This window comes from Streptomyces sp. NPDC104581, from assembly GCF_055583685.1.
Genome location: NZ_JBVJNN010000003.1, coordinates 43,023 through 100,693, shown reverse-complemented (window position 1 = coordinate 100,693; position 57,671 = coordinate 43,023). Strand labels below are relative to the sequence as shown.

At 70.3% G+C, this 57,671-nt stretch carries 47 protein-coding genes, 4 tRNA genes and 1 pseudogene; 14 read left to right on the top strand and 38 right to left on the bottom strand.

From position 1 onward, the window contains the following. Positions 1-750 precede the first annotated feature (750 nt). From ACZ61E_RS03655 to ACZ61E_RS03580, 16 genes are all read right to left on the bottom strand, one after another. A complete protein-coding gene (locus ACZ61E_RS03655; protein WP_469697260.1) occupies positions 751-3,561 on the bottom strand; it encodes a poly(A) polymerase in 2,811 nt (936 codons plus the stop codon). Continuing rightward, positions 3,561-5,282 carry an RNA ligase family protein gene (locus tag ACZ61E_RS03650; RefSeq protein ID WP_469697258.1) on the bottom strand — a complete coding sequence of 574 codons (1,722 nt, stop codon included), beginning with the start codon at positions 5,280-5,282 and terminating at the stop codon, positions 3,561-3,563. Before ACZ61E_RS03650 ends, ACZ61E_RS03655 begins: the two co-directional genes overlap by 1 nt. Before the next feature lie 224 nt (positions 5,283-5,506). Beyond that, the gene (gene tuf / locus ACZ61E_RS03645; RefSeq protein ID WP_469697256.1) at positions 5,507-6,700 is read right to left on the bottom strand and encodes an elongation factor Tu; all 1,194 of its coding nucleotides are present in this window, start codon (positions 6,698-6,700) and stop codon (positions 5,507-5,509) included. Between the two features lie 165 nt (positions 6,701-6,865). Next, positions 6,866-8,995: an elongation factor G gene (fusA, locus tag ACZ61E_RS03640; RefSeq protein WP_469697254.1), complete on the bottom strand. Its 2,130-nt coding sequence runs from the start codon at positions 8,993-8,995 to the stop codon at positions 6,866-6,868. Between the two features lie 38 nt (positions 8,996-9,033). Next, the gene (gene rpsG, locus ACZ61E_RS03635) at positions 9,034-9,504 is read right to left on the bottom strand and encodes a 30S ribosomal protein S7 (protein WP_023539364.1); all 471 of its coding nucleotides are present in this window, start codon (positions 9,502-9,504) and stop codon (positions 9,034-9,036) included. Positions 9,505-9,507: 3 nt separating this feature from the next. Then, positions 9,508-9,879: a 30S ribosomal protein S12 gene (rpsL, locus tag ACZ61E_RS03630; RefSeq protein ID WP_003948652.1), complete on the bottom strand. Its 372-nt coding sequence runs from the start codon at positions 9,877-9,879 to the stop codon at positions 9,508-9,510. Positions 9,880-10,197: 318 nt separating this feature from the next. Further along, a complete protein-coding gene (locus tag ACZ61E_RS03625; protein ID WP_469697253.1) occupies positions 10,198-14,103 on the bottom strand; it encodes a DNA-directed RNA polymerase subunit beta' in 3,906 nt (1,301 codons plus the stop codon). Positions 14,104-14,230: 127 nt separating this feature from the next. Beyond that, complete coding sequence (gene rpoB / locus ACZ61E_RS03620) at positions 14,231-17,713, bottom strand: DNA-directed RNA polymerase subunit beta (RefSeq protein ID WP_469697251.1); 3,483 nt, start codon at positions 17,711-17,713, stop codon at positions 14,231-14,233. A gap of 597 nt (positions 17,714-18,310) precedes the next feature. Then, the gene (gene rplL / locus ACZ61E_RS03615; protein WP_469697249.1) at positions 18,311-18,697 is read right to left on the bottom strand and encodes a 50S ribosomal protein L7/L12; all 387 of its coding nucleotides are present in this window, start codon (positions 18,695-18,697) and stop codon (positions 18,311-18,313) included. An 84-nt stretch (positions 18,698-18,781) separates the two neighbouring features. Continuing rightward, a complete protein-coding gene (gene rplJ, locus ACZ61E_RS03610; RefSeq protein ID WP_469697247.1) occupies positions 18,782-19,345 on the bottom strand; it encodes a 50S ribosomal protein L10 in 564 nt (187 codons plus the stop codon). Between the two features lie 322 nt (positions 19,346-19,667). Continuing rightward, complete coding sequence (locus ACZ61E_RS03605; RefSeq protein ID WP_469697246.1) at positions 19,668-20,627, bottom strand: SCO4651 family lipoprotein; 960 nt, start codon at positions 20,625-20,627, stop codon at positions 19,668-19,670. A 143-nt stretch (positions 20,628-20,770) separates the two neighbouring features. Continuing rightward, positions 20,771-21,493: a 50S ribosomal protein L1 gene (gene rplA, locus ACZ61E_RS03600; RefSeq protein WP_469697245.1), complete on the bottom strand. Its 723-nt coding sequence runs from the start codon at positions 21,491-21,493 to the stop codon at positions 20,771-20,773. Between the two features lie 97 nt (positions 21,494-21,590). Further along, positions 21,591-22,025 (bottom strand): 50S ribosomal protein L11, encoded by a 435-nt coding sequence (gene rplK / locus ACZ61E_RS03595; RefSeq protein WP_164252306.1) that lies wholly within the window; start codon positions 22,023-22,025, stop codon positions 21,591-21,593. Positions 22,026-22,226: 201 nt separating this feature from the next. Continuing rightward, entirely contained in the window at positions 22,227-23,063 is an 837-nt protein-coding gene (gene nusG / locus ACZ61E_RS03590; RefSeq protein WP_469697243.1) for a transcription termination/antitermination protein NusG, read from the bottom strand. Positions 23,064-23,143: 80 nt separating this feature from the next. Next, a complete protein-coding gene (gene secE, locus ACZ61E_RS03585; protein WP_469697241.1) occupies positions 23,144-23,434 on the bottom strand; it encodes a preprotein translocase subunit SecE in 291 nt (96 codons plus the stop codon). Between the two features lie 108 nt (positions 23,435-23,542). Continuing rightward, positions 23,543-23,615, bottom strand: a tRNA-Trp gene (locus tag ACZ61E_RS03580). A gap of 226 nt (positions 23,616-23,841) precedes the next feature. Between ACZ61E_RS03580 and ACZ61E_RS03575 the strand changes: the two genes are divergently transcribed. Next, on the top strand, positions 23,842-25,068 hold the full coding sequence (locus ACZ61E_RS03575; RefSeq protein ID WP_469697239.1) for a pyridoxal phosphate-dependent aminotransferase: 1,227 nt from the start codon (positions 23,842-23,844) through the stop codon (positions 25,066-25,068). Between the two features lie 136 nt (positions 25,069-25,204). Further along, a complete protein-coding gene (locus tag ACZ61E_RS03570; RefSeq protein ID WP_469697237.1) occupies positions 25,205-26,266 on the top strand; it encodes an adenosine deaminase in 1,062 nt (353 codons plus the stop codon). 36 nt (positions 26,267-26,302) lie between these two features. Here the strand turns inward: ACZ61E_RS03570 and ACZ61E_RS03565 are convergent, their stop codons facing one another. The 6 genes from ACZ61E_RS03565 to ACZ61E_RS03540 form a co-directional block, all read right to left on the bottom strand. Then, the gene (locus ACZ61E_RS03565; protein ID WP_469697236.1) at positions 26,303-27,358 is read right to left on the bottom strand and encodes a UDP-N-acetylmuramate dehydrogenase; all 1,056 of its coding nucleotides are present in this window, start codon (positions 27,356-27,358) and stop codon (positions 26,303-26,305) included. A gap of 91 nt (positions 27,359-27,449) precedes the next feature. Beyond that, positions 27,450-27,878, bottom strand: a complete 429-nt coding sequence (locus ACZ61E_RS03560) for a MaoC family dehydratase (RefSeq protein ID WP_469697234.1) — start codon at positions 27,876-27,878, stop codon at positions 27,450-27,452. A 5-nt stretch (positions 27,879-27,883) separates the two neighbouring features. Then, on the bottom strand, positions 27,884-28,336 hold the full coding sequence (locus tag ACZ61E_RS03555; protein ID WP_469697232.1) for an FAS1-like dehydratase domain-containing protein: 453 nt from the start codon (positions 28,334-28,336) through the stop codon (positions 27,884-27,886). Positions 28,337-28,455: 119 nt separating this feature from the next. Beyond that, positions 28,456-28,620, bottom strand: coding sequence for a 50S ribosomal protein L33 (gene rpmG, locus ACZ61E_RS03550; RefSeq protein WP_003956487.1), 165 nt, complete (start codon positions 28,618-28,620; stop codon positions 28,456-28,458). A gap of 89 nt (positions 28,621-28,709) precedes the next feature. Beyond that, positions 28,710-28,782, bottom strand: a tRNA-Met gene (locus ACZ61E_RS03545). A 47-nt stretch (positions 28,783-28,829) separates the two neighbouring features. Then, a tRNA-Thr gene (locus tag ACZ61E_RS03540) sits at positions 28,830-28,902 on the bottom strand. Between the two features lie 327 nt (positions 28,903-29,229). On the opposite strand from ACZ61E_RS03540, the gene ACZ61E_RS03535 reads away from it, so the two are divergent. Both ACZ61E_RS03535 and ACZ61E_RS03530 read left to right on the top strand, forming a co-directional pair. Further along, a complete protein-coding gene (locus ACZ61E_RS03535) occupies positions 29,230-30,474 on the top strand; it encodes an amidohydrolase family protein (RefSeq protein WP_469697231.1) in 1,245 nt (414 codons plus the stop codon). A 101-nt stretch (positions 30,475-30,575) separates the two neighbouring features. Beyond that, positions 30,576-31,235, top strand: a complete 660-nt coding sequence (locus ACZ61E_RS03530; protein WP_469697229.1) for an NAD(P)H-binding protein — start codon at positions 30,576-30,578, stop codon at positions 31,233-31,235. A 76-nt stretch (positions 31,236-31,311) separates the two neighbouring features. Here the strand turns inward: ACZ61E_RS03530 and ACZ61E_RS03525 are convergent. Then, positions 31,312-31,393, bottom strand: a tRNA-Tyr gene (locus ACZ61E_RS03525). Positions 31,394-31,619: 226 nt separating this feature from the next. On the opposite strand from ACZ61E_RS03525, the gene ACZ61E_RS03520 reads away from it, so the two are divergent. After that, the gene (locus ACZ61E_RS03520) at positions 31,620-32,108 is read left to right on the top strand and encodes a YajQ family cyclic di-GMP-binding protein (protein WP_164252294.1); all 489 of its coding nucleotides are present in this window, start codon (positions 31,620-31,622) and stop codon (positions 32,106-32,108) included. Between the two features lie 147 nt (positions 32,109-32,255). Beyond that, positions 32,256-32,918 carry an alpha-ketoglutarate-dependent dioxygenase AlkB family protein gene (locus ACZ61E_RS03515; RefSeq protein WP_469697227.1) on the top strand — a complete coding sequence of 221 codons (663 nt, stop codon included), beginning with the start codon at positions 32,256-32,258 and terminating at the stop codon, positions 32,916-32,918. A gap of 75 nt (positions 32,919-32,993) precedes the next feature. On the opposite strand, the gene ACZ61E_RS03510 is transcribed toward ACZ61E_RS03515, so the two are convergent. The 13 genes from ACZ61E_RS03510 to ACZ61E_RS03450 form a co-directional block, all read right to left on the bottom strand. Continuing rightward, positions 32,994-33,263: a GlsB/YeaQ/YmgE family stress response membrane protein gene (locus ACZ61E_RS03510; protein ID WP_469697225.1), complete on the bottom strand. Its 270-nt coding sequence runs from the start codon at positions 33,261-33,263 to the stop codon at positions 32,994-32,996. A 264-nt stretch (positions 33,264-33,527) separates the two neighbouring features. Then, positions 33,528-33,920: a YccF domain-containing protein gene (locus ACZ61E_RS03505; protein WP_469697224.1), complete on the bottom strand. Its 393-nt coding sequence runs from the start codon at positions 33,918-33,920 to the stop codon at positions 33,528-33,530. Next, complete coding sequence (gene htpX, locus ACZ61E_RS03500; RefSeq protein WP_469697223.1) at positions 33,917-34,780, bottom strand: zinc metalloprotease HtpX; 864 nt, start codon at positions 34,778-34,780, stop codon at positions 33,917-33,919. Before htpX ends, ACZ61E_RS03505 begins: the two co-directional genes overlap by 4 nt. A 188-nt stretch (positions 34,781-34,968) precedes the next feature. Then, a complete protein-coding gene (locus ACZ61E_RS03495) occupies positions 34,969-36,564 on the bottom strand; it encodes an NADH-quinone oxidoreductase subunit N (RefSeq protein WP_469697221.1) in 1,596 nt (531 codons plus the stop codon). Continuing rightward, on the bottom strand, positions 36,561-38,141 hold the full coding sequence (locus ACZ61E_RS03490; RefSeq protein WP_469697567.1) for a complex I subunit 4 family protein: 1,581 nt from the start codon (positions 38,139-38,141) through the stop codon (positions 36,561-36,563). The genes ACZ61E_RS03495 and ACZ61E_RS03490 overlap by 4 nt, the downstream gene beginning before the upstream one ends. A gap of 27 nt (positions 38,142-38,168) precedes the next feature. Further along, positions 38,169-40,172, bottom strand: a complete 2,004-nt coding sequence (locus ACZ61E_RS03485) for an NADH-quinone oxidoreductase subunit 5 family protein (RefSeq protein ID WP_469697219.1) — start codon at positions 40,170-40,172, stop codon at positions 38,169-38,171. Then, a complete protein-coding gene (nuoK, locus tag ACZ61E_RS03480) occupies positions 40,169-40,591 on the bottom strand; it encodes an NADH-quinone oxidoreductase subunit NuoK (protein WP_469697217.1) in 423 nt (140 codons plus the stop codon). Before nuoK ends, ACZ61E_RS03485 begins: the two co-directional genes overlap by 4 nt. Then, the gene (locus ACZ61E_RS03475) at positions 40,591-41,151 is read right to left on the bottom strand and encodes an NADH-quinone oxidoreductase subunit J family protein (protein ID WP_469697215.1); all 561 of its coding nucleotides are present in this window, start codon (positions 41,149-41,151) and stop codon (positions 40,591-40,593) included. Before ACZ61E_RS03475 ends, nuoK begins: the two co-directional genes overlap by 1 nt. Then, positions 41,148-41,717, bottom strand: a complete 570-nt coding sequence (locus ACZ61E_RS03470; RefSeq protein WP_469697213.1) for a NuoI/complex I 23 kDa subunit family protein — start codon at positions 41,715-41,717, stop codon at positions 41,148-41,150. Before ACZ61E_RS03470 ends, ACZ61E_RS03475 begins: the two co-directional genes overlap by 4 nt. Then, the gene (locus ACZ61E_RS03465) at positions 41,718-42,686 is read right to left on the bottom strand and encodes a complex I subunit 1/NuoH family protein (protein WP_469697211.1); all 969 of its coding nucleotides are present in this window, start codon (positions 42,684-42,686) and stop codon (positions 41,718-41,720) included. Then, positions 42,683-44,182: an NADH-quinone oxidoreductase subunit C gene (locus ACZ61E_RS03460; protein WP_469697209.1), complete on the bottom strand. Its 1,500-nt coding sequence runs from the start codon at positions 44,180-44,182 to the stop codon at positions 42,683-42,685. The genes ACZ61E_RS03465 and ACZ61E_RS03460 overlap by 4 nt, the downstream gene beginning before the upstream one ends. Then, the gene (locus ACZ61E_RS03455; RefSeq protein ID WP_469697208.1) at positions 44,179-44,838 is read right to left on the bottom strand and encodes an NADH-quinone oxidoreductase subunit B; all 660 of its coding nucleotides are present in this window, start codon (positions 44,836-44,838) and stop codon (positions 44,179-44,181) included. The genes ACZ61E_RS03460 and ACZ61E_RS03455 overlap by 4 nt, the downstream gene beginning before the upstream one ends. Continuing rightward, entirely contained in the window at positions 44,829-45,230 is a 402-nt protein-coding gene (locus tag ACZ61E_RS03450) for an NADH-quinone oxidoreductase subunit A (protein WP_023539403.1), read from the bottom strand. The genes ACZ61E_RS03455 and ACZ61E_RS03450 overlap by 10 nt, the downstream gene beginning before the upstream one ends. Positions 45,231-45,457: 227 nt before the next feature. Here ACZ61E_RS03450 and ACZ61E_RS03445 point away from each other — a divergent pair, with 227 nt between their 5' ends. The 8 genes and pseudogenes from ACZ61E_RS03445 to ACZ61E_RS03410 form a co-directional block, all read left to right on the top strand. Further along, the gene (locus ACZ61E_RS03445; RefSeq protein WP_469697206.1) at positions 45,458-46,666 is read left to right on the top strand and encodes a sensor histidine kinase; all 1,209 of its coding nucleotides are present in this window, start codon (positions 45,458-45,460) and stop codon (positions 46,664-46,666) included. 173 nt (positions 46,667-46,839) lie between these two features. Beyond that, positions 46,840-48,162 (top strand): sensor histidine kinase, encoded by a 1,323-nt coding sequence (locus ACZ61E_RS03440; protein ID WP_469697204.1) that lies wholly within the window; start codon positions 46,840-46,842, stop codon positions 48,160-48,162. A gap of 298 nt (positions 48,163-48,460) precedes the next feature. Next, positions 48,461-49,156, top strand: a complete 696-nt coding sequence (locus ACZ61E_RS03435) for a LuxR C-terminal-related transcriptional regulator (protein ID WP_469697203.1) — start codon at positions 48,461-48,463, stop codon at positions 49,154-49,156. Between the two features lie 296 nt (positions 49,157-49,452). After that, positions 49,453-51,435 (top strand): 2-oxoacid:acceptor oxidoreductase subunit alpha, encoded by a 1,983-nt coding sequence (locus tag ACZ61E_RS03430; protein ID WP_469697201.1) that lies wholly within the window; start codon positions 49,453-49,455, stop codon positions 51,433-51,435. Beyond that, positions 51,428-52,486, top strand: coding sequence for a 2-oxoacid:ferredoxin oxidoreductase subunit beta (locus ACZ61E_RS03425; protein ID WP_469697200.1), 1,059 nt, complete (start codon positions 51,428-51,430; stop codon positions 52,484-52,486). Before ACZ61E_RS03430 ends, ACZ61E_RS03425 begins: the two co-directional genes overlap by 8 nt. A 183-nt stretch (positions 52,487-52,669) precedes the next feature. Continuing rightward, positions 52,670-53,773, top strand: a complete 1,104-nt coding sequence (rarD, locus tag ACZ61E_RS03420; protein WP_469697198.1) for an EamA family transporter RarD — start codon at positions 52,670-52,672, stop codon at positions 53,771-53,773. Between the two features lie 95 nt (positions 53,774-53,868). Next, entirely contained in the window at positions 53,869-54,327 is a 459-nt protein-coding gene (locus tag ACZ61E_RS03415; RefSeq protein ID WP_469697196.1) for a VOC family protein, read from the top strand. Between the two features lie 154 nt (positions 54,328-54,481). Continuing rightward, positions 54,482-55,453: pseudogene (locus tag ACZ61E_RS03410) on the top strand (M28 family metallopeptidase); the annotation flags it as partial. Positions 55,454-55,486: 33 nt separating this feature from the next. Here ACZ61E_RS03410 and ACZ61E_RS03405 read toward each other — a convergent pair. Together ACZ61E_RS03405 and ACZ61E_RS03400 are read right to left on the bottom strand one after the other, a co-directional pair. Then, complete coding sequence (locus ACZ61E_RS03405; RefSeq protein ID WP_469697194.1) at positions 55,487-56,494, bottom strand: ABC transporter permease; 1,008 nt, start codon at positions 56,492-56,494, stop codon at positions 55,487-55,489. Beyond that, complete coding sequence (locus ACZ61E_RS03400; protein WP_469697192.1) at positions 56,481-57,431, bottom strand: ABC transporter ATP-binding protein; 951 nt, start codon at positions 57,429-57,431, stop codon at positions 56,481-56,483. Before ACZ61E_RS03400 ends, ACZ61E_RS03405 begins: the two co-directional genes overlap by 14 nt. Between the last annotated feature and the right edge of the window lie 240 nt (positions 57,432-57,671).

Sequence of the window (57,671 nt, the reverse complement as noted above, 5' to 3'; positions counted from 1 at the left end):
CACCCGGCACACCAAGCGCTACACGGTCGTCGGCAACCACCTCGCACAGCACCGTGAGCTGACCCTCGTCGCGATCGGGCTCGCCGTCCACATCCAGTCGCTGCCCAACGGGGCCCGGATCGGCATCAAGTGCCTGACGGCACGCTTCCCGGAGAGCGAGGCGCGAATCGCAGCCGCGCTGCGGGAGTTGAAGGCCGCGGGCTATCTGGAGCGGACGCGCGAGCGGCTGCCGAGCGGTCGGATCGTCACGCACACGGTGTCGTACAACCAGCCGCCGGTACTCAGGGCGGTACGGAGGCCGGAGCCCGTACGCCTTCCAGCTCCGAAACCCGCACCCGCACCCACGCCCGACAAGCCCCCGCCCCCGCCCCTCCCTCAGCCGCTCTCCCCCGACCCGGACCGCCACAGCGTCGCCGCCGATCTGCTCGCGGGGCTGCGGTGCCACGACCCGCGCCTGCTGCTCGCCGAGCGCGACGTGGAGCGTCTGGCGCCCGGTGTCGCCACCTGGCTGGAGCGCGGCGCGGCCCCCGAATCCGTACGCCGCGCCCTGACCGCGAACCTCCCCGACGCCCCGCGCCACCCGGCCGCCCTGCTGGCCCACCGCCTCACCGCACTGCTCCCGCCGCCGCTCCCACCCGAGCCCGCCGTCGTACGCCCGCACCCGTTCCAGACCTGCGACCGCTGCGAACGCGCCTTCCGCGCCCCCGAACCGGGCCGCTGCCGCGACTGCGGGGACGGCGACGAGGCGGGTCAGACGAGCGTCGGTACGTCGCCGCCCCCTGCCCACACCACCTCCACGTCCCGCAGGCCCCGGCCCCACGCCTCCGCGATGCCCGCGAGCGCCGTCGCGTCCGGCGGGTCCGTGCCGAGGCCGATCGCATAGTGGACGCGGCCGCGCTCCGCCGCGTACGGGCGTGGCCAGGCGTGTGCGTCCCGGACCCCCGCCGCTTCGAGCGCCGTGAGCAGCGCCCGTACGCGGCCCCGGAAGCGGCCCAGGGTGTCGGGGCGGCGCGTGTTCACGGTCGCCACCGCCCAGGCGGCGTGCCTGCGGTGCAGGGGTGGGGGCTCCGACAGCGCGGAGGGCGCGGCGCCGGTCTCCAGGAGTTCCCAGGCCCGGTACAGCTCGTGGACCACGAGATCACGGTGGCCGGGGCCGACCTGTTCCGTGCAGCTGCGGATCGGTCCGGTCGGGGTGAGGACCGTGACGGGGGCACCGACTGCCGTACCGGATGGGCCCGTTGTGAGGCCGACGGGAACGCGCCAGTCCCAGGCCGCCCAGGTCCCGAAGAAGTGCCTGAGCAGGTCGTCGCCCACGAGGGTCCCGGCGTCGCGCGTCGTGTGCGCCGCCAGCACGGCCCAGGCGAGGCCGGGCAGCCCGCCAAAGGGGGCGGAGTCCAGACCACGAGCCCCGGCCCACGCCTTCACCTCCCTCGCCAGCGCGGCGAAGGCAGCGTGACGGTCGCCGACCGCGTCCCGTACGGCCGCCGCGTCGCTCACCGCGCTGAGCGCGACGGCCGCCGCCTCGCCCAGCTCGGTGCGGCGTTCCACGGCCCGCGCCGGGTCCAGGTCCCCTGTCGCGACCACGGCCAGGTCGACGCCCAACTCGCCCACCGCGAAGCGGAGTCCGGGCACACGTGCGCCCGCCACCTCGCGTGCGGGAGACGCGCCGTCCGGGAGCGCGACCGTCACCCGTCGCCGGATCTCGTCCATGTCCACCGCCGCGCCCGGCAGCGCGGCCACCAGGTCCAGATCGGCACCGGCGGACGCGCAGCCCATCCGGCGGGAACCGACGATGTGTACGGCGCCTTCGGCGAGAATGCGCGCGAGCAGCCCCGCGGTCTCGTCGATGTCGGCGGCCGGCGCCTTCGGTGGCTGATGATCGGCGAGCCAACTGATCTCCCCCGTGCCGAGCGCGACCGTCGCCCGTACGCGCATCGGCTCGTCACCCCTGCGCGACAGCAGCGCCAACTCCCCCACGGCGGACGACACTTCACCGAGCCGCGCCTCGATTCCCGCCGCGACCCGCTGCGGATCGCGGCTCCGCCCGAGCGTCAGATGCGGGGTGAAGCCCTCGGCCCGCCAGCCGCCGCAGCGCGGGAACCGCCGTTCCAGCGCCTGCCGGAGCTCCGCCCACAGCTCGTCGCCGTCGGCCGCCGGGTCGAGCCAGAGCGTGGCGTCCTCGCGGTGCCCGAAGGTGTGCACGCCGGCCAGCCGCACCGCGAAGGGCGCGGTCTCGGCGGCGGCAGCGGCCAGCAGCGGCGTCGCGCGGTCGAAGTCGGACTCCGGGACGAAGCCGAAGAGCAGGTTCACATGCGGCGGCCAGCGGTCGGCCCCCGGGTCGTGCTCCTGCCGTACGGCCTGGAGCGGAGCCCACGGCTCACGGGGCGGGATCCAGGCGACGGCGGTACGGGCGGAGGCGGCCACATCGAGGACGCCGCCATCCGAACTCCCCTCTGGGGCAGTGAGGTTGACCGTCACCTCCACGCCGTAGTGGTCGGAGATGTAGAGGCCGCTCGCGTCCGGCGTATCGCCCCGCAGCGCGGCCCCGGCCACCGTCCCGCGCCCCCGCAGCAGCACCCGGTCCAGCCGTCCGGCACGCCCCGACAGCGAGGCCACCGCGGCCAGCGGATTGGCGACCGGATCGAACGTCGGCGTGCGGTCCTCGGAGCCGTACACCTCGCTCCAGGCGTCACGCATGCCGAGCGCGGCGGCCGGCCCTTCGTCCCCGCCGGCGCCGTCGTTGAAGTCGCCCAGCAGGATCACATCAGCGTCGACTCCGCCCAATCCCTCGGCCAGGGATGCGAGTTCGCCACGGCGCCGGGCCGGGCCGTCGGTGGAGTGATCACTGCTCAGGTGTGTGACGGCCACGACGAGCGGACCGGCGGCGGTCTCGACCGTGAGCGCGGTGACGGCCTTGTGCGGGGCGAGGGCATGGTGCCCCGCCTCGCGCACGGGCAGCCGGCTGAGGAGCAGCAGGCCGTTGTCGTCCACCCCGCGCCCGCGCGGGTCGTCGCTGACGGTGTAACTCGCCCTCACCCAGGAGGCGTTCAACAGCATCGTGAGCAGGTCGCGTTCGGCCTCCTGGAGCGCGATGACGTCGGCGTCCGAATCCCTGAGCGCGGCGAGCAGCAGGGGGCGCCGCTCGGCGGTGCGGACACGGTCGCTGTCGTAGCGGTCCCAGAGGGTGTTCCAGGTGAGAAACCGAATCGAGCCGACGGGTGAAGTCGACGGCCCGCCCCGCGCCGGGCGCCAGCCTTCGGAGCCGTACACAAATGGAGTACCCGCGGTGAAGAACGGCGCCCGCAGCAGGCGGGGTTGGCGTATCCGGCCCGCCTCCGTCGCGTCGATCCGGTCGACTCCCGTGGCCCGGTCCCAGATCAGCTCGCCGTCCGCCTCCACGAACAGCACGCGGTGCCACGGGATGTCACCGCCGGGTACGAACGCGGGCAGCGGGATGCGCCCGGGGGTCGTACCGCGCCTGCTGACGCCGAGCACGAAGCGCGCGGGATCGAAGCGCGGGTCCCAACGCACCTGGTGGTACAGCTGATCACTGGTCCGCATCAGATTCCCCCGCTCTCGATACCGTCCATGGACTCGATGCCGTCCGTGTCCTCGATGCCGCCGCCCGCCCCGATGTACCAGGTCCGGTGCGCGTCCCCCGGATACGGCGGCGCGAAGCGCCGTACCTGCCCGGCGAGTACGTCGGACGGCACCGGGTGCGGGCGTACGGCGTTGCGCCTGACCAGCTCCGCCTCGTCGACGAGCAGCACGGCGTGCGTGACGAACGCGTCGCGCCGCCGCGCCGACGCACCCACCAGGGAGCGCTGTTGGCGGTTGAGCGAGGTGGCGTCCCACACCACCGTGCCGCCCCGGGCGAGCGCCCGGTCGAGGCGGTCGAGACCGTCCCGCAGGACGTCCCCGTTGGCCCGCTGGTCGGCACGCCCACCGCGCTCCTCACGCAGGTCGTCCAGCGAGATGCGCGTCCCGACGCCGGTCAGCCCTCCTGCGAAGGTGCTCTTCCCGCTCCCCGACGGACCGACGAGCTGGATCAACGACGGGAAGTCCCCGTTCCGCCAGCGCCAGGTCGCGGCCACCGCCTCCTCGACGGTACGGACACGCCCCTCGGCCCAGGCGTCCCTCGCCTGCGCCCAGCACCGTTCGACCGCGTCCGGGCCGAGCCCTTCGAGCGCGGTACGCAGCCCGCGCCGCAGCGCCTCCAGCGGCTCGCGGTCCAGCAGCCCCGCCTCATCGGCGTGCAGCGCGGACCACTCGACCTGCTCCCCCGACCGCCCTTCGGCCACCGCGCCGGCGACGGCGTGCAGCACCCCCAGGTCGGCGGCGACGGCCATCCGCGCGAGCCCGGCACGGCGCGCCTCGTCGGGAAAGGACTGGTGCAACCTGCCGTGCAGACCCACCAGGTCCGCCACCCGCCGCGCCCGCCCCATCCCGAGCGGCCGGGCGAGCGAGCCCGCGAGCCGCCCGCGCGGCACACGGTGCAGGAACGCGGCGAGCACCCCGCCCAGCCGGTCGTCCCCGTGCCGTCCGGCGGCGTCGAGCCGCCCGACGGCCTCCCCGACGGGCCCCTCGTCCCCTTCCACACCGACGGCCCGCGCCAACGCCCCCGCGTCCACGGGCGCGCCCGACCGCACGTCCCACAACGCGGCACCCGGCCCCCGCCCGTTCTCCACGACGGCCGCGTGCATCCAGTGCGTATCGGTCCGTACGTGGTTCGGCCGCACCCATTTGGCCAGCCGCCGCCCGAACTCCTCGCGTCCGAAGCCCTCCACTGTCCGTACGACGTACCCCTCCTGCCGCGCGGGGTCCAACTTCAGCGCGCGCAGGGCCCGTTCGTCGAAGACGCCCCGCCACAGCACCGGCGGCACCGGGATGCCCAGCCCCCGCAGCATCCGCACGGTCTCGTCCCAGCCGAGACACCACTCGCCGTCCCACACGGAGAACCCGTAGAACCAGCTCTCCAGATCCTCGTACGGGATCGAGTGGCGGGCGTACATGTTCTCCCCGCACACCCGCGTCCCGTCCGGGATCAGCCCCCCGATCCGCCCCTGCAACGCCTTGACCCAGGCCCGCGACGGATGATGCCCGGAATCCAGCGACCGGGCGTGCAGCCCGTCGCGGTACAGGGTGGTGTTCTCCCCGTCCATCTTCTCGGTGACGACGACTTCCCGCCCCCGCAGCCCGCCCAGGCCCCCGACCCGCACATCGTCGGAAGCAACCCCCGGCGACCACGGCACATGGGCGGTCCTCGGATACGCCGTACGCATGCCCACTCCCATGGCCCCCGTGACTCGCTTGCCCGGCAACCCTAGGAGCGCGACGGAACACGGGCCATCGAATATGGGCCCCACCGGGGCGCCGGCCGCCCGTGCGCGTACAGAAAAGCGGGCCCCGCACCAACTTCGGTGCGGGGCCCGCTTCTTGGCTGCTCGTGTCGGAGCTACCAGGTCGGACGGTCAGCCGTCGGAACGGCGTACCGCCTGATCGGCAATTACTTGCTGATCTTGGTGACCTGGCCGGCGCCCACGGTCCGGCCACCCTCACGGATGGCGAACTTCAGGCCCTCCTCCATGGCGACCGGCTGGATCAGCGAGACCGACATGAGGGTGTTGTCGCCCGGCATGACCATCTCGGTGCCCTCGGGGAGGGTCACGACGCCGGTCACGTCAGTCGTACGGAAGTAGAACTGCGGGCGGTAGTTGTTGAAGAAGGGGGTGTGACGACCACCCTCGTCCTTCGACAGGATGTAGGCCTGGGCCTCGAACTCGGTGTGCGGCGTGACCGAACCGGGCTTGATGATGACCTGGCCGCGCTCGACGTCCTCGCGCTTGATGCCACGGAGGAGCAGACCGACGTTCTCACCGGCCTGGCCCTCGTCGAGGAGCTTGCGGAACATCTCGATGCCGGTGACCGTGGTGGTGGTCTTCTCGGTCTTGATACCGACGATGTCGACGGTCTCGTTGACCTTGAGCACACCACGCTCGATACGGCCGGTGACGACCGTACCGCGACCGGTGATCGTGAAGACGTCCTCGATGGGCATGAGGAACGGCTTCTCGACGTCACGCTCGGGCTGCGGGATCGACTCGTCGACGGCCTTCATCAGGTCGAGGACGGTCTGGCCCCACTCCTTGTCGCCTTCGAGCGCCTTGAGCGCCGAGACCTTGACGACCGGCAGGTCGTCGCCCGGGAACTCGTACTCGGAGAGGAGCTCACGCACCTCGAGCTCGACGAGCTCCAGGATCTCCTCGTCGTCCACCATGTCGGCCTTGTTCAGCGCGACGACGATGTACGGCACGCCGACCTGGCGGGCCAGGAGCACGTGCTCCTTGGTCTGCGGCATCGGGCCGTCGGTGGCCGCGACCACGAGGATGGCGCCGTCCATCTGCGCCGCACCCGTGATCATGTTCTTGATGTAGTCCGCGTGACCCGGGCAGTCGACGTGCGCGTAGTGACGCGACTCCGTCTGGTACTCGACGTGCGCGATGGAGATGGTGATACCGCGCTGGCGCTCCTCGGGAGCCTTGTCGATCTGGTCGAAGGCCGAGGCCTCGTTCAGGTCCGGGTACGCGTCATGCAGCACCTTGGTAATGGCGGCCGTGAGGGTCGTCTTACCGTGGTCGATGTGACCGATGGTGCCGATGTTGACGTGCGGCTTAGTCCGCTCGAACTTCGCCTTCGCCACTGGGGTCCTCCTGGAGTGGTTCTGTACGCCTTACTCATCGGCGCCAGGTGATCTTTGCTGGGATGCCGGGGCCCGGGACGCCGGTCACCCCGCACGGTCTCCCGTACGCGGTGCCCGGCACCCCAGGGCTTGCCGGTGACAAGCCTAAAGCGTGCTCGGGACGAGCTACTCGCCCTTGGCCTTCGCGATGATCTCCTCGGCGACGTTCCGGGGAACCTCGGCGTAGGAGTCGAACTGCATCGAGTAGCTTGCGCGACCCGACGTCTTGCTGCGGAGGTCTCCGACGTAGCCGAACATCTCCGAGAGGGGCACGAGGCCCTTCACGACGCGAGCGCCGCTGCGCTCCTCCATGGCCTGGATCTGGCCACGGCGGGAGTTGAGGTCGCCGATGACGTCGCCCATGTAGTCCTCGGGCGTGGTGACCTCGACGGCCATCATCGGTTCGAGCAGGACGGGCGACGCCTTACGGGCACCCTCCTTGAACGCCTGCGAACCGGCGATCTTGAAGGCGAGCTCCGAGGAGTCGACCTCGTGGTAGCCACCGTCGAGAAGGGTGACGCGGACGCCCACCATCTCGTAGCCGGCCAGAATGCCGAACTGCATGGCCTCCTGGGCACCGGCATCCACCGAGGGGATGTACTCACGGGGGATACGGCCACCGGTCACCTTGTTCACGAACTCGTAGGTCGCGTCGCCGCCCTCGATGGGCTCCAACGCGATCTGCACCTTCGCGAACTGGCCGGTACCACCGGTCTGCTTCTTGTGCGTGTAGTCGATACGCTCGACGGCCTTGCGGATCGTCTCACGGTAGGCGACCTGCGGCTTACCGACATTCGCCTCCACGCGGAACTCGCGCTTCATGCGGTCGACAAGCACTTCGAGGTGAAGCTCGCCCATACCACCGATGATGGTCTGGCCGGTCTCCTCGTCCGAGTGAACCTGGAAGGAGGGGTCCTCCTCCGAGAGCCGCTGGATGGCGACACCCAGCTTCTCCTGGTCACCCTTGGACTTGGGCTCGATCGCGACCTGGATCACCGGCGCCGGGAAGTCCATGGACTCCAGGATCACCGGGTTCTTGTCGTCGCTCAGCGTCTCACCGGTGGTGGTCTGCTTCAGGCCCATGACGGCGACGATGTCGCCGGCGCCCACCGACTCGATCTCCTCACGCTTGTTCGCGTGCATGCGGTAGATCTTGCCGATGCGCTCCTTCTTGCCCTTCACGGAGTTCAGCACCGCGGTGCCGGCCGTCAGGCGTCCGGAGTAGATCCGGACGAAGGTGAGCTTGCCCAGGTGCGGGTCGCTCGCGATCTTGAAGGCGAGGCCGGAGAACGGCTCGTCGTCGGACGGCTTGCGCCGGATGACCTTCTCCGGGTCCTTGACGTCGTGGCCTTCGATGGCGTCGACGTCGAGGGGGGAGGGCAGGTAGCGCACGACCGCGTCGAGCAGGGGCTGAACGCCCTTGTTCTTGAACGCGGTCCCGCAGAAGACGGGCGTGACGGTGACGGAGTCGGCCGCACCCCTGGAGGCGAGCGTGATACGGCGGATCGCCGCGTGCAGCTGCTCCTCGGTGGGCTCCTCGCCCTCCAGGTACAGCTCCATCATCTCGTCGTCGTTCTCGGACACGACCTCGAGGAGCTTGCCGCGCCATTCCTCGGCGGCCTCGGTGTGCGTGTCCGGGATGTCGACGACGTCGTACATCTCGCCCTTGGTGGCCTCGGCGGACCAGACGAAGGCCTTCATCGACACGAGGTCGACGACGCCCTTGAAGTCCATCTCGGCACCGATCGGAAGCTGCATGACGATCGGAACCGCGCCGAGGCGGTCCGAGATCATGTCGACGCAGCGGTGGAACTCCGCGCCGGTCCGGTCGAGCTTGTTGACGAAGCAGATGCGCGGGACGCCGTAGCGGTCCGCCTGACGCCAGACGGTCTCGGACTGCGGCTCGACGCCAGCCACACCGTCGAACACGGTGACAGCGCCGTCGAGGACGCGGAGCGAACGCTCCACCTCGACGGTGAAGTCGACGTGACCCGGGGTGTCGATGATGTTGATCGTGTGATCGACATCGTCGAGCGGCCAGTGACAGGTCGTCGCGGCAGACGTGATCGTGATGCCGCGCTCCTGCTCCTGCTCCATCCAGTCCATCGTGGCAGCGCCGTCGTGGACCTCACCGATCTTGTAGCTCACGCCGGTGTAGAACAGGATCCGCTCGGTGGTGGTCGTCTTGCCCGCGTCGATGTGGGCCATGATCCCGATGTTGCGGACCTTGGCCAGGTCAAGCGAAGTGGTGGCCATAAGGCTCAATCTTCTCTCGGTCTCGATGTGGGCGCTGACTACCAGCGGTAGTGCGCGAAGGCCTTGTTGGACTCGGCCATCTTGTGCGTGTCCTCACGCTTCTTGACCGAAGCGCCGAGGCCGTTGGAGGCGTCGAGCAGTTCGTTCATGAGGCGCTCGGTCATGGTCTTCTCGCGACGGGCGCGGGAGTAACCGACCAGCCAGCGCAGCGCGAGGGTGGAGGCGCGACCGGGCTTGACCTCGATCGGCACCTGGTAGGTGGCGCCGCCGACGCGGCGGGACTTGACCTCGAGAGACGGCTTGACGTTCTCAAGCGCGCGCTTCAGCGTGATGACCGGGTCGTTGCCGGTCTTCTCACGGAGGCCTTCCATGGCGCCGTAGACGATCCGCTCGGCGGTGGAACGCTTGCCGTTGAGCAGAAGCTTGTTGATCAGCGACGTGACAAGAGGAGAACCGTAGACCGGGTCGATGATGACCGGGCGCTTCGGGGCAGGGCCCTTACGAGGCATTGTTTACTTCTCCTTCTTGGCGCCGTAGCGGCTGCGGGCCTGCTTGCGGTTCTTGACACCCTGGGTGTCAAGGGAGCCGCGGATGATCTTGTAACGAACACCCGGCAGGTCCTTCACACGGCCACCTCGCACGAGCACGATGGAGTGCTCCTGCAGGTTGTGTCCCTCACCCGGAATGTAAGCCGTGACCTCGATGCCGGAGGTCAGACGCACACGCGCGACCTTCCGCAGCGCGGAGTTGGGCTTCTTCGGGGTGGTCGTGAACACACGCGTGCAGACGCCGCGGCGCTGAGGGGAACCCTCAAGGGCGGGCGTCTTGTTCTTCTCGACCTTGTCCTGCCGGCCCTTCCGGACCAGCTGCTGGATCGTAGGCACTACTTCTCCGGTTTCTGTGTGCCGTCGGTGAAACTAACCTGGAACCTTCCCCGACCCACGCGGTCGGGTGTGTCGGATACTGCGAGATCCCGCTGGAGGCGGGGAAAGCACAGATCGCGGTGGCCTTTGTCCGAACTCACCATGCGGTTGAGGACACGCACAGGAGCCCAGGCACACCCCAGGCACAAGGTCTGAGCGTACCTACCTCATCGACTCCGGTCAAAAAAGATGCGCCGCACCTGGTTTCGATTACCTCACACACGGCCGATGGGCGGCCTCCCCCACCGGGGTGACCGCCCATCGGACCGAACTCACGTCCTACTGGTTGTACGGACCGTAGTCGTAGTCCTCCAGCGGAACGGCCTGGCCGGAGCCCGTGCCGAACGGTGAGTAGTCGATGTCGTCGTAGCCCACCGCCGAGTACATGGCGGCCTTGGCCTCCTCGGTCGGCTCCACCCGGATGTTGCGGTAGCGGGAGAGACCCGTACCCGCCGGGATGAGCTTTCCGATGATGACGTTCTCCTTGAGGCCGATCAGGGAGTCCGACTTGGCGTTGATCGCCGCGTCGGTCAGGACCCTGGTCGTCTCCTGGAAGGACGCCGCCGACAGCCACGACTCGGTGGCCAGCGACGCCTTGGTGATACCCATCAGCTGCGGACGGCCGGAGGCCGGGTGGCCGCCTTCCGTGACCACACGACGGTTCTCCGTCTCGAACTTCGAGCGCTCGACGAGCTCGCCCGGCAGCAGTTCCGCGTCGCCGGACTCGATGATCGTCACACGGCGCAGCATCTGCCGGATGATGATCTCGATGTGCTTGTCGTGGATCGACACACCCTGCGAGTTGTAGACCTTCTGGACCTCGCCGACCAGGTGGACCTGGACCGCGCGCTGACCGAGGATCCGCAGCACGTCGTGCGGGTTGGTGGCACCCACGGTGAGCTTCTGGCCCACCTCGACGCGGTCACCGTCGCCCACGAGCAGACGGGCGCGCTTGGAGATCGGGAACGGCGTCTCCTCGCTGCCGTCGTCCGGGGTGACGACGAGCTTCTTCGTCTTCTCGGTCTCCTCGATGCGGACGGTGCCCGCGGCCTCGGAGATCGGCGCGACACCCTTGGGCGTACGGGCCTCGAAGAGCTCGACGACACGCGGCAGACCCTGCGTGATGTCGTCGCCCGCCACACCACCGGTGTGGAAGGTACGCATCGTCAGCTGGGTGCCGGGCTCACCGATGGACTGGGCGGCGATGATGCCGACCGCCTCACCGATGTCGACCAGCTTGCCGGTGGCCAGCGAACGTCCGTAGCAGAAGGCACAGGTGCCGACCGCGGACTCACAGGTCAGGACCGAGCGGGTCTTGACCTCCTCCACGCCGGCCGCCACGACCGCGTCGATCAGGACATCGCCCAGGTCGACGTTGGCCGGCGCGATGACCTTGCCGTCCACGACGACGTCCTCGGCGAGCATCCGCGCGTACACGGACGTCTCGACGTCCTCCGCCTTGCGCAGGACACCGTCGGCGCCGCGCTCGGCGATCCGCAGCTTGAGGCCGCGGTCGGTGCCGCAGTCCTCCTCGCGGATGATGACGTCCTGCGAGACGTCCACCAGACGACGGGTGAGGTAACCCGAGTCGGCGGTACGCAGGGCGGTGTCGGCCAGACCCTTACGGGCACCGTGCGTGGAGATGAAGTACTCCAGCACGGACAGGCCCTCACGGAAGGACGCCTTGATGGGACGGGGAATCGTCTCGTTCTTGGCGTTGGACACCAGACCACGCATACCGGCGATCTGACGCATCTGCATCATGTTTCCGCGCGCACCCGAGTTCACCATCATGAAGATGGGGTTCGTCTTCGGGAAGTTCGCGTTCATCGCCTCGGCGACCTCGTTGGTCGCCTTGGTCCAGATCGCGATGAGCTCCTGCGTGCGCTCGTCCTTGGTGATCAGACCGCGCTCGTACTGCTTCTGGACCTTCTCGTCCTGCGCCTCGTAGCCCTGGACGATCTCCTTCTTCGCCTCGGGCACGACGACGTCGGAGATGGCGACGGTGACACCGGAGCGGGTCGCCCAGAAGAAGCCGGCCGCCTTCAGGTTGTCGAGCGTCGCCGCCACGATGACCTTGGGGTAGCGCTCGGCGAGGTCGTTGACGATCTCGGAGAGCTGCTTCTTGCCCACCGAGTAGTCGACGAACGGGTAGTCCTCGGGCAGCAGCTCATTGAAGAGCGCGCGGCCCAGGGTCGTACGCAGCCGGAACGGGTCGCCCTGCTGCCACTCGGCGTTGGTCTCGCCGTCCTCGCCGACCGGCGGGGTCCAGCCGCGCGGCGGGATGGTGCCCACCGGGAAGCGGATGTCGATCTTCGCCTGGAGCGAGAGCTCCCGGTTGTCGAACGCCATCGTGGCCTCGGCGGTGGAGCCGAAGGACCGGCCCGCGCCCAGGACCTCGCGCTCCTCCTCGTCCGTGGTGAGGAAGAAGAGGCCGAGCACCATGTCCTGGGTGGGCATGGTGACGGGACGGCCGTCGGCCGGCTTGAGGATGTTGTTCGAGGACAGCATCAGGATGCGGGCCTCGGCCTGCGCCTCCGCGGAGAGCGGCAGGTGGACGGCCATCTGGTCACCGTCGAAGTCCGCGTTGAACGCGGTGCAGACGAGCGGGTGGATCTGGATGGCCTTGCCCTCGACGAGCTGCGGCTCGAAGGCCTGGATGCCGAGGCGGTGCAGGGTCGGAGCACGGTTCAGCAGCACCGGGTGCTCGGCGATGACCTCTTCGAGGACGTCGTACACGACGGTGCGGCCACGCTCGACCATGCGCTTGGCCGACTTGATGTTCTGCGCGTGGTTCAGGTCCACCAGGCGCTTCATCACGAACGGCTTGAACAGCTCCAGCGCCATCGCCTTCGGCAGACCGCACTGGTGCAGCTTGAGCTGCGGTCCGACGACGATCACGGAACGGGCCGAGTAGTCGACGCGCTTGCCGAGCAGGTTCTGGCGGAAACGGCCCTGCTTGCCCTTCAGCATGTCGCTGAGGGACTTCAGGGGCCGGTTGCCGGGACCGGTGACCGGACGACCGCGGCGGCCGTTGTCGAACAGCGCGTCGACGGCCTCCTGGAGCATCCGCTTCTCGTTGTTCACGATGATCTCGGGGGCTCCGAGGTCAAGGAGACGCTTGAGGCGGTTGTTGCGGTTGATCACACGGCGGTACAGGTCGTTCAGGTCGGAGGTCGCGAAGCGGCCACCGTCCAGCTGCACCATCGGACGCAGGTCCGGCGGGATCACCGGCACGCAGTCCAGCACCATGCCCTTGGGGCTGTTGCTGGTCTGGAGGAACGCGGAGACGACCTTGAGGCGCTTGAGCGCACGGGTCTTCTTCTGGCCCTTGCCGGTACGGATGATCTCGCGGAGCCGCTCGGCCTCTTCGTTCAGGTCGAAGGACTCCAGGCGCTTCTGGAGCGCCGCGGCGCCCATCGAGCCGTCGAAGTACGTGCCGAAGCGGTCACGCAGCTCGCGGTAGAGCAGCTCGTCGCCCTCCAGGTCCTGGACCTTGAGGTTCTTGAAGCGGCTCCACACCTCGTCGAGACGGTCGATCTCGCGCTGCGCGCGGTCGCGCAGCTGCTTCATCTCGCGCTCGGCACCCTCGCGCACCTTGCGGCGCACGTCGGCCTTGGCGCCCTCGGCCTCCAGCTCGGCCAGGTCGGTCTCGAGCTTCTTGGCGCGGGCTTCGAGGTCGGAGTCGCGGCGGTTCTCGACCTGCTGGCGCTCGACGGAGACGTGCGCCTCCAGCGAGGGCAGGTCGCGCGTACGGCGCTCCTCGTCCACGAACGTGATCATGTACGCGGCGAAGTAGATGACCTTCTCCAGGTCCTTCGGCGCGAGGTCGAGCAGGTACCCCAGACGGGACGGAACGCCCTTGAAGTACCAGATGTGGGTGACGGGAGCGGCAAGCTCGATGTGGCCCATCCGCTCACGGCGCACCTTGGCGCGGGTGACTTCGACGCCACAACGCTCACAGATGATGCCCTTGAAGCGGACACGCTTGTACTTGCCGCAGTAGCACTCCCAGTCCCGGGTGGGGCCGAAGATCTTCTCGCAGAAGAGTCCGTCCTTCTCGGGCTTGAGCGTGCGGTAGTTGATGGTCTCCGGCTTCTTCACTTCGCCGTGGGACCAGGTCCGGATGTCGTCCGCGGTGGCGAGGCCGATCCGCAGCTCGTCGAAGAAGTTGACGTCGAGCACTTGTCGTCAATCCCTCTTTCGGGGTCGAGTCAATTGATGGTCTGAGGGGGTCCCCCCACGCCCCCCAGGGCGCAGGGGGAGGGTCCTGGGCGGGCCGGCCGGATACGGGATCCGGCCGGCCGACCCGTCAGACCTCTTCGACGCTGCTCGGCTCTCGCCGGGACAGGTCGATACCGAGCTCCTCCGCCGCGCGGAAGACGTCCTCGTCCGTGTCACGCATCTCGATGGACATGCCGTCCGAGGACAGCACCTCCACGTTGAGGCAGAGCGACTGCATTTCCTTGATGAGCACCTTGAAGGACTCGGGAATGCCGGGCTCGGGGATGTTCTCGCCCTTGACGATGGCCTCGTAGACCTTCACGCGGCCGGTCACGTCGTCGGACTTGATGGTCAGCAGCTCCTGGAGGGCGTAAGCGGCGCCGTACGCCTCCAGCGCCCACACCTCCATCTCACCGAAGCGCTGGCCGCCGAACTGGGCCTTACCACCCAGCGGCTGCTGGGTGATCATGGAGTACGGACCGGTCGAGCGGGCGTGGAGCTTGTCATCGACCAGGTGGTGGAGCTTGAGGATGTACATGTAGCCGATGGAGACCGGCTCGGGGAACGGCTCACCGGAGCGGCCGTCGAACAGGTGCGCCTTGCCGGAGCCCTTGACCATCCGCTCGCCGTCGCGGTTCGGGATCGTGGCCTCGAAGAGACCGGAGATCTCGTCCTCGCGGGCGCCGTCGAAGACGGGTGTCGCGACGTTGGTGCCGGGCGCGACCTCGTCGGCGCCGATCGCCTTGAGCCGCTCCATCCAGTCCTCGCTGCCCTCGACCTTCCAGCCCTGGCTGGCGAGCCAGCCGAGGTGGATTTCGAGGACCTGTCCCGGGTTCATCCGGGACGGGACACCGAGGGGGTTGAGGATGATGTCGACCGGGGTGCCGTCCTCCAGGAACGGCATGTCCTCGATCGGCAGGATCTTGGAGATGACACCCTTGTTGCCGTGACGGCCGGCGAGCTTGTCACCGTCGGTGATCTTGCGCTTCTGGGCGACGTAGACGCGGACCAGCTGGTTCACGCCCGGAGGAAGCTCGTCGCCCTCCTCGCGGTCGAAGACGCGGACACCGATGATCTTGCCGGTCTCGCCGTGCGGCACCTTCAGCGAGGTGTCGCGGACCTCACGGGCCTTCTCGCCGAAGATCGCGCGCAGCAGACGCTCCTCCGGCGTCAGCTCGGTCTCACCCTTGGGCGTGACCTTGCCGACGAGGATGTCCCCGGCCGTGACCTCGGCACCGATACGGATGATGCCGCGCTCGTCGAGGTCCGCGAGGACCTCCTCGGAGACGTTCGGGATGTCCCGGGTGATCTCCTCCGGGCCGAGCTTGGTGTCGCGGGCGTCGACCTCGTGCTCCTCGATGTGGATCGAGGAGAGGACGTCGTCCTGCACCAGCCGCTGGCTGAGGATGATCGCGTCTTCGTAGTTGTGGCCCTCCCACGGCATGAACGCCACGAGGAGGTTCTTGCCGAGCGCCATCTCGCCCTGCTCGGTGGCGGGACCGTCGGCGAGCACCTGGCCCTCGACGACCCGGTCACCCTCGGAGACGACGACCTTCTGGTTGACGGAGGTGCCCTGGTTGGAGCGGGAGAACTTGGCGATGCGGTACGTGGTGTACGTGCCGTCGTCGTTGGTGACGGTGATGTAGTCCGCGGAGACCTCCTGGACCACACCCTCCTTCTCCGCCTTGATCACGTCACCCGCGTCGACCGCGCAGCGGTACTCCATGCCGGTGCCGACCAGCGGCGCCTCGGCCGTGATCAGCGGGACGGCCTGACGCATCATGTTCGCGCCCATGAGGGCACGGTTGGCGTCGTCGTGCTCCAGGAACGGGATCATCGCGGTCGCGACCGACACCATCTGGCGCGGCGAGACGTCCATGTAGTCGACGTCGTCGCCGGGGATGTAGTCGACCTCGCCGCCACGGCGGCGGACCAGGACGCGCGGCTCGGTGAACCGCATGTCCTCGGAGAGCGTCGCGTTGGCCTGGGCGATGACGAAGCGGTCCTCCTCGTCGGCGGTCAGGTAGTCGACCTCGTCGGTGACCCGACCGTCGACGACCTTGCGGTACGGCGTCTCGATGAAGCCGAACGGGTTGACCCGGCCGTACGAGGCGAGCGAGCCGATCAGACCGATGTTCGGGCCTTCCGGCGTCTCGATCGGGCACATGCGGCCGTAGTGCGAGGGGTGCACGTCACGGACCTCGAAGCCGGCCCGCTCACGCGAGAGACCACCCGGACCGAGCGCGTTCAGACGGCGCTTGTGGGTGAGACCCGAGAGCGGGTTGTTCTGGTCCATGAACTGCGACAGCTGGCTGGTGCCGAAGAACTCCTTGATGGAGGCGACGACCGGCCGGATGTTGATCAGCGTCTGCGGCGTGATCGCCTCGACGTCCTGGGTCGTCATGCGCTCGCGCACGACGCGCTCCATCCTCGCCAGACCCGTACGGACCTGGTTCTGGATGAGCTCGCCGACGTTGCGCAGACGGCGGTTGCCGAAGTGGTCGATGTCGTCGGTCTCGACGATGATCTGCGTGCCGTTCTCGCCGACCGTCTCGGTCTCACCGGCGTGCAGCTTCACCAGGTACTTGATCGTGGCGATGATGTCGTCGGTGGTGAGCACACCGGCGTCCAGCGGCTCTTCCGCGCCGAGCTTCTTGTTCACCTTGTAGCGGCCGACCTTCGCGAGGTCGTAGCGCTTGGGGTTGAAGTAGAGGTTCTCGAGCAGCGTCTGGGCCGCCTCGCGGGTCGGGGGCTCGCCCGGACGCAGCTTGCGGTAGATGTCGAGCAGCGCGTCGTCCTGGCCCTGGGTGTGGTCCTTCTCCAGGGTGGCGCGCATCGACTCGTACTCGCCGAACTCCTCGAGGATCTGCTCGGTCGTCCAGCCGAGAGCCTTGAGCAGGACGGTCACGGACTGCTTGCGCTTGCGGTCGATACGGACACCGACCATGTCGCGCTTGTCGATCTCCATCTCCAGCCAGGCACCCCGGGACGGGATGATCTTGGAGGAGAAGATGTCCTTGTCGGACGTCTTGTCGATCGAGGAGTCGAAGTAGACACCCGGCGAGCGCACGAGCTGCGTCACGACGACACGCTCGGTGCCGTTGATGACGAAGGTGCCCTTGTTGGTCATGAGCGGGAAGTCGCCCATGAAGACCGTCTGGGACTTGATCTCGCCGGTCTCGTTGTTGGTGAACTCGGCGGTGACGAAGAGCGGGGCCGCGTACGTGAAGTCGCGCTCCTTGCACTCGTCGATCGAGTTCTTGGGAGGCTCGAAGCGGTGGTCGCGGAAAGTCAGGGACATCGACCCGGAGAAGTCCTCGATCGGGGAGATCTCCTCGAAGATCTCCTCCAGACCGGACTTCCTGGGGACGTCCTGCCCGTTCTCCAGAGCAGCCTCGACACGAGCCCTCCAGACGGCGTTGCCGAGCAGCCAGTCAAAGCTCTCGGTCTGCAGCGCGAGGAGGTTCGGAACCTCGAGGGGCTCCTTGATTTTTGCAAAAGAGATGCGCAGCGGGGCGGTGCTGGCGCCGTTGTTCGTATTCGTGGTCGAGGCGTTGCGCGAGGCGGCCAAGAGGGGGTCCTTCCGAGGGCTCGGACTCACTACGCGCGTACCGGTCCCGAGCTGGACAGAGCGGATGGGAAGCCCGGAAAGGGCTGGTCAGCCGACGATGTCATGCATGGGGGTGCCCCTGGTGACGGGCAGGGAGCAGCTAACAGGCAGCGCAAAGGGTCAGTGTAGCCACTTGGCACACTGATGTCCAGGCCGGGTTCTGCGAGACCCTCGTTGTTCTCAACACCTTGTCTCAACTGCGTTCGGACCCACGCCGTAGGCGCACATCGATCCTGCCCTCTTCGCCGCCGATCCATGCCTCGGATTCGGATCGATATGGCGACGCGTCCTGAGAATTGCGCGCCGCGTGCGGTTCGTCAAGGCCCCCCGCCCCGTACGGATCGTCACCGGTCGTACGGAAAGCACGGCGATGATCACCATACTCGCAGCCCACCGAAGAGCAAGGAACCCCTCGCGGCAACGCAGAAGGACGGTCACCCGTACGGGGGACCGTCCTTCTCGTCAACGCTGTGCACCTCGCGGTGCGGGTCGCTGTCGCTCCGTCCCGAGGGCGCCTGTACGGCTCCCCCGGGCGGATGTCAGCGGGGTCCTACGAGGTCACTTGACCTCGACGGAGGCGCCGGCGCCCTTGAGGGACTCGGCAGCCTTCTCGGCGGCCTCCTTGGCGACCTTCTCCAGGACGGGCTTGGGGGCGCCGTCCACGAGGTCCTTGGCCTCCTTCAGGCCCAGCGAGGTCAGCTCACGCACGACCTTGATGACCTGGATCTTCTTCTCGCCGGCACCTGTGAGGATGACGTCGAACTCGTCCTGCTCGGCCTCGGCCTCGACAGCGGCACCGGCGGCACCGCCGGCGGCGGCGACGGCGACCGGGGCGGCGGCCTTGACGTCGAACTTCTCCTCGAACGCCTTCACGAAGTCGGAGAGCTCGATGAGGGTCAGGGTCTCGAACTGCTCGAGCAGCTCGTCCTGGGACAGCTTCGCCATGATGGCGGTCCTTCCACTAATTTCGGCAGGTGCCGGATGAATGTGAACGGCGGGCGTACGGGCCCGCTGCGACGCGGCGCCGAACTACTCGGCGTCGGCCTCGGCGGGAGCCGGCGTACCGGCACCGCCCTGCTCGGCCTCGCGCTTGGCGCGAAGGGCGTCCGCGGTGCGGACGAACTCCGACAGCGGCGCCTGGAATGTCGCCGCGGCCTTGGCCATCGACGCCTTGATTCCACCGGCCACCTTGGCGAGCAGCACCTCGCGGGACTCGAGGTCCGCGAGCTTCTTGAACTCGTCGGCGCTGAGCGCCTTGCCGTCAAGGACACCGCCCTTGATGACGAGGTTCGGGTTGTCCTTGGCGAAGTCACGAAGACCCTTCGCCGACTCCACCGGGTCACCGGTGACGAAGGCAACCGCCGTCGGACCCGCGAACAGGTCGTCCAGCGTGTTGATCCCGGCCTCGTTGGCCGCGATCTTGGTCAGCGTGTTCTTCACCACGGCGTACTGGGCGTTCGCACCGAGGGAACGGCGCAGCTCCTTGAGCTGCGCCACGGTGAGACCCCGGTACTCGGTCAGCACTGCGGCGTTCGAGCTGCGGAACTGTTCCGCCAGCTCGGCCACCGCGGCAGCCTTGTCGGGCCTTGCCATGAGCGTCGGCCTCCTTCCGGGTGATGAGGACCGCTCGGAAGGGGCTGAACAAAACGGAACGCCCCGGCGCAGGCGCACGGGGCGTAGCTCAACCAGGACGAACCCTGGGAACTCTCCTCGGTCACCTACGCGGGTCGTCCGCTTCCAGCGGATCCTTCGGCCGCCCCACCCTCTTGCGAGAGCACGGCGACGACCAGCGGTCTTTGGCTTCCTACGAAGAGTACGGGACGGCATTACCGCCAGGCAAATCCGTCGAACGGACCCGTAAACCGGTTCCGGGAAACGGATTCCCGGAACCGGATCCGCGGGCCGGACCGCGGGATCAGGCCCCGGAGTCGTCCGCTCCGGCGCCGGCCGCGCCGCCGAGGTCGCCGAGCATCTCGAACAGGTCGACGGTGTCACCGGCCGGCGGCGCCTGGACGGACGCCTCGGCGCCGTAGTCGCTGTAGCGCGCGCTCATCTTGATGTCGCCCTGCGGGGAGTCCATCGCGACGTCCATCTTGACCGGGTAGTCGTCCTCGTTGACCCAGACCTCGATGTCGTAGCCCTCGATGCCCGACTTCTCGATGCCGGCGAGCAGGTCCTCGCGCTCCTTGGCGCTGAGCACGTCCAGCGACTCGTTCGACTCGACCATCTCGGCGACCGTGAGCGTGCCCTTGTAGTGCTGGGCGTCGACGCCGTCGACCTTCTCGGAGCCGACGTGCTTCACATTCGGCGAGTCGAGCAGCAGCGCGAGCTGCTGGGCCGGGTCCTGGTTCATGTTCTCCATGCCGCCGGTGAGCTCCTGGGCGACCGCGGGGTCGCCCGAGGCCTCCGCCGCGGCGGCGAGGTCCAGCTTCATCCAGCGCTTGCCGTCCATGTCCTTGGCCGCCTCGGCGCCCATGTCCATGTACATCGCGTTCTTGACCCACACCATCCGGATCTTGTCCGGGGCGTCGGGCTCGGACTGCATCATCGAGCCGGTCATGGTCATGTCCATCACCGTGGGGTCCCAGCCCATGACGCCGGACATCTCCATGTCGCCGCCCCCGGCGGCCCCCGCCGCGCCGGCCGGCATCGACATCGTCATGCTGACCTTGGCGGACTTGGCCGCCGCCGTCTTCTCGTACGCCGCCGTCAGGACCTCGGTCACCGCCGAACGGGACTGCGGCTCACCGCCGTTGGCGGCGGAACCGCCAGCCTTCTCCGTGCCGGAGTCGTCGCCCTGACAACCGGCCAGACCCGCCACGACGGCCAGTGCCGTCAGCGAGACGCCAGCGCGCCCCCATGCCGACATGGTCATACCCCACCCCTTTATTTCGATGTTCTTGGTTGAACGGTAACGCACACATCTGACAGCCCGCGCATGCGAAAACCGGCCCCGACGCCTCAACAGAGGTGCCGGGACCGGCTCTTGACACGCGAAACGCGCGACCGCCGTCAGTGTCAGACGGAGGCCGGGTCCTCCTCGACGAGGAGGTTACGAGTGCGGTTGGCGTCCAGCGGGATGCCGGGGCCCATCGTCGTCGTCAGGGTCGCCTTCTTGATGTAACGGCCCTTCGCGGCGGACGGCTTGAGGCGGAGGATCTCCTCCAGCGCCGCGGCGTAGTTCTCGACCAGCTTCGTCTCGTCGAAGGAGACCTTGCCGATGATGAAGTGCAGGTTCGAGTGCTTGTCGACGCGGAACTCGATCTTGCCGCCCTTGATGTCGGTCACGGCCTTGGTGACATCGGGGGTGACGGTGCCGGTCTTCGGGTTGGGCATCAGACCACGCGGGCCGAGGACGCGGCCGAGCCGGCCGACCTTGCCCATGAGGTCCGGGGTGGCGACGACGGCGTCGAAGTCGAGACGGCCCTTCTGGACCTCTTCGATCAGCTCGTCGGAGCCGACGATGTCGGCGCCCGCGGCGCGCGCTGCCTCGGCACGGTCACCGGTCGCGAAGACCAGGACCCGGGCGGTCTTGCCGGTGCCGTGCGGAAGGTTCACGGTGCCACGGACCATCTGGTCCGCCTTGCGCGGGTCGACGCCCAGACGCATGGCGACCTCGACGGTGCCGTCGAACTTGATGGTGTTGGTGTCCTTGGCGAGACGGACGGCCTCGAGCGGAGGGTAGTTACGCTCCGAGTCGATCTTCGCGTCCGCGCCGCGGAGTGCCTTGCTGCGCTTCACTTCTTCTCCTGGTGGTTCATTCAGGTGTGGAGTTCGTGGTGCGGGCCGCGCATGGCCCTTCCACTTGGCGTGCCCGAGTGGGCCCGCCGGGCCGTTCTCAGCCCTCGACCGTGATGCCCATCGAACGGGCGGTGCCGGAGATGATCTTCTCGGCGGCGTCCAGGTCGTTGGCGTTCAGGTCGGGCATCTTGGTCGTGGCGATGTCACGGACCTGCTCACGGGTGAGCTTGGCGACCTTCTTGACGTGCGGCTCGCCGGAGCCCTTGTCCACACCCGCGGCCTTGAGGATCAGCTTCGCGGCCGGCGGAGTCTTGGTGATGAAGGTGAAGGAGCGGTCCTCGTAGACCGTGATCTCCACCGGCACGACCATGCCACGCTGCGACTCGGTCGCGGCGTTGTAGGCCTTGCAGAACTCCATGATGTTGACGCCGTGCTGGCCCAGCGCGGGACCGACCGGCGGAGCCGGGTTGGCCGCGCCGGCCTGGATCTGGAGCTTGATGAGCCCCGTGACCTTCTTCTTCTTGGGAGGCATTGCTCTCTCCGGGTCCTAGTGAGAGTTTCTCGCCCGCCGCCCGGGTCATCCGGATGCGGGCATACCGCGCAACGATAACGGGTACTGCTGCACGGCCAAAAACCGAGCAGGTCAGACCTTCTCCCACGGGCGGGCGAACCGCCGCTGCGAGAGCCTGTCTGACCTGGCCGGAAGTGGCTTACGGGCGCGCGGAACCGCGCGTCAGTTCTTCTGGATCTGGTCGAAGCTCAGCTCGACCGGAGTCTCGCGACCGAAGATCTCGACGAGGCCCTTGACCTTCTTGGAGTCGGGGTTGATCTCGTTGATCGTCGCCTGGAGCGTCGCGAACGGACCGTCGGTGACGGTGACCGAGTCGCCGACCTCGAAGTCCAGCACCTGGACCTCGACCTTGCGGGACGGTGCCGGCTTGCCCTCGGCCTCGGCCGCCTCGCGCGCGGCCTTCTCCTCGGCCTCGGGGGCGAGCATCTTGACGATCTCGTCCAGCGTCAGCGGGTACGGGTCGTAGGCGTTGCCGACGAAGCCGGTGACGCCGGGGGTGTTCCGTACGACACCCCAGGACTCGTTCGTCAGGTCCATCCGCACCAGGACGTAGCCCGGGAGCTTGTTCTGGCGGACGTTCTTGCGCTCGCCGTTCTTGATCTGGACGATCTCTTCCTCGGGCACCTCGGCCGAGTAGATGAAGTCCTCGACGTTGAGCGAGACGGCGCGCTGTTCCAGGTTGGCCTTCACGCGCTTCTCGTAGCCCGCGTACGTGTGGATGACGTACCACTCGCCGGGCAGCCCGCGCAGCTCCTCGCGGAGCGCGGCGACCGGGTCGGCCGCGGCGGCGGGCTCCTCGGCGGGCTCGGCGTCGCCGTCCCCGGCGGCCTCGTCCTCGTCCTCGACGTGCAGCGCCGACTCCTCGGCCGGCTCGCCGGCCTCGGCGTCAGCGGCTTCGGCCTGGTCTGGCTCGACAGCGTCCGCCGCCTCGACGATGTCGGTCTCGTCCGCACGGGACTCGACCGCCTCGTTGGCGTCGTTCAGTTTCGGGTCAGACACGTTGGCTGCTTCTTCCTGGCTTCACGATGGGTGGAACATGCGGAAAGGGACGCCTGTGGGCGCCCTCCGTCTCCGCGGCTCTAGCCGAAGACGTACTTGACCGCTCTCTGGAAGCCGAAGTCCATCACGGTCACCAGACCGATCATGACGACGACGAATACGATCACGACTGTCGTGTAGGTCGTCAGCTGGTTGCGAGTCGGCCAGACGACCTTGCGCAGCTCCGCGACGATCTGACGGTAGAAGAGCGCGAGACGGCCCAGCGGGCCCTTCTTGCCGCGCTTGCCACCCTTGCGGGTCTTCTTGCCCGACTCTGCGGTCTCGTCATCGTCAGCATCAGGCTTGTCGATGGAGCCCACGGCGTCCGTCACGCTCTCTCACCTGATTCCGGATCGTGGCCGCGCCGCGCCCGGTGGAGCCGCACGGCAGTGCTTTTGAAGTACGTACATGCGCACACATCCTGGCGGAGGAGTGTGTAGCAGGGCCGGAGGGACTTGAACCCCCAACCGCTGGTTTTGGAGACCAGTGCTCTACCAATTGAGCTACGACCCTTTGCGTTTTCCCCAACCTACCGCATCCGACCGGAAGCACGGCGTGTGCGGATCGGTGGTGGCGGATGAGGGCCAACGACCAGTGAGTGTACGTGCTCGGGCGCCCGGCGTCGAACAGGTAACACCGGACCGGGTCTTGTCAGAACCTGTCCACTCTCCGTCCGCGGGCTGTCCGGTCGGCGAAACACCTGTGCTCGGCTCGCGGAGGGTCTGGGACCATGGCCCGCATGAGCGCTGCAATCCCTCCGACCGAGCGCCGGGTCTCCGCCCGAGTCGGCGCAATCTCCGAGTCCGCCACCCTCGCCGTCGACGCCAAGGCCAAGGCCCTCAAGGCCGCGGGCCGGCCGGTGATCGGCTTCGGTGCGGGCGAGCCCGACTTCCCGACGCCCGGCTACATCGTCGAGGCCGCGAGCGAGGCCTGTCACAACCCGAAGTACCACCGCTACACCCCGGCCGGCGGGCTCCCCGAGCTCAAGGCCGCCATCGTCGCCAAGACGCTGCGCGACTCCGGTTACGAGATCGACCCCGCCCAGGTCCTGGTGACCAACGGCGGCAAGCAGGCGATCTACGAGGCGTTCGCCGCGATCCTCGACCCGGGCGACGAGGTCATCGTGCCGGCGCCGTACTGGACGACGTACCCCGAGTCGATCCGGCTGGCCGGCGGTGTCCCGGTGGAGGTCGTGGCCGACGAGACCACCGGCTACCGGGTCTCCGTCGAGCAGTTGGAGGCGGCGCGCACGGAGCGTACGAAGGTCGTCCTCTTCGTCTCGCCCTCCAACCCGACCGGCGCCGTCTACAGCCGCGAGGACACCGAGGCCGTCGGCCGCTGGGCCGTGTCGCACGGCCTGTGGGTCATGACGGACGAGATCTACGAGCACCTCGTCTACGGGGACGCCGAGTTCACCTCGCTGCCCGCGGTCGTGCCCGAGCTGCGCGACAAGTGCGTCGTGGTCAACGGTGTCGCCAAGACGTACGCGATGACCGGCTGGCGGGTGGGCTGGATCGTCGGCCCCAAGGACGTGGTGAAGGCCGCGACCAACCTCCAGTCGCACGCGACGTCGAACGTGGCGAACGTCTCGCAGGCCGCCGCGCTCGCCGCCCTCACCGGCAGCCTCGACGCGGTGGACGAGATGCGGGTCGCCTTCGACCGGCGTCGGGGCACCATCGTCCGGATGCTCAACGAGATCGAAGGCGTGGTCTGCCCCGAGCCCGAGGGCGCCTTCTACGTCTACCCGTCGGTGAAGGCGCTGCTCGGCAAGGAGATCCGCGGCAAGCGCCCGGCGAGCTCGGTGGACCTCGCCACGCTGATCCTGGAGGAGGCCGAGGTGGCGGTCGTGCCGGGTGAGGCATTCGGGACGCCGGGATATCTGCGGCTGTCGTACGCGCTGGGCGACGAGGACCTGGTCGAGGGTGTGGCCCGGCTCCAGAAGCTGCTGGCCGAGGCCCGCGACTGAGCGTAGGCGGCCGAGCGCGAACGGATGAGGAGAACGGGTCCCCGGTGCCGTCCGGGGGCCCGTTCTTCCGTTCGGGCAACCACCCGAAGGTGGAAAGGGACTCCCGGAGTCCGGCCGAGTACGGCAAGATCCATGGATGGAGAACGTTTCCGGCCCCCCGCGTGACGACAGCGCCACCCGCGCCACCCGTGACATACGCCTCTTGCCGAAGGCCCACCTGCATCTGCACTTCACCGGCTCGATGCGGCCGACGACGCTGCTGGAGCTCGCCGACAAGTACGGCGTCCACCTCCCGGACGCCCTGACGGGCGGCGAGCCGCCCCAACTGCGCGCGACCGACGAACGGGGCTGGTTCCGCTTCCAGCGGCTCTACGACATCGCCCGGTCCTGTCTGCGCTCCCCCGAGGACATCCAGCGGCTGGTGCGCGAGGCCGCCGAGGAGGACGTCAGGGACGGCTCCGGGTGGCTGGAGATACAGGTCGACCCCACCTCGTACGCCCCGCTGCTCGGCGGACTGATCCCGGCGCTGGAGATCATCCTGGACGCCGTGGAGACGGCGGCCAGGGACACCGGGCTCGACATACGCGTCGTGGTGGCGGCGAACCGGATGAAGCATCCCCTGGACGCCCGCACACTGGCCCGGCTCGCCGTGCGGTACGCGGACCGGGGCGTCGTCGGATTCGGCCTGTCGAACGACGAACGCCGGGGCATGGCACGGGACTTCGACCGGGCCTTCGCGATCGCCAGGGAGGGCGGCCTGCTCGCCGCGCCGCACGGCGGTGAGCTGAGCGGGCCCTCGTCCGTACGGGACTGCCTGGACGATCTGCGGGCGACCCGGGTCGGGCACGGCGTACGGGCGGCCGAGGATCCGCGGCTGCTGCGCAAGCTGGCCGAGCGCGGGGTGACCTGTGAGGTGTGCCCGGCGTCGAACGTGGCGCTGGGGGTGTACGAGAAGCCCGCCGACGTACCCCTGCGGACCCTGTTCGACGCGGGGGTGCCGATGGCGCTGGGCGCCGACGACCCGCTGCTGTTCGGTTCGCGGCTGGCGGCGCAGTACGAACTGGTGCGCACGCACCACGCGTTCACGGACGCCGAGCTGGCCGAGCTGGCCCGCCAGTCCGTCCGGGGCTCGGCCGCGCCGGCCGGGACACAGGAGAAACTGCTGGCGGGGATCGACGACTGGCTGCTGGGCGGCTGACGGGGCGGAGGGCCGGCCGGCTCCGGTGGCGGGGCCTCAGAGGCTGACGCCCACCGTCACCGGCTCGTTGACCAGGGTGATCCCGAAGGTCTCGCGTACCCCCTCGACGACCTCCCTGGCGAGCGCCAGCAGGTCCTCGGTGGTGGCGTCGCCCCGGTTGGTCAGGGCGAGCGTGTGCTTGGTGGAGATGCGCGCCGGGCCCGTGCCGTACCCCTTGGTGAAGCCCGCGCGGTCGATCAGCCACGCCGCCGAGGTCTTCGTGCGGCCGTCCCCCGCCGGGAACGCGGGCGGTGCGACGTCCGGGCCGAGCCGCTCGGACACGCGGGCGAGGAACGCCGCGAACCGGGCGTCGTCGAGGATCGGGTTGGTGAAGAAGGAGCCGGCCGACCAGGTGTCGTGGTCCGCCGGGTCGAGCACCATGCCCTTGCCCGCGCGCAGGCCGAGGACGGTCTCGCGGGCGGTGGCGGCCGGGACCCGGTCGCCGGGCTCGACACCGAGGGCACGGGCGGTCTCGGCGTACTTGAGCGGGGCCGAGAGCCCGCCCGCGTCCTCCAGCGCGAACCGCACGCGCAGGACGACATGGCGCTCGGGGTGCTCCTTGAAGCGGCTGTGGCGGTACGAGAAGGCGCACTCGGCGTTGGTGAGGGTCAGGGTCTCGCGGGTGGTGCGGTCGTAGACGACGACCTCGGTGACGGTGCTGGAGACCTCCTGGCCGTACGCCCCCACGTTCTGGATCGGCGTGGCGCCGGCTGAGCCGGGGATGCCGGCCAGGCACTCGATGCCCGCGAGCCCGGCCTCGACGGTTTGGGCGACGGCGTCGGTCCAGGTCTCGCCGGCGGCCAGTTCCAGCGCCGTGCCGGAGAGGTCGAAGCCACGTGTCGCGATCCGCAGGGCGGTGCCGTCGAAGCCCTTGTCGCCGATGACCAGATTGCTGCCGCCGCCGATGACCAGGAGGGGTGTGCCCGCGTCGTCCGCCTCGCGCACGGCCGCCACGACCTCGGCGTCGGTGGTCGCGGTGATCAGCCGGGTGGCGGGGCCGCCGAGGCGGAAGGTGGTCAGGGGGGCGAGGGGGGCGTCGTGGAGTTCCTGCACGGCACAAGAGTACGTTCGGATCCGGGGACGGCTCGTCCCCGGATCCGAACGGGTGGGGGGCGGAGGGGCTTCGAACGCCCCCGGCCGGCCGTCAGGCCAGCTGGACGACGGCGCGGGACATCCCCAGCACCTTCTTGCCCTCGCTGGTCGCCGTCAGGTCCACCCGCACACGGTTGTCGTCGAGCTTGTCGCCGATCTTGGCGCTCACCTCGACGACCGCGCCCTTGTCGTCGTTGGGCACCACGACGGGCCTGGTGAAGCGGACGCCGTACTCGACGACGGCCCCCGGGTCCCCCACCCAGTCGGTCACCACCCGGACCGCCGCGGCCATGGTGAACATGCCGTGCGCGATGACGTCGGGCAGACCGACCTCCAGCGCGAACCTCTCGTTCCAGTGGATCGGGTTGAAGTCACCCGACGCCCCGGCGTACCGCACCAGGGTGTCCCGGGTCACCGGGAAGACCGCGGCCGGCAGCTCCGTGCCGACCTCGACGTCCTTGTAGGCGATCTGCGTGGCCATCGGTGTCACTCCCCCTCGGCGCCGCGCGCCACCAGTTTCGTCCAGGCGGTCACGACGTGCGCGCCCGTCTCGTCGTGCACCTCGCCGCGGACGTCGAGGATGTCGTTCCCCGCCATGGACTTGATCGCCTCGATGGTCGAGGTGACGGTCAGCCGGTCGCCCGCCCGGACGGGCCGGGTGTACGCGAACTTCTGGTCGCCGTGCACGACCCGGTCGTAGTCGAGACCCAGCTGCGGGTCCGCGATGACGTCCCGCGCCGCCTTGAAGGTGATCGCGAAGACGAAGGTCGGCGGGGCGATCACGTCCAGGTGGCCGAGCGCCTTCGCCGCGTCCGGGTCGGCGTACGCCGGATTGCCGTCACCCACCGCCTCGGCGAACTCGCGGATCTTCTCCCGGCCCACCTCGTACGGCTCGGTGGGCGGATAGCTCCGCCCGACGAAGGACTGGTCGAGCGCCATGGACTCGTTACCTCCTGATGAGACTGCCCTGATGAATTGGTGCACAACTATGTACGGGGCCCGGCAAACGACACGAGGCCGCCCCCCGTTAAGGGGACGGCCTCGGGTACGAGCCTGGGTCAGCGCGTTTCGCGGTGAGCCGTGTGCGAGTTGCAGCGGGGGCAGTGCTTCTTCATCTCAAGACGGTCCGGGTTGTTGCGCCGGTTCTTCTTGGTGATGTAGTTCCGCTCCTTGCACTCCACGCAGGCCAGCGTGATCTTCGGGCGGACGTCGGTGGCAGCCACGTGAGTGCTCCTTGGACGGACAGATTGACGGGTTAACGCATAAAAGAGTAGCCGATCGAAGGATCGCCCCCACCATCGGCTACCGTGTGTAGCGGTGACCGGACTTGAACCGGTGACACAGCGATTATGAGCCGCTTGCTCTACCGACTGAGCTACACCGCTGTGATGTCGGATCCCCTCGCCCGAGGGCGAGGAGCGCCGGACACCAGAGCCCCAATACGGAATCGAACCGTAGACCTTCTCCTTACCATGGAGACGCTCTACCGACTGAGCTATTGGGGCGAGCGATGAAGACATTACACGGTCCGTCGCCGTTCGCCCAAATCCGTTTCCCGGCCTCTCGTCCCACCTGTCCCTTCCGTCTCGGGGCGGGCGGCGGACGGGGATTGGCGACGCCTCGGGACGCCCTCGCCGGGGGTCCCGATCAGGGGCGGAGGCCCGCTGGGACAGGGGACGCGGGGTGTTCCTTACACCACTCAGGGCCACGCCGGTATGACTATTTCCTTCCTCCTCGAAGGGTGCCCGGGGCGCCTCTAGGCTCGTCCCACCCCGCGTGATCTTGCACGCCGGAGCCCTCCGCCCCCCGCCAGGAGCCCACCCAGGAGCGCGATGCCCGACAGCCAGCCGCAGCCGCCGGACGGCGTCACGGCGAACGCCACCGCGCTGCTGCTGCGCGGGGCCCGGCTCACCGACGGCCGCGCCGTCGACGTACGGCTGAACGGCGGCCGTATCGAGGCAGTCGGCACGGCAGGCAGCCTCGCCTCGCCGGGCGCGTGCCTGGACCTCGACGGACACCTGCTGCTGCCCGCCCCCGCCGAGCCGCACGCGCACAGCGACACCGCGCTGAGCGCCGTCGCACCGGACGGGCCCGTCTCGTACGACCCCGAGGACGTCCGGCGCCGCGCCACCGAGGCCGCGCTGCTCCAGGTCGGGCACGGGGCGACGACGCTGCGCACCCATGTGCGCGTCGGTGACGCGCGGGAACTGGCTCCTCTGGAGGCGGTGCTCCAGGCACGGCGTTCGCTGCGCGGGCTCGGCGATCTGACGGTGGTGGCCGTACCGCGCCTGCTGACCGGGAACGCGGGCGCCGACGGGCTGGCGATGCTGCGGGACGCGGTGAAGCTGGGCGCGGACGTGGTGGGCGGCTGCCCGGACCTCGACCCCGATCCGGCCGGATACGTGGAAGCGGTGCTGACCGTCGCCGCCGAGCACGGCTGTCCCGTCGACCTCCATACGGACGCGGGCGACCCGGCCCGGCTGACGCGGCTCGCGGCGATGGCCGGCGGGCTGCGGCCCGGGGTCACGGTCGGTCCCTGCGCCGGGCTGTCGCGGCTGCCGGCGGACACCGCGGGCCGGGCCGCCGACCGGCTGGCGGCGGCGGGGGTGACGGTCGTCTGTCTGCCCCAGGGCCGGTGCGGCGGCGCGGAGCAGCGGGGCGTGGCGCCCGTACGGCTGCTGCGGGCCGCCGGGGTACGGGTGGCGGCGGGCAGCGGCGCCGTACGGGACGCGGCGAACCCGGTGGGACGCGGGGATCCGCTGGAGGCGGCGTATCTGCTCGCCTCCCAGGGAGGGCTGCGGGCGGCGGAGGCGTACGACGCGGTGAGCGCGGGCGCGCGGGAGGCGATGCGGCTGCCGGAGGTACGGGTGGAGGCGGGCTTTCCCGCCGAGTTGCTCGCGGTGCGCGGCGAGCGGCTGGAGGGGGTGCTGTCGCTGGCGTACAGCAGGATCGTCATCCACCGGGGCCGGGTGGTGGCCCGGACGAACGCCGTGCGCGAGTACTGCGATCCGGCCGGGGCCGCGGCGCTGGACCTGCCGCGGCAGGGGCGGCAGGCACGGCCGGAGCCGGGGGCGTGAGCGGGTGGCACCGGGCGGACGGGGGACGGGCGGCGGGAACGGCTCCTCCTACGGAGGCGGTGCGTGCGCGCTGACGGCCTGTCGGACGTACGGTCGTGAGCATGCGAATTGTCATTGCCGGAGGACACGGTCAGATCGCGCTGCGGCTGGAGCGGCTGCTCGCCGCGCGCGGCCACGAGGTCGCGGGGATCATCCGCGGCCCCGAACAGGCGGAGGAGCTGCGCAGGGCGGGCGCCGAAGCGGTCGTGCTCGACCTGGAGTCGGCCTCGCCGGAGGAGACCGCGGCGGCGCTGGAGGGTGCCGACGCGGCCGTCTTCGCGGCCGGGGCGGGACCGGGCAGCACCACGGAGCGCAAGGACACCGTCGACCGGGGCGCGGCGGTCCTCTTCGCCGACGCCGCGGAACGGGCCGGCGTACGGCGCTATGTGATCGTCTCGTCCATGGGCGCCGACCCGGACCACCCGGGCGACGAGGTCTTCGACCACTACCTGCGTGCCAAGGGGGCGGCGGACGCGTACGTCCTGTCCAAGGAGGGACTCGACGTGACGGTCCTGCGGCCGGGGATGCTCACGAACGACGCGGGCACGGGCCTGGTGAACCTCGCGCCGTCGACGGGTCGCGGACCGGTGCCGCGGGACGATGTGGCCGCCGCGCTGGCCGAGTTGGTGGAGGCGCCGGCGACGGTGGGCCTGACGCTGGAACTGATCAGCGGCGCGGTGCCGGTGGCGGAGGCGGTGCGGGACTCCGGCTCCGCCGTCTGACGGAAACGGCCGGGCGACGGAAAGGGAGATGGCCCCCGGTCCGCGTCTCCGCGGCCCGGGGGCCATCATCTCCGTGTGGCGGCGCCAGGATTCGAACCTGGGAAGGCTAAGCCGGCGGATTTACAGTCCGCTCCCATTGGCCACTCGGGCACACCGCCATGGGATGCCGCCTCGGGGTGGGCGCTGTGTGCGCTCCTCCGTGGCGACGACGTAAACGATACCCGATGCGCGGGGGTGCTCCGCCACCGGATTGATCAGGCCGGGAGGGGGTGGAGATGACTAGGCTTTACGGAAGCGGGCCGGGAGCCCGCCCGTACTTTCGGCATCAGCCGCGGCGTCAGTCGCGGCACCCTTTCCGACACCCGATCCAAGGAGCCACAGGACATGGCCGACTCCAGTTTCGACATCGTCTCGAAGGTCGAGCGGCAGGAGGTCGACAACGCCCTCAACCAGACCGCGAAGGAGGTCTCCCAGCGGTACGACTTCAAGAACGTCGGAGCCTCGATCGCCTGGTCCGGCGAGAAGATCCTTATGCAGGCCAACACCGAGGAGCGGGTCAACGCCATCCTCGACGTCTTCCAGTCCAAGCTGATCAAGCGGGGCATCTCGCTGAAGGCGCTGGACGCGGGCGAGCCGCAGCAGTCCGGCAAGGAGTACAAGATCTTCGCCTCCATCGAGGAGGGCATCTCCCAGGAGAACGCGAAGAAGGTCGCCAAGATCATCCGTGATGAGGGCCCCAAGGGCGTCAAGGCGCTCGTGCAGGGCGACGAGCTGCGGGTCAGCTCGAAGAGCCGGGACGATCTCCAGGCCGTACAGGCGCTGTTGAAGGGGCAGGACTTCGACTTCGCGCTCCAGTACGTGAACTACCGCTGAGCACCGGCCTCCGGTCGGCCCGGCGGACCCGCACGGCCGTCGTCGCGCCCGCTGTCCGGGCGCGGGGACGGCGGTGCGGGCGGGGCGGGTGTCCATGACGTCCGCCGACGGCGACAGCGACGGGGCGGCGGGAGCGGAGGTGCGGGCATGAGTGGGGCGTTGTTCCCGCGGGGCCGTGCCGTCGTCGGCGACGGGGCGGTGCATGTGCCGGGGTGGCTGGATCCGGCGCGGCAGCGGGAGTTGGTGGAGTCCTGCCGGGAGTGGGCGCGGGGGCCGGTGCCGATGCGGCACACGGAGTTGCCGGGCGGGGGCGTGATGTCCGTACGGACGGTCTGTCTGGGGTGGCACTGGCAGCCGTACCGCTACACCCGAACCGCCGGGGATGTGAACGGGGCGCGGGTCGCGCCGTTTCCCGGGTGGCTCGCGGAGCTGGGGCGCGCGGCGGTCGACGAGGCGTACGGGGAAGGGGCCGGGGCGGGCTACGCGCCGGACACCGCGCTCGTCAACTTCTACGAAGGCGCGGCCAGGATGGGCATGCACCGGGACAAGGACGAGAAGTCCCGGGCGCCCGTGGTGTCGCTGAGCATCGGTGACACCTGTGTCTTCCGCTTCGGCAACACACGGACCAGGACGCGTCCCTATACGGATGTCGAGCTGGAGTCCGGCGATCTCTTCGTCTTCGGCGGGCCGTCGCGGCTCGCGTACCACGCCGTCCCCAAGGTGTATCCGGGGACGGCCGACCCGGCGAGCGGGATGCGCGCCGGGCGGCTGAACATCACGTTGCGCGAGACCGGGCTCGCCGCGGACTGACGCGTTCCGGCGGAAAGCGGCGGGCGGTGGCCGGTCGGCCGGCGGGCGAGGGAGCCGGCGGGGGCCGGTGGGCGGTCAGCGGGAGCGGGAGTGGCCGAAGAGGATGCGGTAGATGATCAGCAGCACCAGTGAGCCGCCGATCGCCGCCGCCCAGGTGGCGCCGTCGTAGAAGTCGCTGGTGATCTCGCGGTCCAGCCAGCGGGACGATATCCAGCCGCCGATGAAGGCGCCGGCGATGCCGATGAGGGTCGTGCCGACCAGACCGCCCGGGTCACGGCCGGGCAGCAGGATCTTGGCGACGGCTCCGGCGAGGAGTCCGAGGACGAGCCAGCCGATGATGGTCATGCCGTGGTCCTGCCTTTCGTGCGGTGCTCCGCGGCCTGCGGTGTTCGGCGCGGGGTGGTGCCGTGATCTGTACGGAAGGACGCCCGGAGGGCGCCACGCGGTTGCGGAGCACGTCTCACGGTGGGCGGCGGGACGGCGCGGGGCGGGCCGGCCCGGGAGATCAACTACCCCGCTTCGGGCCGGGCATGCGCGAAGACGGCAGGCCACGGCGCTGCCGGGCCTGCCGCAGGGGGCCGCACACCGTGCCGGACGGCACGGCTCCGGTCACCAGCCCGCGAACGCCTGGTCCGTACGGACGATCTCGCGGCCGAAGGGCAGCAGGGAGACGGGGATCAGCTTGAAGTTCGCGATTCCCAGCGGGATACCGATGATCGTCACGCACAGGGCGATCCCGGTGAAGATGTGGCCGAGCGCGAGCCACCAGCCCGCGAGAATCAGCCACAGGACATTCGCGACGAACGACGGCGACCCGGCGTCGGTCCGCTCCACCGTCGTGTAGCCGAACGGCCACAGGGCGTAGACGGCGATCCGGAACGCGGCGACACCGAAGGGGATGCCGATGATCGTGACGCACAGGAGCAGTCCCGCGAACACGTAGCCGAGGAACAGCCAGAAGCCGCTGAAAACGAGCCAGATGATGTTGAGGATTGTCTTCATGGGCGTCGACCTGCCATCTGCTCTAGTCGGGCGATGCGCTCCGCCATCGGCGGATGCGTGGAAAACAGTTTCGACACACCCTGCCCCGGCCGGAAGGGGTTGGCGATCATCAGATGGCTCGCCGTCTCGATCCGTGGCTCTGGCGGCAACGGCAGCTGTTTGGTGCCTGCTTCAAGCTTACGCAAGGCGCTGGCGAGGGCCAACGGATCACCGGTGAGCTGGGCGCCCGACGCGTCCGCCTCGTACTCGCGGGAGCGGCTCACCGCGAGCTGGATCACGGAGGCGGCCAGCGGGCCGAGGAGCATCACCAGCAGCATGCCGACGAGGCCGGGCCCCTCGTCGTCGTCCGAGCGGCCGATGGGAATGAGCCAGGCGAAGTTCACCAGGAACATCACGACGGAGGCGAGGGCGCCGGCGACCGAGGAGATGAGGATGTCGCGGTTGTAGACATGGCTCAGCTCGTGCCCGAGGACTCCGCGCAGCTCCTGTTCGTCGAGGATCTGGAGGATGCCGTCCGTACAACAGACGGCCGCGTTCCGGGGGTTGCGGCCGGTGGCGAACGCGTTCGGGGCCTGCGTCGGTGAGATGTAGAGCCGTGGCATCGGCTGGCGCGCGGTCGTGGAGAGCTCGCGCACGATGCGGTAGAGCTTCGGCGCCTCGAACTCGCTGACCGGGCGGGCGCGCATGGCACGCAGGGCCAGCTTGTCGCTGTTCCAGTACGCGTACGCGTTCGTGCCCAGGGCGACGACGACCGCGACGATCAGCCCCGTCCGGCCGAAGACGCTGCCGATGGCGATGATGAGCGCGGACAGTCCCCCGAGGAGGGCGGCGGTCCTCAACCCGTTGTGCCGGCGGTGCACGGAACGCCCTCCAAATCGTGCGGCAGGGGAACCCTCTACGTGACGTCGCTCCACCCTCCAGTGGACCCTTACTCACTGGTCAACGCCAGGCGGGGGTCACGGGTTCCCCGGCGCGCCCGCACGGGGCCGTACGCCGTACGGGTGGCGGTGCGGGACGGGGTGGAGGGGTCCGCGGCGCGCGGCGCGCCTCAGAAGAGGCTCTCCGCGGCGAAGCGAAGGACGAGCTGGGGCGCTCCCGACAGGGCGATGCCCACGGCGGTGGTCAGGCAGATCGCGGCGAGTACCGGGACGGGGGCGGGGCGCGGCGCCGGGGCGCCGGCGGGCCGGGGGGCGGGCCCGGCGGCCCGGGGCGTCGTCGCGGCGGTCTCGGGGGCTTCCTCCGCTGCCGTCTCCGGGGCGCGGAAGAGGACGGCCGTCCACTGGAGGTAGTAGTAGAGCGCCATGACGACATTGACGCTCATCACGACGGCCAGCCAGCCGAGCCCCGCGTCCACGGCGGACGAGAAGACCGTGACCTTCGCGAAGAGGCCGACGACACCGGGTGGCAGTCCGGCCAGGCAGAGCAGGAAGAAGCCCATGGCGAGCGCCACGAGCGGGCGCTCGGAGGCGAGGCCGCGGTAGTCCGCGAGGCGGTTCAGGGGCTTCGTACGGGCCACCAGGGCGGCGACGGCGAAGGCGCCGAGGTTCACGACGGCGTACATCAGGGCGTACGCGACGGTGGAGCCGATCTGGTCGGTCCCGGCGTACGCCGCCGCCGCGACCGGGACCAGCAGATAGCCGGCCTGGGCGACGGACGACCACGCGAGGAGGCGTACCGCGCTCCACGCGCGCGTGGCGGGCTGGCGCAGGGCGGCGACGTTGCCGGCGGTCATGGTGAGCGCGGCGAGTACGGCGACGACGGGGCCCCATGTGCCGGAATGGCTCGGGAAGGCGATGACCGTCACCAGGATCAGGCCGGAGAAGCCGACGGCCTTGCTGACGACGGAGAGGTAGGCGGCGACGGGCAGGGGCGCGCCGACGTAGGTGTCGGGGACCCAGAAGTGGAAGGGCGCGGCGGCGGCCTTGAAGGCGAAGCCGACGAGGGTGAGGGCGACACCGGCGGAGGCGAGGGTGTCCAGCGCTCCGGGGACGTCGTCGAGCCGGGTGGCGATCTCGGTGAGGTGCAGGGTGCCGGTGGTGGCGTACACGAAGCTGACGCCCAGCAGCATGACGGCGGTGGCCGCCACGGAGGAGAGGAAGAACTTCAGCGCCGCCTCGGAGGAGAGCCGGTCGCCGCGCTTGAGGCCGACCAGCGCGAAGGCGGGGAGGGTGGCGACCTCCAGGGCGACGACGAGGGTCGCCAGATCGCGTGCGGCGGGCAGCAGGGCGGCGCCGGCCGCCGAGGAGAGCAGCAGGAACCAGAACTCGCCCGCCGGGAGCCTCTTGGCGCCGCCGAGTTCGCTGACGGAGAGCAGCGCGGTCAGCAGGGCGCCGCCGAGCACCAGGAGCTGGATGACGAGGGTGAAGTGGTCGGCGGTGTAGCTGCACACGTCGGCGTCCGCCGTCAGGCAGAAGGTGGACCGGTCGCCCGCCCGGATGGGGATCAGCAGGAGGAGCGCGGCGGCGAGGCCGGCGACGGACAGGACACCGAGGAGCGGCTTGCGGTGTTCCGGGACGAACAGGTCGGCGACCAGGACGGCGAGGGCGACGACGGCGGTGAGGGCCGGGGGCGCGATCGCGAGCCAGTCGACGGACTGGACGAGGCTGGCGCCGGCGGCGGCGCCCTGGGCAGCGGCCACGGTCACGACTTGCCTCCTGCGAGGAGCTTCTGCACGGCCGGGTCGGTGAGGCCGAGGAGGACGGCGGGCCAGAGGCCGGCGAGGACGGTGAGGGCGACGAGCGGGGTCCAGGCGGCGAGTTCGTAGCCCTGGACGTCGGCGAGTTCGGGCAGCGGCTCCCGCTGTTCCTCGGGCTCGGTGATCTGCTGGGGGTGCGCGCCCATGCAGACCCGGCGGACCACGATCAGCAGGTAGGCGGCGGTGAGCAGGGTGCCGAAGCAGGCGATCGCCGTGAAGGTGATGAAGGCGGGGCGGCTGAGGCCGTCGGCGGGGTCGAAGGCACCGAACATCGCGAGCATCTCGCCCCAGAATCCGGCGAGGCCGGGCAGGCCGAGGGAGGCGACGGCGGCAAAGGCGAGGAGCCCGCCGAGGCGCGGTGCGCGGCCGTACAGCGCCGCGCCGGTGGCGCCGGCGAGGGTGTCCAGGTCGGCGGTGCCGTAGCGGTCCTTGAGCGCTCCGACCAGGAAGAAGAGCAGGCCGGTGATGAGGCCGTGGGCGACGTTGGCGAAGAGGGCGCCGTTGACACCGGTGGGGGTCATGGACGCGATGCCGAGGAGTACGAAGCCCATGTGGCCGACGGAAGAGTAGGCGATGAGGCGCTTGAGGTCGCCTCCCGCGCCCTGCCGGGCGAGCGCGAGGCAGGCCAGGGAGCCGTAGATGATGCCGACGACGGCGAAGGCGGCGAGGTACGGCGCGAAGGTCCGCATCCCGTCGGGCGCGATCGGCAGGACGATACGGACGAACCCGTACGTACCCATCTTGAGCAGGACCCCGGCGAGGAGGACGGACCCGACGGTCGGGGCGGCGGTGTGGGCGTCCGGGAGCCAGCTGTGGAACGGCCACATCGGGGTCTTGACCGCGAGGCCGACCCCGATCGCCAGAACGGCTGTGACCTGCACGAACGAGCTGAGCCCACGGCCGTTGTCAGTGGCGAGTGCCACCATGTCGAATGTGCCCGCGTGAAGACCGACGAGCAGCAGGCCGAGCAGCATGACCACGGAGCCGAGCAGCGTGTAGAGAATGAACTTCCAGGCGGCGGCCTGCCGCCCGGCACCGCCCCAGCGGGCGATGAGGAAGTACATCGGGATGAGCACCATCTCGAAGGCCAGGAAGAACAGCAGCAGATCGAGGACGGCGAAGGTCGCGAGGGTGCCGGATTCGAGGACGAGCAGCAGGGCGACGAATGCCTTCGGGGAGGGCCCGGCCGGGGGCTTGAAGTAGCTGTAGAGCGCGCAGAGGAAGGTCAGGAGCGCGGTCAGGACCAGAAGGGGGAGGGAGATGCCGTCGATGCCGAGGTGGATCCGCACGTCGAGTGCGGGGATCCAGCTGATGTCCGTCGTGGCCTGCATCTTCGACGGCTGGTCGTGGTCGAAGCCGAGCGCGAGGACGATCGCGGCGACGAGGATCGCGCCGGTCACCGTCACACCGTGGCGCAGTACGGCCTGGCCGGGGCCGGTGCCCCGGAGTCCGGGCGGGGCGGGGAGCAGCGCGGTCACCGCGCCGAGCAGGGGGGCGGCGACGATGAACGCGAGGAGGAGCTGCATCACGGACGGGCTGATATCGGTCACGGCTCACGCTCCGGCGGCGACGAGTACGGCGGCGATCGCGAGGACGACCGTTCCGGCGAGCAGGGCGCCCAGGTAGGTCTGCACATTGCCGGTCTGCGCGCCGCGTACGGCGGCGCCGAGCCAGCGTGTGCCGGTGCCCGCCCCGCGTACGTAGGTGTCGACGACCTCGCGGTCGAGGAAGCGGACCAGCCGGGCCGCGCCCTGGACCGGGCGTTGGAAGAGGGTGCGGTAGACGGCGTCCAGGTGGAAGCCCGCGGCGGCGTGCGGGTGGAGCCTGCCGAGCAGGAGCCGGCCGGGGTCCGCGGGGTCGGGGGCCGAGGCGATGTCGCCGTAGGCGGCGGTGTGGCTGGCCATGGCCTCGACCTCGGTGAGGGCGGGTTCGGCGTCCGGGTGCGCGGCGACGGCCCCGATGGGGGTGCGGGCGGCGAGCGCCGTGGTGTGGCTCCAGCTGCCGTAGGTCATCAGTCCGCCGACGAGGGCGACGCCGGTGCCGAGTACGGAGGTGGTGAGTGTCGGGGCGAGGCTGTGGGCGCCCAGCCAGGGGGCGATGACGCCGACGGTCAGACCGAAGGCGAGTGAGGGGACGGCGAGGACCCACAGCACGGCGTTCATCGACAGGGGCTGCTTGCCGTGGTCGGCGGCCTCGGCGCCCCGGCCCCGGAAGGCGAGGAGCCACAGGCGGGTCGCGTAGGCGGCGGTGAGCAGGGCGGTGAGCAGGCCGGCGACCAGCACGGTCCAGCCGGCGGCGTCCGGGGCGATGCCCGACTCGCCGAGCGCGGTGTGCTCGGCGGCGACGAGAACGGCTTCCTTGGAGAAGAAGCCGGCGAACGGCGGGATGGCGGCGAGCGCGAGGAGCGCGATCGTCATCGTCCAGTAGGCGTCGGGGACGCGTTTGGCGAGCCCGCCCATCCGGGACATGGCGGCGAGCGAGTTGGTGCCGGCGGCGTGGATGATCACGCCGGCGCCGAGGAAGAGGAGCGCCTTGAAGGCGCCGTGCGAGATGAGGTGGAAGACGGCCGCGCCCCGGTCGCCCACGGCCAGCGCGCCCGACATGTAGCCGAGCTGGCCGATGGTCGAGTAGGCGAGGACGCGTTTGATGTCGTCCTGCGCGAGGGCGGCGATCGCGGAGCCGACCATGGTGATCGCGGCCAGCACGGCGAGCACCACCAGGGCGGCGGCGGAGGCGGCGAAGACGGGGAGGAGGCGGGCCACGAAGTAGATACCGGCGGCGACCATCGTCGCCGCGTGGATCAGCGCGGAGACGGGGGTGGGGCCGGCCATCGCGTCGGGCAGCCAGGTGTGCAGCGGGAACTGGGCCGACTTGCCCGCGACACCGGCGATCAGCAGCAGGGCGATCAGGGTGGGGTGGTCGAGCCCGTTGTCCGCGACGGCGCTCAGGACGCCCGTGATCCGGAACGTGCCGGTGTCGACGGCGAGCGCGAACAGGCCGAGCAGGAAGGGGACATCGCCGAGCTTGGTGACGAGGAACGCCTTCAGGGAGGCGGCGCGCGCCTCGGGCGTCTCCCAGTAGTGCCCGACGAGGAAGTACGAGCAGATGCCCATGATCTCCCAGCCGACCAGCAGCACCATCAGGTCGCCGGAGTAGACGACGAGCAGCATCGCGGAGGTGAAGAGGGAGACGAGGGCGGCGTACGAGGGGTAGCGCGGGTCGGCACGCAGATAGCCGGTCGAGTAGATCTGCACGCATGTCGCGACGACCGCGACGAGGATCGCGACGAGGGCGGCGAAGCCGTCGATGTAGAGGGCCAGATCGATCGGGACCGAGCCGGTCGGGGTGAGCCGGGTCGCGGCGTCGAGCGGTGCGCCGGTGCCGTGCCCGTCGCTCTGCCGTACGGCGACGAGCGCGGCGAGTACGGCGGCGGCGAGCGACGGCAGGACGGCCAGGGGCCGGACGAATCCGGGGGCACCGCGGCCGAGGAGCAGTCCGGCGACCGCGCCGAGGAACGGCAGCAGCGGGACGAGGACGGCGAGGGTGGTCGTGGTCACGCGGTGGCCTCAGCATTCTTCGCCGGGGCGCCGGCTTCGGCCCCGGCTTCGGCGGAGCCGGTCGCGGTGGACCGGGCGGCGACGGACCGGGCCGCGGCCTCGTCGGTCGCGTCGCTCTCGACGCTGTCGCGGAGCCGGTCGACGTCGGAGGTCCCCCGGTTGCGGTAGACCATCAGGACGATCGCCAGACCGATGCCGATCTCGGCGGCGGCGATGGCGATCACGAAGAGGGTGAGGGCCTGGCCCGCGTGCAGGGTGTCGCGCAGCCACACGTCGAAGGCGACGAGGTTGAGATTGACGGCGTTGAGCATCAGCTCGACGGACATCAGCACGAGGATCGCGTTGCGGCGGGCGAGCACCCCGTACAGACCGGTGCAGAAGAGCAGCGCCGCGAGTACGGCGGGGTAGGCGAGATGCATCAGCGCTGCTCCTTGCCGCGAGCCGCCTCGCTCTTGCGGGACAGGACGATCGCGCCGATGAGCGCGGCGAGCAGCAGGACGGAGAGCGCTTCGAAGGGCAGCACCCAGTGCCGGAAGAGGATCTGGCCGGTGACCCCGGTGGATCCCTGGGCGGGGCCGTCGAGATCGATCCACGTCGTACGGAACGCGTCGACGACCACCCAGACCAGCGCGGCGGCAGCCGCCACGGCCACCGCGAGCGCGACGCCACGGTGTTCGGAGTCCGCGTCCGGGGAACGGCCGATGGGCGCCTTCGTCAGCATCAGCCCGAAGAGCAGGAGGACGACGACGGAACCGATGTAGATCAGCACCTGCACCCAGGCGATGAACTCGGCGGTCAGCAGCAGGTATTCGACGGCCAGGCCGCCGAGCGCGACGACGAGCCAGAGCGCGGCGTGCACCAGCTGCTTGGTGGTGACGGTGATGACGGCCGCGCCGAGCGTGACGAGGCCGACGAGGACGAAGGCGATCTCGACACCGGTCGGGGACAGGAAGCCGGGGTCTGCCGCGAGGGGGGTCACTCGCCGGCCTCCCGCTCCTGGGTGGCAGCGGCCTCCGCCGCTTGGGCGGCCGCGAGCTTGTCGGCCGTCTTGCGGGCGGCGCCGATCTCCTTCGGCTCCTCGGCACGTGGGTCGAGGGCGGGCGGGGCCGGCACGGTCCACATCCATTCGCGGAGTTTGTCGCGCTCATGGGTGAGTTCGAGGATGTCCGTCTCGGCGTACTCGAACTCAGGTGACCAGAAGAGCGCGTCGAAGGGACAGACCTCGATGCAGATGCCGCAGTACATGCAGAGCGAGAAGTCGATGGCGAACCGGTCGAGGACGTTGCGGCTGCGCTCGCGGCCGCCGGGGGCGGCGGCGGGGAGCGTCTCCTTGTGGGAGTCGATGTAGATGCACCAGTCGGGGCACTCACGGGCGCAGAGCATGCAGACCGTGCAGTTCTCCTCGAAGAGTCCGATCACGCCCCGGCTGCGGGGCGGGAGTTCGGGCTGGGTGTCCGGGTACCGCGCGGTGACGGACTTCCTGGTCATCGTACGAAGCGTGACGGCCAGCCCCTTGGCCAGGCCGCTGCCGGGGATGGGAGGCACTTACTGGATCACCACCTTGACGATGCCGGTGAGGGCGATCTGGGCGAGGGCGAGGGGGATGAGGACGGTCCAGGCGAGCTTCTGGAGCTGGTCCTCACGGAGCCGCGGATAGCTGACGCGCAGCCAGATGACGACGAAGGCGAGGAGGAACGTCTTGAGGAGGGTCCAGAGCCAGCCGAGGCCGTCACCGCCGAAGGGGCTGTGCCAGCCGCCGAGGAACAGGACGGTGGTCAGTCCGCACAGGACGACGATGCCCGCGTACTCGGCGAGCAGGAACAGCGCGAAGCGCAGGCCCGTGTACTCGGTGTAGGCGCCGAAGATGATCTCGGAGTCGGCGACCGGCATGTCGAAGGGAGGGCGCTGGAGTTCGGCGAGACCGGCGACGAAGAAGACGAGCGCGCCGACGATCTGCCAGGGCACCCACCACCACTCGAAGGCGTTGAGGATGCCGGGCAGGGAGACGGTGCCGGCGGCCATCGCGACGGAGGCGGCGGTGAGCAGCATCGGCAGCTCGTACGCGAGCAGTTGGGCGGCGGTCCGCAGACCGCCGAGCAGGGAGAACTTGTTGGCCGAGGCCCAGCCGGCCATGAGCGACCCGAGGACACCGACGCCCATCACGGCGAGCACGAAGAAGATGCCGGCGTCGACGACCTCGCCGACCGCGCCCTCCTGGGGGCCGATCGGGATGACGACCAGTACGAGGAGGTAGGGCAACAGGGCGACGGCCGGGGCGAGCTGGAAGATCCGCCGGTCGGCGGCGGCCGGGACGATGTCCTCCTTCTGCGCGAACTTCACGCCGTCGGCGACGAGTTGGGCCCAGCCGTGGAACCCGCCGACGTACATGGGCCCGAGACGGCCCTGCATATGGGCCATGACCTTGTGCTCGGTCTGCCCGACGACGAGGGGAAGGGCGAGGAAGGCGACGAAGACGATGACCAGCCGAACGGCGACGTCGAGCACGTCGTTCACGCGTCTCCTCCGGTTCGCCCGGGCCCGGCCCCACCCGCGGGCCGCTCTCCGGCATCGCCTTCCGGCGCGGGCTCAGGCTCTGACCCCGTCCCGGAACCGGGCGCCGCTTCGGCGTCCGGAGTCCGCTCCGAGACAGGCGCGGGCCCCGCCTCCGGCGCCGGGCCGTGATCGGCCTCCGCTCCGGCCTCGCCCGCCGACCCGCCCTCCGGCGTGGACGCGGGCTTGGGCTCCGTCCCGGAACCGGGCGCCGCTTCCGGCGCGGGCTCCACCCCGGCAGCCGGTGTCGGCCGGGAGGACGGCTTGGAACCCGGCGGCGCCGAGGCTCCCGGATTGTTCTCCGGCGCGGACGACGAATCGGGTTTGGCTCCGGTGTCCGGAGCCGCCTCCGAGGCGTGCGTGGCCTTGGGCCCCGCCTCGGGCGCCGGGCCGTGATCGGCGTCCGAAGTGGCCGCTGACCCGCCTTCCGGCGCGGACACGCGCTTGGACCCCGTCCCGGAACCGGGCGTCGCTTCGGCGTCCGGAGTCCGCTCCGAGGCAGGCGCGGGTTCCGCCTCCGGCGCCGGCCCACGATCGGCCTCGCCCGCCGACCCGCCCTCCGGCATGGGCGACGAGTCGGGCTTCGGCTCGGCGGCGGCCGGAGCCGTGCCCGGGGTCGGTCTCGGACGGGAGGTCGTCCCGGTGGGCGGCGGGGGCTCTTCGGTGGCTGGGGGCGGGGTGTGCCAGGGGGCTGCCGTGGGCTTCGCCGGCTGCTGGGTCGCGGAGCCCTCCGTGACGCTGCGGGTGCGGCGGGGCGGGCGGTCGCCCGCCCCGCGCGGGGTGCGGGCCGGGCGGGCGGGGGCCGGGGGCAGCTGGCCCTTGAGCGGGCCCCATTCGTTCGGGTCCGGTACGCCCGGCGGCAGCATCTGGCGGCGCTTGGGGCCCGCGTGACCCGGCGCCGACTCGCCCGGCTCCTTCGCGCCCGGCCAGGCCTTCGCGACCCGCGCCGCGAGGACGAAGTCCTTGCGCAGCGGGTGCCCTTCGAAGGTCTCGGGCAGCAGCAGGTGCACCAGGTTGGGGTGGCCGGTGAAGGAGATGCCGAACATCTCGTACGTCTCGCGCTCGTGCCAGCCCGCCCCCGCGTAGACCCCGAGCGCGGTCGGCAGCTCGGCGGCCTCGTGCGGGACCGTCGTACGGATCAACAGCCGCCGCACGGAACGGGGTTCGACCGAAGCGACGTGCGCGCCGACGCGGAAACCGGTGCCCGGTTCGTCGACGGCGCTCAGCCAGTCGAAGTACGTGCACCCCAGCACGTCACGGGCCGTTTCGAGCGCGGTCAGCCAGTCGGCGGCGGGGACGTCCACCGTCAGGAGGTCGTACGCGCGCTCCGCCGTGGCGTCCGCGCCGAAGATCTCCGCGACGTCGCCGGGCAGCCGGTCGTACGCGCCGGAAGCCGCCGGAGTCGCCGGAGTCGGCGAAGCCGCCGCAGTGTCCGCCGAGTCCGGGGTGTCCGGAGTCATCGGGCGTTCTCCCCCGGTGTCGAAGTCCCCGGCGCCGTCCCGGTCGGCGTCGGCGGCGCCTCGACCAGCCCGCTGCGCAGCTCGGCCGTGCCGGGCCGGTGGCCCCCGGAGCCGTAACGGCTGCCGAGCGACTCGCGGGCGATCTTCTCCTGGAGCTTGAGGATTCCCTGGAGCAGCGCCTCGGGCCGCGGCGGGCAGCCCGGTACGTAGACGTCGACCGGGATGATCTGGTCGACGCCCTTCGTGACGGAGTACGAGTCCCAGTACGGGCCACCGCAGTTGGAGCAGGCGCCGAAGGAGATCACGTACTTGGGCTCGGGCATCTGCTCGAACAGCCGCTTCACCGCCGGCGCCATCTTGTCCGTCACCGTGCCGGACACGACCATCAGGTCGGCCTGGCGCGGGCCCGGCGCCAGAGGGATGACCCCGAGCCGGATGAAGTCGTGCCGGGCCATCGACGCGGCGATGAACTCGATGGCGCAGCAGGCGAGTCCGAAGTTGAAGACCCAGAGGCTGTAGCGGCGGCCCCAGTTGAGGACCACCTTCATCGGTTGGGGCGCCAGGCGGGAGAGCACGCCGAGGCGTTGCGGTTCGGGCAGCGCGACCGGCGCGGGCGCCGGGCCGGCGGCTGCCGGAGCGGTGGGGGTCACGTCCATTCCAGGACGCCCTTCTTCCATGCGTAGAGCAGTCCAACGGCCAGGAAGCCGAGGAAGATGAACATCTCGACGAGCGTCGTCGCGCCGTACCCCGGGGCCGCGAAGACCGTCGCCCACGGGAAGAGGAAGATCGAGTCGACGGCGAAGATGACGTACAGGAAGGCGTAGACGTAGTAGCGGACCTGTGTGTGTGCCCAGCCCTCGCCGACCGGGTCGACGCCGCATTCGTACGTGAGCAGCTTCTCGGGCGTCGGTACCACCGGCCGCAGCAGCCGGCCCGCCCCGAAGGCCACGGCGACGAAGAGCACGCCGACGACCGCGAGCAGTCCGACCACCGAATAGCTCTGGAAGTACTCCGACGCGAGAACGGTCGGTTCCGGCACGTCCGTCACCCGCCCCTCGCTCCGCCGATCGTGTTCCCGGCATCTGGTCCGTGATCCGTACGCACGGGAGTCTAGGCCCTGCTAAAGAGACCGTAAGCGGTCGGTCGCGCATCAGTCATGACAGGGTCATGCCTGCATTCCACACCGGCGGGCGGCGGGTGGTGGGGTTATCCCCACCGGCGCTCCCCCAGCCACCCCATGGCGTGGGCCCCCGGAGCCGTGCAGGCTTGGGCCTCATGACCGCCCGCAACAGCTTCGCCGACGACGACCGGCCGCCGCCGGCCCGTATCGCCCTCGACCGGTACACCTGGAAGGAGATCGCCCATCTCCTCGCCAATCTCCCGATGTCGATCGCCGGTTTCGTCTATGTCGTGTTCGTCGTGCCCACCGGTGTCCTCCTGTCCGTCACCGTGATCGGTCTGCCCTGGCTGGCCGGCGGCCTGGCGGGTGCCCGGCTGCTCGGCCGGGCCGAACGGGCGCGGGCGCGGGCCCTGCTGGGGGTCAGGATCGACGAGCCGAGCCCGTTGCGCGGCCGGAGCCGCGAGGCCCGGCGCGCACGCGGCACCGAGGGGTTCTTCTCCTGGCTGTGGACGGGCCTCAAGGACCCGGTGGGCTGGCGCACGGCGCTGTACGAGTTCATCCGGCTGCCCTGGGGCATCCTGACCTTCACGGTCACCACGGTGAGCTTCTTCCTGCTCTGGCCGGTGCTGCCGCACATCGCGCGCGGGCTCACCAACGCCGACCGGGCCATGGTGCGCGGGCTGCTCTCGCCCTCCGACGAGCTGGAGAGCCGGATCGCGGAGCTGGAGTCGGACCGGGGTGTCGTGGTGGACACGGCCGCCGCCGACCTGCGCCGGATCGAGCGCGATCTGCACGACGGCGCGCAGGCCCGGCTGGTCGCCCTCGCCATGGGTCTCGGTCTCGCCAAGGAGAAGCTGCTCGCGGACCCGGAGGCGGCGGCGAGCATGGTCGACGAGGCGCACGGCGAGGTGAAGCTGGCCCTCCAGGAGCTGCGCGACCTGGCACGCGGGATCCATCCGGCGGTCCTCACCGACCGGGGTCTGGACGCGGCCCTGTCCTCCGTCGCCTCCCGCTGCACCGTCCCGGTGACGGTCGATGTCGAGCTGGACGAGCGGCCCGCGGCGGCCATCGAGGGCATCGCCTACTTCACCGTCTCGGAGCTCCTCCAGAACGTCAGCAAGCACAGCGGCGCGCGGATGGCCGCTGTCGAGGTGTGGCGGGCGAAGGACAGGCTGCTGATCCAGGTCCAGGACGACGGGGGCGGAGGCGCGCGGCTGGACGGCGGGACCGGTATGTCGGGGCTGGCCGAGCGCCTGGGCGCGGTGGACGGGCTGTTCGTGCTCGACTCGCCGGTCGGCGGTCCGACGGTCGTCACGGCCGAACTGCCGTGGCGCGAGCGGGAACGGGAGCGCGGGGCGCACTGACGTCCGACCCCTTTTCGCGGCACGTGTACACGGGACGTGAAACCGCACCCCGGGGGTGGGGAAAACCCCAGGGTGAAGACGGATACACACCGCATGGTGCGGGTGCGGCCGGCGGACGAGCATGGAGATACGACAGCAAGCACGACCGCCCCGCTCGCAGAACGGACGACTCGATGGCCACGGATTACGGCATGCGGACACAGCCACAGCCACGGCGCCACACCCTTCCTCCGGCGCTGCGCGCTCCGTTCACCGGCCGCAGCTGGAAGGAGTTCGGCTATCTCCTTCTCAACCTTCCGATGGGCATCCTCTTCTTCGTCTACACGATCACGGCGATCTCGGTGAGCGCGGGCCTCCTCGTGACCTTCCTCGGCATTCCGCTGCTGGCCGCCGCGCTCATCGGCTGCCGGGCGCTGGGAGCCGTCGAGCGGACGAGGGCGCGGGCCCTGCTGGGGCTGGACGTCGCGAGCCCGCTGCCCGTGCGCGGCCAGAAGCCCGGTCTGATGTCGTGGGTCGGCGCGGTCCTCAAGAGCGGGGTGTCCTGGCGGCATCTGCTCTACGGGATCCTGCACTTCCCGTGGGCGCTTTTCTCCTTCGTGGTGTCGCTGACCTTCACCGTCACCGCCTGGAGCCTCTTCCTCTATCCGCTGTGGCAGTGGGTCTTCCCCGAGCACACGAATCAGGACGGGATCGCGCTGTTCAGCGACGGCACGAACGACTTCTATCTGGACACCCCGTTCGAGATAGCGGCGACCAGCGTGGCCGGTCTGGTCCTCGTCCTCGCCTCGCCGTGGCTGAACCGCGCGATGACCGGTGTGGACCGGCTGCTGGTCGCCGGGCTGCTCGGCCCGTCCAGGCTGGCGACCCGCGTCTCCGAACTGGAGTCGGACCGGGGTGTCGTGGTGGACACGGCCGCCGCCGACCTGCGCCGGATCGAGCGCGATCTGCACGACGGCGCGCAGGCCCGGCTGGTCGCCCTCGCCATGGACCTGGGGCTGGCGAAGGAGAAGCTGCTGGCGGACCCGGAGGCGGCGGCCCGGATGGTCGACGAGGCGCACGGGGAGGTCAAGGTCGCGCTCCAGGAGCTGCGCGACCTGGCGCGGGGCATCCATCCGGCGGTCCTCACCGACCGGGGTCTGGACGCGGCCCTATCCTCCGTCGCCTCCCGCTGCACCGTCCCGGTCCAGGTCGAGGTGGACCTGGACTCCCGCCCGGCGGCGGCCATCGAGGGCATCGCGTACTTCACCGTCTCGGAGCTCCTCCAGAACGTCAGCAAGCACGCCCACGCGAGCCGGGCCTCGGTGGACGTGTGGCGGATGGCGGACCGGCTGATGCTCCAGGTAGCGGACGACGGCCGGGGCGGTGCGAACACCTCGTCGGGCAGTGGCCTGGCGGGTCTGGCGGAGCGGCTCGACGCGGTGGACGGGATCCTGGTGGTCGACTCGCCGGCCGGCGGTCCCACGACGGTGACGGCGGAGCTGCCCTGGCGGAAGTGACGGCACGGTCCCCCGCTCCGCGACCGGCCGGAGCGGGCCGGGCGGCGGGGGCGGAGCACCGGGCACCGGGCACCGGGCGGAGACGGCACCACGCGGGAGCGGCATCGCGGCGAACAGGGAACTGACAGCGGGCGCGTTCGCGTCTTCGGCGCACCGGACACCGTCCGGTGCGCCGAAGTCGTGTCCTCCGGGCCGAAGCCGGGTCTTCCGGTTCGATCAGTTCGGGGTCAGCGCTCGCCGCGCCGATACGAATACTGGGATGCTGGGGCCGAAGCGCGGGCGCGGAGCGCGTACGCACATGCGACATGGGGGCGACACGGTCGTGGAGGACAGGGTACGAGTGGTCATCGCCGAGGATTCGGTGCTCCTGCGGGAGGGCCTGACCCGGCTGCTTACCGATCTCGGTCATGACGTGGTCGCCGGTGTCGGGGACGGCGAGGCGCTGATCAAGACCGTCGGTGACCTGGCCCGCGAGGGCGCGGCGCCGGACGTGGTGGTGGCCGACGTACGGATGCCGCCGACCCACACCGACGAAGGTGTCCGCGCGGCGGTCCAGCTGCGGAAGGACCATCCGGGGATCGGCGTGCTCGTGCTGTCGCAGTACGTGGAGGAGCAGTACGCGACCGAACTCCTCGCCGGCAGCAGCCGGGGGGTCGGCTACCTCCTCAAGGACCGGGTGGCCGAGGTCCGGGAGTTCGTGGACGCGGTCGTACGGGTGGCCAGGGGCGGCACCGCGCTGGATCCCGAGGTGGTCGCGCAGCTGCTCGGCCGGAGCCGTAAGCAGGACGTGCTGGTCGGTCTGACCCCGCGGGAGCGCGAGGTCCTGGGCCTGATGGCGGAGGGCCGGACGAACTCGGCGATCGCCAGACAGCTGGTCGTGAGCGACGGCGCGGTGGAGAAGCACGTCAGCAACATCTTCCAGAAACTGGGCCTGTCGCCGAGTGACGGAGATCACCGCAGAGTGCTGGCCGTGCTGACCTACCTCAACTCCTGACGGAGCCGGCCGGTGGGCCGGGTGTCACGGCCGCGGCGCCAGGCGCTGCGGTCATGTGGCGGGCGGGCAGCGGGTCCTAGTCCAAAAGACTGAGTTCGAATCGGCACAGATCAGGATGAACACAAAGCGCCCGGGGGCGGATAAAACATGGCAAATTGCCACAGCGAAGTGTCTCGGAACGACGTCCAGCATGCGAGCGAACCAAGGAAGGCGACCCTTACCGACGTAGGGTGGCGTCCGGGTGTTCCGGTCGCGCCGGTCAGCCACAGCAGCCGCCTCGAAGGAGGTCCAGTTCAGTGACCAGCCAGGTCAGTAGCCCAGCCGAGCAGGCCGACGGGGCTGACGACGCGAGCGAATCCGTCGTCGGCGAACAGCGCATCGTGTCCGAGGCGTCAGATGTGCCGGGCGCGCCCGGTGTGCCCGGTGAGAAGGAAGTCCGCCGTCTGGACCGGGTGATCATCCGTTTCGCGGGTGACTCCGGTGACGGTATGCAGCTGACGGGTGACCGGTTCACTTCGGAGACCGCGTCGTTCGGCAACGACCTGTCGACACTGCCGAACTTCCCCGCCGAGATCCGCGCACCCGCCGGCACGCTGCCCGGCGTCTCCTCGTTCCAGCTGCACTTCGCCGACCACGACATCCTCACTCCCGGCGACGCGCCGAACGTGCTGGTCGCGATGAACCCGGCCGCGCTCAAGGCGAACATCGCCGATGTGCCGCGCGGCGCCGACATCATCGTCAACACCGACGAGTTCACCAAGCGCCCCATGGCGAAGGTCGGCTATCTGACCTCGCCGCTGGAGGACGGGTCGCTGGACGCGTACCAGCTCCACCCCGTCCCGCTGACGACGCTGACGATCGAGGCGCTGAAGGAGTTCGGGCTCTCCCGCAAGGAGGCCGAGCGCTCCAAGAACATGTTCGCGCTGGGTCTGCTGTCGTGGATGTACCACCGCCCCACCGAGGGCACGGAGAACTTCCTGCGGACGAAGTTCGCGAAGAAGCCGAACATCGCCGAGGCCAACGTCGCGGCGTTCCGCGCGGGCTGGAACTTCGGCGAGACGACCGAGGACTTCGCGGTCAGCTACGAGGTCGCCCCCGCCACCACGGCGTTCCCGACCGGCACCTACCGCAACATCTCCGGGAACCTGGCCCTGTCCTACGGGCTGATCGCCGCCGCCCACCAGGCGGATCTGGGGCTCTACCTCGGCTCGTACCCGATCACCCCGGCGTCGGACATCCTCCACGAGCTGTCCCGCCACAAGAACTTCGGCGTCCGCACCTTCCAGGCGGAGGACGAGATCGCCGCCATCGGCGCGGCGCTCGGCGCGGCCTTCGGCGGCTCCCTCGCCGTGACGACGACCTCCGGTCCCGGTGTGGCCCTGAAGTCGGAGACGATCGGTCTGGCGGTGTCGCTGGAGCTGCCCCTGCTGGTGGTGGCGATCCAGCGCGGCGGGCCGTCGACCGGCCTGCCGACCAAGACCGAGCAGGCCGACCTGCTCCAGGCGATGTACGGCCGCAACGGCGAGGCGCCGGTGCCGATCGTCGCCCCGCGCACCCCGGCGGACTGCTTCGACGCGGCCATCGAGGCGGCCCGGATCGCGATCACGTACCGCACACCGGTCTTCCTGCTCTCCGACGGCTACCTCGCCAACGGCTCCGAGCCCTGGCGCATCCCCGAGCCGCACGAACTGCCCGACCTGGGCGTGCAGTTCGCGGCGGGGCCCAACCACCAGCTGGCCGACGGCACGGACGTCTTCTGGCCGTACAAGCGTGACCCGCACACCCTGGCCCGCCCGTGGGCCGTGCCCGGCACCCCCGGTCTCGAACACCGCATCGGCGGCATCGAGAAGCAGGACGGCACGGGCAACATCTCGTACGACCCGGCCAACCACGACTTCATGGTCCGCACCCGCCAGGCCAAGGTCGACGGCATCGAGGTGCCGGACCTCGTCGTGGACGACCCGCACGGCGCGCGCACCCTGGTGCTGGGCTGGGGCTCCACGTACGGCCCGATCACCGCGGCCGTGCGCCGGCTGCGCACCAACGGCCACCCGATCGCGCAGGCGCACCTCCGCCACATCAACCCATTCCCGAGGAATCTGGGCGAGGTGCTGAAGCGTTACGACAAGGTCGTGGTGCCGGAGATGAACCTGGGTCAGCTCGCCACCCTGCTGCGGGCGAAGTACCTCATCGACGCGCACTCCTACAACCAGGTCAACGGCATGCCGTTCAAGGCCGAACAGCTCGCCACGGCTCTCAAGGAGGCCATCGATGCCTGAGGTCAACGAGCTGCTTTCCCTCGTCCCCAAGGCCGAGGCCAAGCAGTCCATGAAGGAGTTCAAGTCCGACCAGGAGGTCCGCTGGTGCCCCGGCTGCGGTGACTACGCCGTGCTGGCCGCCGTCCAGGGCTTCATGCCGGACCTCGGGCTGGCCAAGGAGAACATCGTGTTCGTGTCCGGGATCGGCTGCTCCAGCCGTTTCCCGTACTACATGAACACCTACGGCATGCACTCCATCCACGGACGCGCGCCGGCCATCGCCACCGGGCTCGCCTCCTCGCGCCGTGATCTCTCCGTCTGGGTGGTCACCGGTGACGGCGACGCGCTGTCCATCGGCGGCAACCACCTCATCCACGCGCTGCGGCGCAACGTCAACCTCAAGATCCTGCTGTTCAACAACCGGATCTACGGGCTGACGAAGGGCCAGTACTCGCCCACCTCCGAGGTCGGGAAAATCACCAAGTCGACGCCGATGGGGTCGCTGGACTCGCCCTTCAACCCGGTGTCGCTCGCGATCGGCGCGGAGGCGTCCTTCGTGGCCCGGACCGTCGACTCCGACCGCAAGCACCTCACGAGCGTGCTGCGGCAGGCGGCCGACCACCCGGGCACGGCGCTCGTCGAGATCTACCAGAACTGCAACATCTTCAACGACGGTGCCTTCGAGGCGCTGAAGGACAAGGAGCGGGCCCAGGAGGCGGTGATCCGCCTGGAGCACGGCGAGCCGATTCGGTTCGGTGTCGACAACTCCAAGGGCGTCGTACGGGACCCGGCGACCGGCGACCTCGTCGTCGTCCAGGTGACGGCGGACAACGAGCACCAGATCCTGGTGCACGACGCGCACGCCGCCAGCCCCACCACGGCGTTCGCGCTCTCGCGCCTCGCCGACCCGGACACGCTCCACCAGACGCCGATCGGAGTCCTGCGCAGCGTCCGGCGGCCGGTCTACGACACGCTGATGAACGAGCAGCTCGACACGGCCGTCGAGCGGTACGGCAAGGGCGACCTGTCGCAGCTGCTGGCCGGCAACGACACCTGGACGGTCGTCGGCTGACCCGCCCACCGTCACCCACTGGGGCCCGGATCTCGTCCGCCACGAGATCCGGGCCCCGTCGTTCCGCGGCCCCCTCCCTCCGCGCCCGAAACGGTGTCATGACCGTATGGCGATACGGACATGACAGCCCGGTCCGCCCGGCGCTACCTTCGTCGAACTGATGTGTGCGGTTCGGGAGGGCCAGTGAAGTCGGAAGGCGAGCAGCGGGCGGGGTTGCTGTACGGGATCGGCGCCTACGGCATGTGGGGTCTGGTCCCCCTCTTCTGGCCCCTGCTGAAGCCCGCCGGCGCGGTCGAGATCCTGGCCCACCGGATGGTCTGGTCGCTGGCGGTCGTCGCGATCGCGCTGCTCGTGGTGCGGCGCTGGGCGTGGGTGCGGGAGTTGCTGGCCGAACCGCGCAAGCTCGGCCTGCTCGTGGTCGCCGCCACCGTGATCAGCGTCAACTGGGGCCTGTACATCTGGTCGGTCAACACCGGCCATGTCGTGGAGGCCTCCCTCGGCTACTTCATCAACCCGCTCGTCACCATCGCCATGGGCGTCCTGCTCCTCAAGGAGCGGCTGCGGCCCGCGCAGTGGGCGGCGGTCGGCGTCGGCCTCGCCGCCGTACTGGTCCTGGCGATCGGGTACGGGCAGCCGCCCTGGATCTCGCTCACGCTGGCGTTCTCGTTCGCGACGTACGGCCTGGTGAAGAAGAAGGTCAACATCGGCGGTCTGGAGTCGCTGGCCGCCGAGACGGTGATCCTGTTCGTGCCCGCGCTCGGCTATCTGGTCTGGCTCGGGGTCTCGGGGGACGCCACGTTCGGACCGGAGGGGGCGGGCCACGCCGCGCTGCTGGCGGCCACCGGTGTGGTGACCGCGGTGCCGCTGGTCTGCTTCGGGGCGGCGGCGATACGCGTGCCGCTGTCGACGCTGGGGCTGTTGCAGTATCTGGCGCCCGTCTTCCAGTTCCTGCTGGGCGTCCTCTACTTCCACGAGGCCATGCCGGCCGAGCGGTGGGCCGGCTTCGCGCTCGTGTGGGCGGCGCTGACGATCCTGACGTGGGACGCGCTGCGGACGTCCCGGCGCACGAGGGCGACGGCGGAGGCGCTGCGCCGGGCGGAGGCGGTGTCGAAGGCCGCGGCCGAGGCCGCGATCCGCGCTCAGTCGCCGGACGTGGCCGTCTCACCGGCGGGGGACGTCGCCGTCCCTCCGGCCGGTGCGGAGGCCGGGACCGGGGCGGGGGCGGACACGGGAGCGGGAGCCGGGGCCGCCGGACGGCGCGTCGAGTCGAGCACGTCGGGCGAGTGAGGGCCGCGCGGCTGCCCGCGCCCCGTCCGTGCCCGTCGCCGGGATTCCGGCGTGTTCACGGCGCGCGGGACGGCACGGCCGTTACGACTGGCTCCATGACCTCGCGCACCCTCCACTGGAAACTCGTCTTCGACACGACCGACCCGCACAGCCAGGCGGACTTCTGGGCCGAGGCCCTCGGTTACGTGGTCGAGGACAACAGCCCGCTGATCGAGCGGCTGCTGGGGATCGGAGCCGTACCGATCGAGCAGACGGTCGATTCACACGGCCGCCGGGCCTGGCTCGATCTGACCGCCGTCCGCCATCCGGACGACCCCTTCGACCCGGACACGGGCGAGGGCCTGGGCAGACGCGTCCTCTTCCAGCGCGTACCGGAGGCGAAGGCCGGCAAGAACCGCGTCCACCTCGACGTTCACGCCGGGGACGGCGGGCGGGCGGAGGAGGTGGCGAGGCTGGAGCGGCTGGGCGCGACGGCCCTGTACGAGGCGAACGAGCCCGGCGGCGTGTGGGTGACGATGACGGACCCGGAGGGCAACGAGTTCTGCGTGCAGTAGCCGGGGTCGCCCGACAGCCGTACACGTATCCGGAGTGCGAACACCCGTGTCCGATTCCCGCTCTTGACGCTGGGTCGAGCGCGCCCCGACCATCAGCACGCATCGTGCGCACCACCTTCCGTCAGTCCCCGTACGGAATTCGGAGCCCCCACACATGAAGCTCTGCTCGTTCTCCGTTCCCGCACGCTCCGTCCTCGTCAGCGCGCTCGCGATCGGCGGGCTGCTCGCGTCCACCGCTCCCGCCGCGACGGCGTCACAGGCCGCCGGGAAGGCCACGGCGGCGCCCGCCGCCGTCCTCGCGGCCCCCGACATATCCCTCACCAACGTCAAGGCGCATCTCACCCAGTTCTCCTCGATAGCCGCCGCCAACGGCGGCAACCGCGCCCACGGCCGCCCCGGCTATCTGGCGTCGGTCAACTACGTGAAGGGGAAGCTGGACGCGGCCGGGTTCACCACCGCCGTACAGCAGTTCACCTCCGGCGGGCGCGTCGGCTACAACCTGATAGCCGACTGGCCCGGCGGCGACCCCAACCAGGTCGTGATGGCCGGCGCACACCTCGACTCGGTGACGTCGGGTGCCGGGATCAACGACAACGCGTCCGGCTCCGCCGCCGTACTGGAGACCGCGCTCGCGGTGTCCAGAGCCGGGCTCCAGCCGACGAAGCATCTGCGGTTCGCCTGGTGGGGCGCGGAGGAGCTGGGGCTGGTCGGCTCCCGCTACTACGCGAACAACCTGCCCTCCACCGAGCGCGCGAAGCTCGACGGCTACCTCAACTTCGACATGATCGGCTCGTCGAACGCCGGCTACTTCGTCTACGACGACGACCCGGCCATCGAGCAGACCTTCAAGACCTACTTCGCCGGGCTCGGTGTCCCGACGGAGATCGAGACCGAGGGCGACGGCCGCTCGGACCACGCCTCCTTCAAGAGCATCGGCGTACCGGTCGGCGGGCTGTTCACCGGCGCCGGGCGTACGAAGACCACCGCCCAGGCCCAGAAGTGGGGCGGCACGGCGGGCCAGGCGTTCGACCGCTGCTACCACTCGTCCTGCGACACGACGGCGAGCATCAACGACACGGCGCTGAACCGCAACAGCGACGCCATCGCCTACGCGATCTGGGAGCTGGGGACCTGACGGCCGCTCCCCCGGCCGCCGGCCTCAGGCACTGATGTCCTTCGCCGTGAAACGCGCCCAGGCCGCCGAGCCGAACACGGCCGCGTACACGCCCTGCAGACCGAGATTCCGCAGCACGTCGTCGAGGTAGAACGGCTCGCGGAGCAGATCGGCGAAGGACAGCCAGTAGTGCGGGAAGAGATACGGGTGGATGCCGTGCAGCTGCGGGATCGTGTTGAGGATCTGCACCGTGATCACCAGCCCGACCGTCGTCGCCATGGCCGCGATCCCGCTGTTGGTCAGGGTGGAGACGAACAAGCCGAGCGCCGCCAGGCCGGTCAGTGAGGCGGCGACCACCAGCGCTATCAGCAGGGCCCTGAGCAGCCCGTCCCCGAAGGAGACGCGCGTGCCCGAGATCGTGGTGACCTCGCCGAGCGGGAAGAGCAGCGCCCCCACGATCAGCGCGGAGACCGCGACGGCCACGGTCGCGGCCAGGCAGAAGACCAGCGTCGCCGCGTACTTGGCCAGCAGCAGCCGGGTCCGGCCCGCCGGCGCGACCAGCAGATAGCGCAGGGTGCCGGCGTTCGCCTCGCCCGCGACCGAGTCACCCGCGACGACGCCGACCGCCATCGGGAGGAAGACCGGGAGCGTCGCGGCGAGCGCGGCGAAGACGAGGAACAGCCCGTTGTTGGTGATCTGGGTGAGAAAGGCCGGGCCGCCCTCGCCGCCACCGCCGCCCCCGACCGAACCGCCGTCGCTCGTCTCGATCTTGATGGCGATGCCGATCAGCACCGGTACGGCGGCCAGCACGCCTAGCAGCGCGAGGGTGCGCCAGCGGCGGAAGGTGGTGGTCAGCTCGGAGCGGAGCAGCCCGAACGTCCAGAGGGGCGATACGGCGCGAGCCGGGGCGCCGTCCGTGCCCGGACCCGCGCCCGCCCCCGTCGCGGCGAGCCCCGTGCCCGGGCCGGTGGCCGCCGCGCCCGTACCGGTCGTACCCGTATCCGTGCCCGGACCCGCGCTCGCGCCCGTGTCCGTGTTCTCAGCCCGCGACATCGAATCCCTCCCCGGTCAGCGCCACGAACGCGTCCTCCAGCGACGCCCGCTCGACCCCGAAGGCCCGTACGCGCACCCCCGCCCGTACCAGCCCCGCGTTCAGCTCCGCCGGGTCGGCCTGCTCCCCCTCGCCGGACACCGGCGGCTCCCCGGTCACCCGGTCCCCCGCCACGGTCACATCGGTGACCCCCAGCTCCTTCAGCACCCGCGCCGCGTCCGCCGGATCCGGCGTCGTGACCGCCAGCCGCCCCCGGGTGCCCGCCGCCAGCTCGGCGACCGTCCCCTGGGTCAGCAGCCGCCCGCGCGCCATCACGGCCGCGTGCGTGCACACCTGCTCGATCTCGTCCAGCAGGTGCGAGGAGAGGAAGACCGTCGTGCCGTCCCCCGCAAGCTCCCGCACCAGCGCCCTGATCTCCCGCATGCCCTGCGGGTCGAGCCCGTTCGTCGGCTCGTCGAGCACCAGGAGCCTGCGCGGCTGGAGCAGCGCGGCCGCCAGCGCGAGCCGCTGTTTCATGCCCAGCGAGTACGCCTTCGCCCTCTTGCCGCCCGCCGCCGTGAGCCCGACCCGTTCCAGGGCCCCGGCCACCCGGGCCCGCCGGGTGCGCGGATCGGCGGTCGGGTCGGCGGAGTCGTACCGCAGGAGATTGTCGCGCCCGTTCAAGTACCCGTAGAGCGCGGGCCCTTCGATCAACGCGCCCACCTGCGGCAGCACTGCGCCGGCGGCGCGCGGCATGGCGCGGCCGAGGACCGACGCGGTGCCCGCGGTCGGTTCGATCAGGCCCATCAGCATGCGGATGGTGGTGGTCTTGCCGGACCCGTTGGGTCCGAGGAAGCCGAAGACGCTGCCGGCGGGCACGGTGAGGTCGAGGCGGTCGACCGCGAGCTGCCCGCCCCGGTAGCGCTTGCTGAGCCCGCGTGTCTCTATGACGACGGTCATCCCGCGCCCATCCCTTCTCCCCGTCCCGTGCCCGGCCCGTCCCGTCCGCCGTGCCGGCCGGGCGGTGGCGGACAGCGGTCCGCCCCGCCGTACGGAGCGTACGACGGGGCGGGCCAGCGGTGTGCGGTGGCGGGGGGGGGGGGGGGGGGGGGGGGGGGGGGGGGGGGGGGGGGGGGGGGGGGGGGGGGGGGGGCGGGGGGGGGGGGGGGGGGGGGGAGGCCGGAGGTATTCTCCTCCCCC

What these genes read in the sequence shown, in the direction of transcription:
- ACZ61E_RS03655 (WP_469697260.1), bottom strand. Translation starts at nt 3,561, where the DNA reads ATGCGGACCAGTGATCAGCTGTACCACCAGGTGCGTTGGGACCCGCGC.
- ACZ61E_RS03650 (WP_469697258.1), bottom strand. Translation starts at nt 5,282, where the DNA reads ATGCGTACGGCGTATCCGAGGACCGCCCATGTGCCGTGGTCGCCGGGG.
- fusA (WP_469697254.1), bottom strand. Translation starts at nt 8,995, where the DNA reads ATGGCCACCACTTCGCTTGACCTGGCCAAGGTCCGCAACATCGGGATC.
- rpsG (WP_023539364.1), bottom strand. Translation starts at nt 9,504, where the DNA reads ATGCCTCGTAAGGGCCCTGCCCCGAAGCGCCCGGTCATCATCGACCCG.
- rplL (WP_469697249.1), bottom strand. Translation starts at nt 18,697, where the DNA reads ATGGCGAAGCTGTCCCAGGACGAGCTGCTCGAGCAGTTCGAGACCCTG.
- rplJ (WP_469697247.1), bottom strand. Translation starts at nt 19,345, where the DNA reads ATGGCAAGGCCCGACAAGGCTGCCGCGGTGGCCGAGCTGGCGGAACAG.
- ACZ61E_RS03605 (WP_469697246.1), bottom strand. Translation starts at nt 20,627, where the DNA reads ATGACCATGTCGGCATGGGGGCGCGCTGGCGTCTCGCTGACGGCACTG.
- rplK (WP_164252306.1), bottom strand. Translation starts at nt 22,025, where the DNA reads ATGCCTCCCAAGAAGAAGAAGGTCACGGGGCTCATCAAGCTCCAGATC.
- ACZ61E_RS03575 (WP_469697239.1), top strand. Translation starts at nt 23,842, where the DNA reads ATGAGCGCTGCAATCCCTCCGACCGAGCGCCGGGTCTCCGCCCGAGTC.
- ACZ61E_RS03570 (WP_469697237.1), top strand. Translation starts at nt 25,205, where the DNA reads ATGGAGAACGTTTCCGGCCCCCCGCGTGACGACAGCGCCACCCGCGCC.
- ACZ61E_RS03560 (WP_469697234.1), bottom strand. Translation starts at nt 27,878, where the DNA reads ATGGCCACGCAGATCGCCTACAAGGACGTCGAGGTCGGCACGGAGCTG.
- ACZ61E_RS03555 (WP_469697232.1), bottom strand. Translation starts at nt 28,336, where the DNA reads ATGGCGCTCGACCAGTCCTTCGTCGGGCGGAGCTATCCGCCCACCGAG.
- ACZ61E_RS03535 (WP_469697231.1), top strand. Translation starts at nt 29,230, where the DNA reads ATGCCCGACAGCCAGCCGCAGCCGCCGGACGGCGTCACGGCGAACGCC.
- ACZ61E_RS03530 (WP_469697229.1), top strand. Translation starts at nt 30,576, where the DNA reads ATGCGAATTGTCATTGCCGGAGGACACGGTCAGATCGCGCTGCGGCTG.
- ACZ61E_RS03520 (WP_164252294.1), top strand. Translation starts at nt 31,620, where the DNA reads ATGGCCGACTCCAGTTTCGACATCGTCTCGAAGGTCGAGCGGCAGGAG.
- ACZ61E_RS03515 (WP_469697227.1), top strand. Translation starts at nt 32,256, where the DNA reads ATGAGTGGGGCGTTGTTCCCGCGGGGCCGTGCCGTCGTCGGCGACGGG.
- ACZ61E_RS03510 (WP_469697225.1), bottom strand. Translation starts at nt 33,263, where the DNA reads ATGACCATCATCGGCTGGCTCGTCCTCGGACTCCTCGCCGGAGCCGTC.
- ACZ61E_RS03505 (WP_469697224.1), bottom strand. Translation starts at nt 33,920, where the DNA reads ATGAAGACAATCCTCAACATCATCTGGCTCGTTTTCAGCGGCTTCTGG.
- ACZ61E_RS03490 (WP_469697567.1), bottom strand. Translation starts at nt 38,141, where the DNA reads ATGCAGCTCCTCCTCGCGTTCATCGTCGCCGCCCCCCTGCTCGGCGCG.
- nuoK (WP_469697217.1), bottom strand. Translation starts at nt 40,591, where the DNA reads ATGCATCTCGCCTACCCCGCCGTACTCGCGGCGCTGCTCTTCTGCACC.
- ACZ61E_RS03460 (WP_469697209.1), bottom strand. Translation starts at nt 44,182, where the DNA reads ATGACTCCGGACACCCCGGACTCGGCGGACACTGCGGCGGCTTCGCCG.
- ACZ61E_RS03455 (WP_469697208.1), bottom strand. Translation starts at nt 44,838, where the DNA reads ATGGACGTGACCCCCACCGCTCCGGCAGCCGCCGGCCCGGCGCCCGCG.
- ACZ61E_RS03445 (WP_469697206.1), top strand. Translation starts at nt 45,458, where the DNA reads ATGACCGCCCGCAACAGCTTCGCCGACGACGACCGGCCGCCGCCGGCC.
- ACZ61E_RS03440 (WP_469697204.1), top strand. Translation starts at nt 46,840, where the DNA reads ATGGCCACGGATTACGGCATGCGGACACAGCCACAGCCACGGCGCCAC.
- ACZ61E_RS03435 (WP_469697203.1), top strand. Translation starts at nt 48,461, where the DNA reads ATGCGACATGGGGGCGACACGGTCGTGGAGGACAGGGTACGAGTGGTC.
- ACZ61E_RS03425 (WP_469697200.1), top strand. Translation starts at nt 51,428, where the DNA reads ATGCCTGAGGTCAACGAGCTGCTTTCCCTCGTCCCCAAGGCCGAGGCC.
- ACZ61E_RS03415 (WP_469697196.1), top strand. Translation starts at nt 53,869, where the DNA reads ATGACCTCGCGCACCCTCCACTGGAAACTCGTCTTCGACACGACCGAC.
- ACZ61E_RS03405 (WP_469697194.1), bottom strand. Translation starts at nt 56,494, where the DNA reads ATGTCGCGGGCTGAGAACACGGACACGGGCGCGAGCGCGGGTCCGGGC.
- ACZ61E_RS03400 (WP_469697192.1), bottom strand. Translation starts at nt 57,431, where the DNA reads ATGACCGTCGTCATAGAGACACGCGGGCTCAGCAAGCGCTACCGGGGC.